Origin of the sequence: Streptomyces sp. NPDC050121, assembly GCF_044460385.1 — a bacterium.
GTDB classification, from domain to species: Bacteria; Actinomycetota; Actinomycetes; order Streptomycetales; family Streptomycetaceae; genus Streptomyces; species Streptomyces soliscabiei.
Genome location: NZ_JBITJV010000060.1, coordinates 1 through 44,233, shown reverse-complemented (window position 1 = coordinate 44,233; position 44,233 = coordinate 1). Strand labels below are relative to the sequence as shown.

The following is a 44,233-nucleotide window of genomic DNA, read 5'->3' as shown; positions in this document are numbered from 1 at the left end:
ACCCCCCACACACCACACCCCCCCCCCCCCCCCCCCCCCCCCCCCCCCCCCCCCCCCCCCCCCCCCCCCCCCCCCACGGCCCCGACCCACCCACCCACTGACTGACTGACTGACCCACGCAAAACAAAACAGCCGAGCCCCGCCCGCCCCGCCTACCCCCCGTAGAACAACTCGTCCACCACACCCCGAGCCCGCCGCGCGGTACGCCGATAGTCGTCCAGCATGTCCCCCACCCGCCCCGGCCCGTACCCCAAGTACCGCCCCACAGCGACCAGTTCACGAGGATCGGACGGAAACGTGTCCCCCGCCCGCCCCCGCACCAGCATCACCGCATTACGCACCCGAGTAGCCAACACCCACGCCTCGTCCAGCGTCCCCGCGTCCTCCTCCGAAACAAGCCCGGCAACACAAGCAGCAGCAAGCGCCTCCCGCGTACGAGTGGTCCGCAACCCCGCCTCCGTACAGCCGTGCCGCATCTGAAGCAACTGCACGGTCCACTCCACGTCGGAAAGCCCACCCGGCCCGAGCTTGGTGTGCAGCTTGGGATCGACCCCCCGAGGCATCCGCTCCGCCTCCATACGGGCCTTGAGCCGCCGGATCTCCCGAACGGCATCCTCGCCCAGCCCACCCACCGGATACCGCAACGGATCAACGAGCTCAATGAACCGCCGCCCCAACTCCTCATCCCCGGCGACGAGTTCAGCCCGCAGCAACGCCTGCGACTCCCAGACCAGCGACCACCGCCGGTAGTAGGCCTCATAGGACTTCAACGACCGTACGAGCGGCCCGGACTTGCCCTCCGGCCGCAGATCCGCGTCCACGAGAAGCGGCGGATCGGCACTGGGAATCTGCAGCAACCGACGCATCTCGGAGACGACCTTGTTCGCGGCGTCCGCCGCCTCCCGCTCATCGACGCCGTCCCGGGGCTCATGCACGAACAGCACATCCGCATCGGAGCCGTATCCCAGCTCATGCCCTCCGAACCGTCCCATCCCCACCACCGCGAAGCACGTGGGCAGCGTGTCCCCCCACCCCTCGCGCACGACCGCCCGCAACGTCCCGGCCAGCGTGGCAGCCGTGAGGTCCGACACGGCCCCGCCCACCAGGTCCACAAGGGCCCCCTGGTCGGCCTCGACAGGCTGCGCCTCGGTGCCGTACGAGCCGACGATGTCCGCGGCGGCCGTACGGAACAGTTCACGCCGCCGAACCCCCCGCGCCGCGGTGACCGCCTGCACGACCCCGTCGGCCCGCCCGACGGCGGCGAGTATCTCCTGCTCCAGCTGAGCCCGCCCCCGAGGTTCGAGCCCCCCACCGTCCCCGTCCCCCAGCAGCGCCACCGCTTCCGGTGCCCGCATCAGCAGATCGGGGGCGAGCCGCCCGGCGGAGAGGACACGCGCGAGATTCTCCGCGGCAGCCCCTTCGTCCCTCAACAACCGCAGGTACCAAGGCGTCTTGCCCAACGCGTCCGACACCTTGCGGAAGTTCAACAGCCCGGCGTCCGGATCGGCGGAGTCCGCGAACCACCCCAACAACACAGGCAGCAGAGTCCGCTGAATGGCAGCCTTCCGCGTCACACCGGAAGCCAACGCCTCCAGATGACGCAACGCGGAGGCAGGATCGGCGTACCCGAGCGCGACAAGCCGTTCCCGAGCCGCCTCAGGACTCAACCGGCTCTCACCAGGGGCAAGTTGAGCGACGGCATCGAGCAACGGCCGGTAGAAGAGTTTCTCGTGCAGCCGCCGCACCACAGCCGCATGCCGCTTCCACTCCCGCCCCAGTTCCACCACGGGATCGGTCCGCAGCCCGAGCGACCGGCCGAGCCGCCGCAGTTCCGCCTCACTCTCCGGAACCAGATGGGTCCGCCGCAGCCGGTACAGCTGGATCCGATGCTCCATGGACCGCAGAAACCGATAGGCGACGTCGAGCTGCTCGGCATCGGCCCGCCCGACATAACCTCCCGCGGCCAACGCCTGCAGAGCGTCCAGCGTGGTCCCGCTCCGCAGCGAGACATCGGCCCGCCCGTGCACCAGCTGCAGCAGCTGCACGGCGAACTCGACGTCCCTCAACCCCCCGGGCCCGAGCTTCAGTTCACGCTCGATCTCGGCGGCCGGGATGTTCTCGACGACCCGCCGCCGCATCTTCTGCACGTCGGTGACGAAGTTCTCCCGCTCGGCGGCCTTCCACACCAGCGGCTCGACGGCGGCGACGTACTGCGCCCCCAGCGCCAGGTCCCCCGCCACCGGCCGCGCCTTCAACAGGGCCTGGAACTCCCAGGTCTTGGCCCACCGCTGGTAGTACGCGAGGTGACTGCTGAGCGTCCGCACGAGCGGCCCGTTGCGCCCCTCGGGCCGCAGGTTGGCGTCGACGGGCCAGATGGACCCTTCCACGGTCGTCTCGGAACAGATCCGCATCATGTGCGAGGCGAGCTTGGCAGCGGCCCGCAACGCCTTCCCCTCATCGGCCCCGCCGACAGCTTCCCCCACGAAGATGACATCGACGTCCGACACGTAATTCAGTTCATGCCCACCGCACTTTCCCATGGCGATGACAGCGAGCCGGCACAACGCAGCGTCATCCGGCGCCGCGGCCCGAGCCAGCCCCAGAGCGGCCCGCAAGGTGGCCGTGGCGAGATCGGCGAGCTCCGCGGCCGTCTCGGCGAGATCGGTCGTCCCGCACACGTCACGCGCCGCGATGGACAGCAGACACCGCCGGTAGGCGACGCGCAGCAGCACGGGATCCGTGGCCTCGGACAGCCCGCGCTCGAACTCCTCCACCCCGGGGTGCAGATCCCGTGGCTCGTACGTGACCAGCGCCTCCCAGTCCCGCGGATGCCGGGCAAGGTGATCGGCGAGAGCGGCGGACGCCCCCAGCACCCCCAGCAGCCGGTCCCGCAGCGGCTTGGCCGCTATCAGCGTGTCGAGCAGCTCCCGCCGGGCGGTGTGCCCGGGCTGCGCCTCCAGCAGCCGGACGAGACCGTGCAGGGCGAGGTCGGGATCGGCGGTGCCGCCGAGGGCCTCCAGCAGAAACGGATCACTGCGCACCGGGGACAGCTCGGGCCCGTCCAGGAGCCGCTCGGCGGCGGACGGATCGGTGAAACCGTGCCGCAGCAGCCGTGTGAAGGTACTGCTCCTGCGCCCCGGCGCCATCCAGGCCTCCTCGATCAAGGTCGTCCGCACTTGAGCGTAACCCTCACCCCACGGTGGCGCTCCGGGCCGGTTTCAGGTTCTGTGTTAAGTGGCGAGCAGTACGCCGTCGGAAGAGCCGGCCCGAGTCCGCCGCCCATCATCCTGCTCCCCTCACCCCCACCGGAGGCTGATGTGTCCAGCGGTTCCGGCAGGTCCCGCAGTTCCGGCAGATCCCCGTACCGCCGCACCCGCCATGCGGTCGTGGCATCCGTCGTCGCCCTCACGGCGGCCGCCGCGGGCCTGTGGTCCGGTCTCGGCGGCTCCTCCCCGCCCGCACGGGCGGTGGCCGGCGTGCCGACCCCGGACCACGTGGTCGTCGTGGTGTTCGAGAACCACGCCTACGGCCAGGTCATCGGCGCCTCCAGCGCCCCGTACATCAACTCGCTCAAGACCGGCGGGGCCAACCTCTCCCAGTCGTACGCCGAGACCCACCCCAGCCAGCCCAACTACTTCGCGCTGTTCTCCGGCTCCACCCAGGGCATCACGGACGACAGCTGCTACGCGCCCGGCTTCTCCTCGGCCGCGAACCTCGCCTCGGAGCTGCTCGCGGCCGGCCGCACCTGGGCCAGCTACAACGAGACGTTGCCCGGCCAGGGTTCGACGACGTGCGGCAGCGGCGAATACGCCCGCAAGCACAACCCGTGGTTCGGCTTCAGCAACGTCCCGACGTCGACGGCGAAGACCTTCGCGCAGTTCCCGACCGACTACTCGACGCTTCCCCAGGTGTCCTTCGTCATCCCCGATCTGTGCAGCGACATGCACGACTGCCCGGTGGCGACGGGCGACGCCTGGCTGAAGAACAACCTGGGCGCCTACGCGACCTGGGCCAGGACCCACGACAGTCTCCTCGTCGTCACCTTCGACGAGGACAACCGCCTGGCCGGCAACCGCATACCGACGGTCCTGTACGGCCGGCCGGTGACGCCGGGTTCGTCCTCGTCGACGAGGTACAACCACTACGACCTGCTGCGCACCCTGGAGGACAGCCAGGGCCTGACCGCTCACGCCGGCAACGCGGCCTCCGCGACGGACATCACGGGCATCTGGGCGCCCTGACGTGTGCCGTCGAGGCGGGTCTCCTCGCCGATTCAAGCCGCCGAGACGCCAAGACGCCACAGGGCCGACGGTGTCCTCACCGTCGGCCCTGCGTGCCGCTCCAGCGGAAACAATCCCGACCAGCCCCTACAGCACCGGCAGGTTCTTCCGCAGCTCGAACGCCGTGACCTCGGAGCGGTACTCGTGCCATTCGGCGCGCTTGTTGCGCAGGAAGAAGTCGAAGACGTGTTCGCCGAGGGTCTCGGCGACGAGGTCGCTGCGTTCCATCAGGCTCAGCGCCTCGCCGAGGTTCTGCGGCAGCGGCTCGATGCCCATCGCGCGCCGCTCGGCGTCGGACAGCGCCCAGACGTCGTCCTCGGCGCCCGGCGGAAGCTCGTAGCCCTCCTCGACGCCCTTGAGGCCTGCGGCGAGCAGCATGGCGTACGCGAGGTACGGATTGGCGCCGGAGTCCAGCGAGCGGACCTCGATGCGGGCGGAGCCCGTCTTGCCGGGCTTGTACATCGGGACACGGACGAGCGCGGAGCGGTTGTTGTGGCCCCAGCAGATGTACGAGGGGGCCTCGCCGCCGGCGCCGGCCGTGCGCTCGGAGCCGCCCCAGATGCGCTTGTAGGAGTTGACCCACTGGTTGGTGACGGCGGCGATCTCGGCGGCGTGCTTCAGCAGGCCCGCGATGAAGGACCGGCCGACCTTCGACAGCTGGTACTCCGCGCCGGACTCGTAGAACGCGTTGCGGTCGCCCTCGAAGAGGGAGAGGTGCGTGTGCATGCCGGAGCCGGGGTGCTCGGAGAACGGCTTCGGCATGAAGGTCGCCTGGACCCCCTGCTCCAGCGCGACCTGCTTCATGACCAGGCGGAACGTCATGATGTTGTCGGCCGTGGAGAGCGCGTCGGCGTAGCGCAGGTCGATCTCCTGCTGGCCGGGGGCGCCCTCGTGGTGGGAGAACTCGACCGAGATGCCCATCGACTCCAGCATGGTGATCGCCTGGCGGCGGAAGTCCATGCCGACGTTGTGCGGGGTGTGGTCGAAGTAGCCGGAGTTGTCGGCCGGGGTCGGGCGGGAGCCGTCGGTCGGCTTGTCCTTCAGCAGGAAGAACTCGATCTCCGGGTGGGTGTAGAAGGTGAAGCCCAGGTCGGAGGCGCGGGCGAGGGCGCGCTTGAGCACGTAGCGCGGGTCCGCGAAGGACGGCGAGCCGTCCGGCATGAGGATGTCGCAGAACATGCGGGCGGTACCAGGGGCCTCGGCGCGCCAGGGCAGGACCTGGAACGTGGACGGGTCCGGCTTGGCGATCATGTCGGACTCGTAGACCCGGGCGAAGCCCTCGATCGCGGAGCCGTCGAAGCCGATGCCTTCGTCGAATGCCTGCTCGAGCTCGGCGGGGGCCACGGCGACGGACTTGAGGAAGCCCAGCACGTCCGTGAACCACAGCCGTACGAACCGGATGTCGCGCTCCTCCAACGTCCGGAGCACGAACTCCTGCTGTTTGTCCATCTTCCGCTTCCCCATCCTTGCTGGTCAGGCCGCCTGTCTCCCGTCCCACGAAAGAGGTGGTCGGGCACCTGAGCATCACACCACAACACCATTTCGTGCGCGTTGCGGACCATGATCGCCTCGGCGACCCGGGCCTGAACGCCGCACGTCCGGCAGATGTACTGCCCACACGTCCGGCAGGTGCACTGCCGCACGTCCGGCAGGCGTACTGCTCTGCCGCCCATCTTGCCTGCTCGGACCGACATCCGTAATGCCCGACCTCCCCCGTCTCTGCCCGCCCGCTTAATTTGCATCTCAGATGCAACTTTAACTAGCGTGCCGGACAGCCGAGCGACGAGTCGCACGCCGTGGTGTCGCCGCCTCTCGGCGGCCCCTGTGCTGCCCCGAATCCCGAGGAGTCCCGATGCTGTCCGAACAGTCCGCAGCCACCGTCCGCGCCACCCTCCCCGCCGTGGGCGCGGCCATCGGCGAGATCACCGAGCGCTTCTACGCCGGCCTGTTCGCGGCGCACCCCGGCCTCCTGCGTGACCTGTTCAACCGCGGCAACCAGGCGGCGGGCACCCAGCGCCAGGCCCTCGCGGGCTCGATAGCCGCCTTCGCCACCCACCTCGTCGACCACCCGGAGCACCGCCCGGACGCCATGCTCGGCCGCATCGCCCACAAACACGCCTCACTGGGGATCGCGCCCGAGCAGTACAAGGTCGTCCACGAGCACCTCTTCGCCGCCATCGCCGACGTCCTCGGCGAGGCGGTCACCCCCGAGGTCGCGGCGGCCTGGGACGAGGTCTACTGGCTGATGGCGAACGCCCTGATCGCGATCGAGCGCCGGCTGTACGAGGAGAGCGGGCTCGGCGACGCCGACCGGGGCGCCGGCGCCTGGCGCGAGTGGGAGGTCGTGGAACGCGTCACAGAGACCGCGGACGTCGTCTCCTTCCGTCTGCGGCCGCTCGACGGCGCCCCCGTACGCGACTTCCGCGCGGGCCAGTACGTGTCCGTCCGCACCCGGCTTCCCGACGGCGCCCGTCAGATACGCCAGTACAGCCTCTCCGGCACCCCGGGGTCGGACCTGCGCCGGATCAGCGTCAAGCGCGTGCCGGGCGGCGCGTCGACCCCGGCGGGCGAGGTCTCGAACGACCTGCACGCGCGCGTGCGTGAGGGCAGCGTCCTGGAGCTCTCCGAGCCGTACGGCGACCTGGTCCTGGACGACGTCCAGGACGCCCCGCTCCTCCTCGCCTCGGCCGGCATCGGCGTCACCCCGATCGTCGCGATGCTGGCCCACCTGGCGGCCGCCGGCCACAGCGCCCCGGTCACGGTCGTCCACGCGGACCGCTCCCCCGCGGAGCACGCCCTGCGCGCGGACCACGAGACGTACGCGGCGAAGCTGCCGGACGCGTCCGTGCACCTCTGGTACGAGCGCGAGGCCCCGACGGACGCCCGGACCGGGCGGGCCGACCTCACGGACGTCCCCGTCGCACCGGGCACGCGCGCGTACCTGTGCGGCCCGCTGCCGTTCATGCGCGCCGTGCGGGCACAGCTGATCGAGAAGGGGGTCGCCCCCGCGGACGTGCACTACGAGGTGTTCGGCCCCGACCTGTGGCTGGCCCAGGCCTGACACAGGCGGACCCCGAAACCGAATCCGAGGGCCGGACGTCACGGGTGGATGGGCAGCCCGGGCGGCCGGCCGGGGTCGTAGTGCGCGCGGGCGAAGGCGTCGTCCGCGCGGTGGACGACGTCCGGCAGGGGCGGGGCGGGCCACACGCTCACCCGGTGTTCCTCGACCACTTCGTCCCCCGCGTTCGTGGCGCCCGCGTCCCGCCCACGCGCCCGGACCCGGACCCGGTACCAGCCGGCCCCGGCGACGGCGAAGTTCCCGGCGTCCTCGACGACGTCCCCGCCCCACCTGAACAACCGCAGCACCCCGCTGGTGCTGCAGATACTCACGTCCACGACGGTCTCCCACTCCTCACCTTCCCCCTCCGCGCCCTCCAGGCCCTCCTCTCCGCCCAACGGCGGCTCCTGCGGGCACTGCTCGGTGGTCAGCCGGATCCACCCGGTGTGCGTGCCGGCGAACATCGTCAGGTGCTCGGGCCCGCCGGCGGCCAGACTGTTGCCCTCGAAGATCCGCTCGACGGTGTCGGCGTCGTCGTACTCGGTGAGGAACTCGTCACCCTGGAGGTAGTACTGGCAGTACGAGACGAACATGCGGTCGGACGTCCAACGTATGTAGCGCATCTGCCAGATGATGCCCGGGCCCTCTGACATCGAGCCGTGACCTTCACCCTGTCCGGCACCCGTACGTCACGAGTTCGCCACTTTCCGTGAAGGCTCCCGGCGTCGAAGAGTGGATGTGGTGGCGGACGACCGCAGCGATCGGACGCGCGCTGGCGCATACTGGGGGCAATGACAAAGCCAGCTGCCCCGAAGCGTTATTTGCCTACCAGCCCCTTCAAGGCCCCGGTCGCGCCGGTTCCCAAGCAGTTCGCCGTGGGGGACCAGGTCACGCATGACATGTACGGCCTCGGCCGAGTGGTCGGCATCGAGGATGGGATCGCGGTGCTCGTCGATTTCGGCTCGGCCCAGGAGCGGATCCTGAGCCCCTACGCCAAGATGAGCAAGCTCTAAAGCCGCGGCGCCCGGTCACGGCAGACCGGGTCCCTTCATGACCCTGTAACGATTGGGAGACCTCTCATCGACCCGACCTCGTTGTTCTCCGCTCCGGAGGGGGCGCCTCGCGGTGCCGCCACGGCATCGCCGCCTCCGACGACGAACCCCTTCCAAGCCCCCGACTTCGGTGAGAACGACACGTTCTCGTACGACGATGCGCAGGCATCGGTCCCGGGCATGGGCACGGCTCCACACACGGCGGGCTAAGGCCTGTCGCCGAGAACCGTTCGACAACGTCCGAAAGGGTTGGGAAGGGTTCAGCAAGGCGGACGACGTCGTGCGCACGCAGCGTCCCGTCAGCCGGAAGCAGGGATACTCCGGCTGCGGGAAGTGATCACGCCCGATGCGGGTCACTCCCTTGATGATCAACGGGGAGCAGGCACAGCGGGCTGCCGGACTCAGTAGGGCCGCGGGATGTCGTGCTCCTCCAACGCGGTCGCGTAGCGCTTCAGCAGGGCGTCGAGACCGGCCAGAAGAAGGCCGGCGGTGTCGCGGGCGTCGCTCAGGTCGCCGCGGTCGCATGCCTCCACCAGCTCGGCCGCGTCGGTGCGGAGGATGTGCAGGGAGTCGCCCTGCACCAGCACTCCGGGGAACCGCCGACCGGGCAAGCGGACTACGGCGTCGTTGCCGCCGGCGGTGAACAGCTCTGCTTCGATGCGTTCCATCGGGCCATCCAATCCGGCACGACCAGATGTTTTCAATGGGGTTGCGAGGCCGGTGGTCACTCGGGTCGTCCCGAGATCCCCACAAGCAGCGGGCCCGTCGGTTCCCGCACGATGTCCGTGATCGTGATCGGGTCCAGGGAAGCGAAGAACGCCTCCTGGGCACGGCGGAGGGCGCCGCGGAGGCGGCAGGCCGCGTTCAGTGGGCAGGGGGTGGCGCCCTCGCAGTCGACGACGTCGCCGTCCCCCTCGAAGGTGCGGACGAGGGCGCCCACCGACGCCGTACGGCCCTTCTCGGTCAGGGCCAGACCGCCGCCCCTGCCCCGGCGGGCCTCCAGGAGGCCCAGGTGCTGGAGCTCGGCCACGACCTTGGCCGCGTGGGTGTAGGGGACCTCCATCGCGGCCGCGACCTCGCGGGTCGTGGGGGTGGTCTCCGGGTTCTCGTCCGCCACCGCGAGCCTCATGAGGACGCGCAGTGCCAGGTCGGTGGATCGCAGCAGCCGCATGTGAGGAAGCGTAGATAATGCGCATCTCCGCTTCAAATTATCCGGGAAATTCTTCCGTCCACCGCTTCCCCCACCGCGCCGGCGCCTCGGTTGGCTGTGACCTGCCTACGAGAACCCCTGCCCTCCCCATTACGATCAGTGGACCCGGCTCAAGCAGAAGCAGCAGTGCCCCCCTCCCGTCCCGCCCCTTTCCCCCAGAAGGACAGGTCTCATGGGTTCCGCAAACAAGACCAGCAGCGCGACGCGCAAGGCGCGCATAGAGGAGATGCGGCGGGCCGAGCAGGCCCGGGAGCGACGTAACCGGTTTCTCGCGATCACCGGCAGTGTCGTCGCCGTCGCCGCGCTCATCACCGGCGGTGTGTTCGTCGTGAAGTCGCAGTCCGGCGACGACTCCTCCAACGCCGCCGACGCCAAGGCCTCGGGGAAGTTCGTCACCGGGTCGGACGGGGTCAAGACGTGGAAGGGGACGCTCGGGCGTACCCACGTCGCCAAGACGGTGAAGTACCCGACCGAGCCCCCCGTGGGCGGCGACCACAACCAGGTCTGGATGAACTGCAACGGCGACGTCTACACCAAGGCGCTCAACAACATGAACGCCGTGCACTCGCTGGAGCACGGCGCGGTCTGGGTGACGTACACCAGCAAGGCGAGCAAGGCCGACGTCGACGCACTGGCCGCCAAGGTCAAGAAGACGCCCTACACCCTCATGAGCCCGGACGACGCCCAGGCCGACCCGATCATGCTCACCGCGTGGGGACACCAGCGCACGGTGACGAGTGCGAGCGACGCGAACGTGGACAAGTTCTTCGCGAAGTTCGTGCAGGGCAAGCAGACGCCCGAGCCGGGCGCGGCCTGCACGGGCGGTCTGTCGCAGTGAGGTACGCGGGAGTGGCGGTCGCCGTGGCCGGAGTGCTCGTCGCCGCCGGAGCCGTCACCTACTCCGTCGCCGAGGACGGCTCGACGGGCGCCGCGCCCCCCGCCGCCGACTCCGCCGACGCCGGATTCGCCCGGGACATGGCCGTGCACCACCAGCAGGCCGTCGAGATGTCCTACATCGTGCGTGACCGGACGACCGACGCGGACGTACGACGCCTCGCCTACGACATCGCGCAGACGCAGGCCAACCAGCGCGGCATGCTGCTCGGGTGGCTCGATCTCTGGGGACTGCCGAAGGTGTCGGCCGACGCGCCCATGACGTGGATGGGCATGAGCGGGATGAGCGACGGCGAGGACGGCGCCCTCATGCCCGGCATGGCCACCAACGCCGAGATGAAGAAGCTCGGCACGCTCAACGGGAAGCAGGCCGAGGTCTTCTTCCTCCAGCTGATGACCGACCACCACAAGGGCGGTGTCCACATGGCCGAGGGGTGCGTCGCCAAGTGCACCGTCGGCGTGGAGAAGCGACTCGCCCAGGGCATGGTCGAGGCGCAGCAGTCGGAGATCATGCTGATGGCCGACATGTTGAAGGAACGGGGCGCCCGAGCGCGCTGAGCCGTGTGCCTGCCCCTGACGGGGAGGCCTGACGGGGTGGCCTGGCAGGGAGGCCTGACGGGGAGTCCGGCTGAGGCCCGCGGCCGGGACCTGAGGATTTTCAGCCTGCCGTAACGCTGCCGAAAGGATCTAAACCCCAAATCGCCGCCGACAGCGGTTACTTGGGATCTTCTTGGGTTTCGCATTCCCCTGGCATGAACGGTTCAGGGCCAGAGTGGCCGAGGCGAGTGATCTACTCGCGTCGAACCACATACAGGGGGTCCTATGAGATCCAACCGTGCCGCGCTGCGCGCCGGAGCGAGCATGGCAGCGACACTGCCGATGATCGCCGGCGCGCTGGCGCTCGGCATACCCGCGGCGCACGCCGCGGACAGCCCCACCCGTGACACGCTGGCCGGGACCAAGCCCGCGTGGGCCACGGCGAAGGCGGACAAGGGATCGACCGCGGACAGCGCCCAGGTCTCCGCCCGGGTCTACCTCGCGGGACGTGACGCCGCCGGCCTCGCGCAGTACGCGAAGGCGGTTTCCGACCCGAGCTCCGCCGCCTACGGCAAGTACCTCTCCGCCGGTCAGGCGCAGGCCCGCTACGGCGCGACCGCGGCGCAGGTGGCCGCGGTCAAGTCATGGCTGACCGCGTCCGGCCTGAAGGTGACGGGCACGACCGAGCACTACGTCTCGGTCAGCGGTGAAGTGGCCGCCGCCGAGAAGGCGTTCGGCACCCAGCTGCACAACTACGCGAAGAGCGGCAAGACTTACCGCGCGCCCGCGAAGGCGGCCTCGGCTCCCGCGAGCCTCGACGGCGCCGTCCTGACCGTCACCGGCCTGGACAACGCTCCGCACAAGGCCAGCGCGAAGGACCAGCTGCCGCCGCCCGACGCGGTGTTCAAGAACGCCGGGCCGTTCTCCTCGTACTACGGCTCCAACACCGCGAGCACCCTGCCGTCGGCGTACGGCAAGAAGATCCCGTACGCCGTGCAGGGGTACACCGGCAAGCAGCTGCGGTCCGCCTACGGCGCCGGGAAGTACACCGGCAAGGGCGTGCGCATCGCCATCACCGACGCGTACGCCTCGCCGACCATCGCCTTCGACGCGGCCACCTACGCGAAGGCGCACGGGGACGCGGCCTGGAAGACCGGTCAGCTGACCCAGGTCCTGCCGTCGAAATACACGCACACCGGCGCCGACGAGTGCAGTGCGGCCGGCTGGTACGGCGAGGAGACCCTCGACGTCGAGGCCGTGCACGCGGTCGCGCCGGACGCGAACGTCACGTACGTGGGCGGCGCGTCGTGCCTCGACGACGACCTGCTCGACTCGCTCAGCAAGGTCGTCGACAACCACCTGGCCGACATCGTCTCCAACTCCTGGGGCGACATCGAGGCCAACCAGACGCCGGACCTGGCGGCCGCCTACGACCAGGTCTTCCAGTTCGGCGCGGTCGAGGGAATCGGTTTCTACTTCTCCTCCGGCGACAACGGCGACGAGGTCGCCAACACCGGGACGAAGCAGGTCGACACCCCGGCCAACTCGGCGTGGGTGACGGCGGTCGGCGGTACCTCGCTGGCGGTCGGCAAGGGCGACAAGTACCTGTGGGAGACCGGCTGGGGTACCGAGAAGGCCTCGCTGTCGGCCGACGGCAAGACCTGGACGAACTTCCCGGGCGCGTTCACCTCGGGTGCGGGCGGCGGCACCAGCAAGACCGTCGCCGAGCCGTACTACCAGAAGGGCGTCGTCCCGAACGCGCTGGCCACCGCCAACAACGCGGCCGGTAACCGTGTCGTCCCGGACATCTCGGCGATCGCCGACCCGAACACCGGTTTCCGGGTCGGCCAGACCCAGACCTTCCCGGACGGGTCGCAGCAGTACAGCGAGTACCGCATCGGCGGCACCTCGCTGGCCGCGCCGGTCATCGCGGCCGTCCAGGCACTGGCCCAGGAGGCGCACGGCGGCAAGGCGATCGGTTTCGCCAACCCGTCGATCTACTCCAAGTTCGGCTCCCGGGTCTACCACGACGTCACGGACAACCCGACCGGGTCCGGGCTCGCGGTGGCGCGCGTCGACTTCGCCAACAGCATCGACGCGACCGGCGGCCTGCTGACCTCGGTCCGCAGCCTCGGCAAGGACAGCTCGCTGTCCGCGGTGAAGGGTTACGACGACGTCACCGGCGTGGGAACGCCCGCGAGCGGCTACGTGGAGTCGTACCGCAAGCACTGAATGACGGCGTGAAGCGCTGAGACGGAGCGTGCCGGTGGGTGGCGTGAGGTGGACGACATCTCACGCCACCCCATCGCGTCGCTCTGACGATTACACTGGCCCCGTGCCTCAACTTCGTCTCGCTCTGAACCAGATCGACTCGCGCGTCGGCGACCTCGTCGGCAACACCGAAACGATCCTCCGCTGGACCCGGCACTCGGCCGAGCAGGGAGCGCATCTCGTGGCGTTCCCGGAGATGGCGCTGACCGGGTATCCCGTCGAGGACCTCGCCCTGCGCTCCTCCTTCGTCGAGGCCTCCCGCACGGCCCTGCGCACGCTCGCCGCGCGCCTGGCCGACGAGGGCTTCGGCGAGCTGCCGGTGGTCGTCGGCTATCTCGACCGGTCCGAGGGCGGCCGGTCGAAGTTCGGCCGGCCGGCCGGTTCCCCGCGCAACGCGGGCGCGGTGCTGTACCGCGGCGAGGTGGTCCTGTCCTACGCCAAGCACCACCTGCCCAACTACGGCGTCTTCGACGAGTTCCGCTACTTCGTGCCGGGCGACACCATGCCGGTGCTGCGCGTCCACGGCGTCGACGTGGCCCTCGCCATCTGCGAGGACCTCTGGCAGGACGGGGGCCGGGTGCCGGCGGCGCGCTCGGCAAAGGCAGGCCTGCTGCTCTCCATCAACGCCTCGCCCTACGAGCGCGACAAGGACGACACCCGGCTGGAGCTGGTCCGCAAGCGGGCCCAGGAGGCGGGCTGCACCACCGCCTACCTCGCGATGATGGGTGGGCAGGACGAGCTGGTCTTCGACGGCGACTCGATCGTCGTCGACAAGGACGGCGAGGTGATCGCGCGGGCGCCGCAGTTCTCGGAAGGCTGCGTGGTCCTGGACCTCGACCTGCCCGCGGCCTCGGCCGACGCGCCCACGGCCCGCGACGGAGTCGCCAATGGACAACGCGTCGACGACGGGCTGCGCATCGACCGGGTCGTCCTGTCCCAGGACCCGCTGCCGGCGTACGAGCCGGAGCTCTCCGGCGGGTACGCGGAGCGGCTGGACGACGCCGAGGAGGTCTACTCGGCGCTGGTCGTGGGCCTGCGGGCGTATGTCGCGAAGAACGGCTTCACATCGGTGCTCATCGGGCTGTCGGGCGGTATCGACTCGGCGCTCGTCGCGGCGATCGCGTGCGACGCGGTGGGCGCGCAGCACGTGTACGGCGTGTCGATGCCGTCGAAGTACTCCTCCGAACACTCCAAGGGCGACGCGGCGGAGCTGGCGCGCCGCACGGGCCTGAACTTCCGCACGGTGCCGATCGAGCCGATGTTCGACGCGTACATGGGGGCGACGGAGCTGACGGGCCTCGCCGAGGAGAACCTCCAGTCCCGCCTGCGCGGCACTCTCCTGATGGCGATCTCCAACCAGGAGGGCCACATCGTCCTCGCCCCCGGCAACAAGTCGGAGCTGGCGGTCGGCTACTCGACGCTGTACGGCGACTCGGTGGGCGCGTACGGCCCCATCAAGGACGTGTACAAGACCTGGATCTTCCGCCTGGCGGAGTGGCGCAACCGTGCCGCCGCCGAGCGCGGGCAGACGCCGCCCATCCCCGAGAACTCGATCATCAAGCCGCCGAGCGCCGAGCTGCGCCCCGGCCAGGTCGACACGGACTCCCTCCCGGACTACCCCGTCCTGGACGGCATCCTCGAGTTGTACGTCGACCGGGACCAGGGCGCGGACGCGATCGTCGCGGCGGGATACGACCGTGAGCTGGTCGTGAAGACCCTGCGCATGGTCGACACGGCCGAGTACAAGCGACGCCAGTACCCGCCGGGCACGAAGATCTCGGCCAAGGGCTTCGGCAAGGACCGCCGCCTGCCCATCACGAACGGCTGGCGCGAGTCGGTCTGACGACCGTTGCACCGACCGACCCGCCCTACCCGGTTTGAAGTTGGTCTGGGGTTCGCCTGGAACGCGGACTGGTGGACTGCTGTCATGCTCATATCGGGGAGGCAAGGGGAGGCGTTCAAGGACTCGTTGGCGGCGAGGAGGAAAATGCTGATCGAGACGGTGTTCCGGAGTGAGGACCTGCCGACAGCGGACCGGTTCGACGGCTGGCGCGAACTGGTCGGTCAGACGCATGCTCCGTTGGAGTTGCGCAGTGACCACCGGGAGGATTTCCGGGCTTCTCAACGTGTGCTGGACCTCGGTGCCGCCTTGGTGTGGCCGACACGTTTCCAGCCGGTGTGCTTTCGGCGGACGCCGAAACTGATCCGGCAGTCCGATCCCGAGGGATTGCACCTCTCACTGCCGCTGAGCGGGGCGCTGCGCACCGTCCGGGGCGACGAGGAGGCCGTGTACGGCCCGGACAGCCTGTGCGTCATCGACACCTCGCAACCCGTCGACGTTCACGGGGGTGACGACTCGAGCCCGCACACGGGGGTCGGGCTGGAGGTTCCCAAAGCCCTGCTGCCGCTGCCCCGTCACAAACTCGACCACCTGGCCAGGCTGCGGCTGCCGGCGCGGGAGGGGTTCGGCGCCCTGCTGGCACAGCTGCTCACCCAGCTGGCGGAAGGCACCGATTCCTATCAGCCTGCGGACGCGCCACGACTCGGGACCGTGGTGGTCGACCTGTTGTCGGCGCTGTTTGCCCACGCCCTCGAAGCGGACGACTCGCTCCCACCGGAAACTCGCCGGCAGACGCTCGTCCTACGCATCCGTGCCTTCGTCCAGCAGCACCTGCACGACCCGCAGTTGACACCGAGCGCCGTCGCCGCCGCGCACCACATCTCCACCAGCTACCTGCACCGCCTCTTCGAGCAGGAAGACGAGACGGTCGCTGCATGGATTCGCACCCAGCGCCTGGAACGTGCGCGCCGCGCCCTCGCCGAACCCACAATGCGTGCCATCCCCATTCACGCCATCGCCGCCCGCTCGGGCTTCCCCCGCGCCGCCGACTTCACCCGCGCCTTCCGGCGCGCCTACGGCGTCTCTCCCACGGACTACCGGCGCCAGACCTTGCTCCGAGCCCATGAGTTGACTGGCTGCTAAAAAGCCGGCGGCTGTCTGCTAACGACGCTGCCGTGCTCTCTCGCCATTCTGGTGATGCGTTGGCCGATCCTGCTGCCCCTCCCGGCCAGGAGAGGCAGCCTGTGTGGAGGGAAACAAGACATGCGCATCACTGGGCGAGTCTCCGCCGCGATCGCGGCGGCCGCGTTGATCGGAGTCGCTGCCGGCGCCACCCCGGCCTACGCCGGCACTGATATCGGATGGACCGAGGTAAACCTGGGGCTTCAGAGATGGCCCGCTTTCAGTGGGGCCGGCTACTTCGAGTCAAATGGCGATTTGGTCACCGTCTGCGATGGAGACGCTGACGGCTTCGGTGTCAGCGGCTGGCTCGTCGACTCGGAGGGCTACACACTCGCGCCGGAAGTGCATGTGGGAGGGAAGGGCGACTGTGCAACCCGGACGCGCAATCTCAGGGAAGGCACGGCCGTCAAACTGCTGGTATGCCTCACCAAGGGCTCACGCGGCTATCCGTGTAAGACGTCCGGGCTGGGAGCCGCCTAGGTGCAACAGGGGCTCCTCATTCGGCGAGAACTCCGATTTGGCGGATCGTGACCGCCGCGCGGGCGGAGCGGTTCAGTTTGCGTCCGAGCCGGGGAATCTGCAGAAAGACTGACTTGTATGACCGACCAGCGCAGGGAAAATACTGCCCATGACGCCCCAGCAGAGAGGCATCGCCGGTTCCTCCAGGACGCACCGCGGGCGAGGAGACTGGTGCGCGACCTGGTGGGCGGCCTCGCCATCCTGTCCGCGCTCTGCGTGGCCGCCGGCGCCGGCATCCCGATCGCGTTGGCTGTCTGGCGGCAGGAGCCGTGGCTGCTGAAGCAGTACGAAGAGCACTTCGCCGCTGTCGTCGGAATGCCGGCCTGCGCACTTCTCGCATTCCTCCTTGTCGTCTTGCTGGAAGCCCGTTACGACAGGGTGGAGATAGAGTTTTTCGGCATTGTGCGCTTCCGGGGCGCCGCGGGCCCAATCATTCTCTGGGTATTCTGTTTCTTCATCATGGCATGCGGGGTGAAGATGCTCTGGTGACTGCCAGTCAAGCTGGCCTTGGAGCATCCGAACGGAAAATGAGCGGCAGCCGCGGATCTGGATCGCAGTCCGGCTGTGGGCGCGTGGGCGTTGGCGTTGACGGCTGCCCGGCCCCCGCCCAGACCCCATCTACGACCGCCTCTCGTGTCCTGTTCAGGCGCGGTCCGTCAGCTCCTCCGCGAACACCTGAGACAGAGGCTGCGGTCCCACGTACTGCTGGCAGTTGCACTGGCCGGCCTCGTACCGCAGCGGTTTCTTGTTCTCGTCCCAAGCCGTCGGCACCTCGACGCGCTCGTGGCACCGGCCCTGCTTGTCGTGCTTGGCGAGATGGTGCGTGCATCCGCACACCGGCTCCGGAGACCTGTTGGCTGCGTCGATGGCGAGACGTTCCTGTTTCGCCGCCTCCAGCAACTGCAACTTGCGCTCATGCCGATTGCGCAGTGCGGTGCGGACGTTGTCCGTCGCCCATGCGAAGCCACCCGTCCAGAAGACGATGAGAACCCACCAGAACCAGTCCATCTGCTGTCCCCTTCCCCTGTGCCGTCGCGGGTCGTCGTAGACGGCTCACTCATCCCAAGTGCCTTCACCTTGCCAGCACTTGGTAAGTCGCCACCATGCTCCACTCCGATCAAAGCCCGCCCACGGGCGGGACCGATGGCGTCCCGCCGGGTGGTGTAGCCGATCAAGCCGCCGGAATCCGCAGGTCGGGGACGGTGGCTCCGCCGGACCGGGTATTCAACTCGCCTCAGTAGGGCGCCTCGTGGGCCACTGCCTCTGCGGAGATCGTCAGGGGCCTCGTACCGGAACGCGTGACGCTTGATCCCTTACACCACGACGTAGGACACGACCGCGGGACCGGTCCTGCGCCGGGAGCCACGTAGCAGACGGCATCGATGCACTGCCCTCTGCCGAAGTGGTGCGCGACGCGCCCCGTACTGAGCCAACCGAGCCGCTCGTAAAGGCGTATGGCGGCCGCGTCCTTGACCATCACGTCCAGGACCAGGCGGAGGTCGTGGCTCAGCCCGTATCCCATTGCGGTGCACACCAGTGAGCGAAGTTTCCCCGTGATCTTGGACACTCGATGGTTATGCGGCGAGGGCGTGCTGTTGCCGCTGCCTGGTCTCAGCTGGGGTGAGGTAGCCGAAGATCTTGTGCTTGCGCAGGCGGCGGCGGTTGTAGAAGGTCTCGATGAAGTTGAAGACCTCGGCGCGGGCGGTGGCCCGGTCGGGCCAGGTCCGGGTGCCGATCTCCTCCTTGAGCAGGGCCCAGAAGCTTTCAGCGGCGGCGTTGTCGAAGCATGATCCGGTGCGCCCGCAGCTCTGCCGCAGTCCCAACTCCCGTATTCGGTCCCGGAATTGGGTCGATGTGTACTCGCTTCCGCGATCACTGTGGATCACGCAGCCGGGCTGCAGGTGGCCCCGGCCGTGGGCCATGTCCAGGGCGTCGACGACGAGTTCGGTGCGGTGGTGGTCAGCCATGGCATAGCCGACTACCTCGCGGGTGGCCAGGTCCAGCCAGCAGGCGAGGTAGAGCCAGCCCTCGGCGGTGGGCAGGTAGGTGATGTCGCCGACCAGTTTGGTTCCGGGCGTATCGGCGTGAAAGTCGCGGCCGATCAGGTCCGGGGCCGGCTTCGCCTTCTTGTCCGGCCGGGTCAGTGAGCGGTGCTTGGAGCGGGTGACGCCGCGGATGTCGCGCTCGCGCATCACCCGGGCTATGCGCTTGCGGTTCACCCGCCGCCCGAGGCGGCGCAGCTCGGCGTGGATGCGCGGGACACCGTAGGTACGGCGAGGTGCAGCACGGTGATCTCGTGCGCGAGTGCGTCGTCGGCGGCTTGGCGCCTGCGACGGGCGGCTTTGCCCTCGCACCAGGCGTAGTAGAAGGAGCGGGCCACACGCAGCACCCGGCACAGCAGGGCGATCGGGTAGTTCGCCTTCTCCGCATGGATGAACCGGTGCAACTCGCTCACCGGTCGTTCTCCTTCACGAAGAAGGCGGTCGCTTTTTTCAGGATCTCGATCGTCTGCTGCTGTTCGCGGTTCTCCTTGCGCAGCCGCCGCAGTTCCTCGCGCTCGGCGCTGGTCAGCTCGCCGCTCTGGCCCTCGCCCCGGTCGGCCTTGGCCTTGCGGTGCCAGCCGCGCAGGGACTCCGAGCTGATGCCGAGCTCCCGGGCCACCGCGGTGACCGTCTTGCCCGAGAAGTCGACGAGCGCGATCGCGTCCCGCTTGAACTCCTCGGTGTACCGCTTCGTGTACTTGCTTCCCACCTGGTGCTACTTCCTCTGGAACCTCAGGTCCCAGTCTCCAGGTGTCCACGATCAAGGGGTGCCTCTGTGTCGTGTCAAGGCGCTGCAGCGAGAAGTTGAGTTCGGCGTTCGTCGGCGATCATGGTCCGCCAGAGGTGATCGGCCAGCCGTCGCTTCAGGCAGCGCTTGGCTTCCTTGCTGGTTTTCCCTTCGGTCAATTTCCGTTGGTAGTACGCGTGTCCGGGAGAGTTGGGCATGCGGATCTGGACCACAGCAATGGTGTGGAGCACCGAGTTGAGCTGCCGGTCTCCGGACCGGGAGAGTCGGTGGCGGGCCTTGTCGGCGCTGGCGATCTCCACTGGGGCGGTGCCGGTGTAGTTCGCGAAGGCCGCAGCGCTGGGAAAGCGGCTGGCCCACCCGACACGAGCGATCAGCCGTGCGGCAAGCACCGGACCGATGCCGGGAGTCTTGCTGAGAGTGCTGCCCGAAGCCGTCACGAGCGCCTCGAGGCGCGCAGCGTTGGAGGCCAACTGCTTCTCAATGGCGCGAAGTTCGACCGCCAGTTCGCGGGCCAGGCCCCTGCGGACCTTCTCCACCTCGCCAGCTGGCCGCACTGTACGCAGGAGCGCGGTGGCCTGGTCGGCGGACATCTGCGCCGGGGCTCCGCCGGGCAGCAGGTCCCGTAGCAGCGCGTGCAGCTGATTGACTGTGCGTACCCTGGCCTGGGCGAGGTTGACCCGCCGTTCGTCGAGCAATGCCAGGGCGGTGCAGTGGTCCTCGGCCCTGACTTCCCGGCCGTCGCCGTGCAGGTGGGCCACGGTCGCGGCGGCGGCAGCATCGATCTGGTCGTTCCTCCGGCCGCCTCCACGGGACAGTTCGCGGACTCGGCTGGTTGCTGTAGCCGGGACGTCGATGACGTGCTCGCCGCGGGCGATGAGCCACTGGACCAGGCGCCGGCCCAGTCCGCTGGCGTTCTCCACTGCCCAGGAACGCTGCGACCACTGCCGGGCCCAGCGCAGCAGGCGCCGGTACTCCGGCAGGCTCGACCGGACTGTCACCGAGGACAGCTGCTGCTGATCGTCGGTGGTCACGGCGACGGCGGTGTGTGTGGACTTGTGTGGATCGACTCCGAGTAGGACCACGGCAGAGTGCTCCCAACAGGTGCGTGACAGCAGGGACGTCCACGGCCGACACTCCGACTTTCGGAACCACCTGGAGCAGGTACACGCCTCTGTTGAGTCAGACCGTGGGCGGACGCCGGGCCGGTGGCACACCCCTTGAGAGCCAGCCCCGGAAGGCGGCAGAAGCTTCACGAGCCATCCGATCCGGCGCCCTACGGAGACGCTACGAGCGGCCAACTCGACCGCGCTCCGCTATCCCCATATAAGTCGGAAGCTTCACGCACAAGCCCGGACATGATCCTGGACACGGCTCTGACCAGCCCGGACAGCATCAGACTGTCCGGGACAGCCAGTTGCCGTTGCCTCGGCCCGTCAACGGTCAGCAGAGTCTGTGGTGGCCCGGCCGGACGAACCGTCGCCACGACCGGCAAGACACACAAGACCCGCAGAAGGCTTGGCCGCCAGGCCATACCAGCTTCCCGCGACCGGCGCACAGCCGCGCTCGCGGACGGCTCGGCGGGTGGGGTGAGGGCCACCAACCCGCGAGGACGAGCCGTGGCATTCCCCGTGCCCCGGGGCCGCCCCTTCGCACCAGCTCGGCGACATAAGCCCCCTTCGTGGGGGTGTACATGACACAATCGCCCTGACCTGGATGGAAACATGGGTATGCCCGAAAGATGTCCACCCCCTTTACCGGGGCGGGGAGATGCCGTGCGGGTGGCCACTCGCTCTCCCGAAGCCTTTCACGGTCCCGGTGCGCACGGCGAACGGCTCCGACCGCACCGGGCGGTGTTGGACGAGATCACCGGGCTGTGGCACGTGCCGGCCCTGCAGTCAAACGGGCCGATGCGGCTTCGCGCGGGCCTGCGGGTCCTGCATCTCGGCGGCGTGTGGGTCGCGGCACTGGTCTGCCCGCGGATCAGCTTCGCCCGTACCGTGCGGCTCATCCGCCGAAGCGACCCTCGGGCCTTCCACGTCCTGCACATGAGGAGAGGTCGGGCCACCTTCAGCGACGGGCGGCGCCACACCCGTGTCGGAGCCGGGCAATTGGTGTTGATGGACAGTGCCAGCACCTACCGCGGACGGTTCGACGACCCGGCCGGGGTCCACTCCTTCGAGATCGTCCAGTTCCCGCGCGCCGTGCTGCGGTTGACCCCGCGCACCGTGCAACGACTCCACGTCGTTCCGGTCTCCCTCGGGCCGGGCATGGGCGGCGCACTTTCGCGCTGGTTGGCGGACATCACCGGCCGTGCGTACGAGTTCGCGCAGGCCGACGGCCCCTTCCTCACCGAGGTCACCACAAGCCTGGTCACGTCGGTGCTCAGCGGGGCGGTCGGTCCCACCGCAGGCCTGGACTCCGAGGACCGCAGACAAGCGCTGCGCACGCAGATCCGGCAGTTCATCCGGCACCATCTCGCCGATCCGCTCACCCCGGAGAGCATCGCCGCGGCACACCAGTTGTCCCGCCGCTCCCTCTACACCCTGTTCGAGGAGGACGGCCAGACCGTAGCCGCCTGGATCCGGCAGGAACGGCTTGAGCGGTGCCGTCGTGATCTCGCCGATCCGCGGCTGGCGGGGCAGCCGATCCACTCCATCGCCGCGCGCTGGGGGTTCCCGGACAAGGCACACTTCAGCCGGGTCTTCCGGTCCGTGTACGGGGCTTCGCCGCGCGATTTCCGTCGGCGGGCGACGCCGCACGGACCGACAACCATCCCGCACCCCGAGACAACGACAGCACCGCGGACATCCAGCACTCTCGTTGCCGAGGGCACCGTTCACGGCGAGCGGCCGTGAGCCTTGCCCCGCCGTCCGCCCGGACGTGGCCGCGCCGCGTCCCACGTACGGGCATCCGCGCACGGCCACGGCGGAGACGGTTTTCCATTCGATCGCGAAGGAGCGAGACATGCTCACAAGGCTTGAGGGACTGGGCAGCAGGATGCTGGACCTGCTGGTACCGCGCGTGGACGCGTCCGCCGCCGAAGCGTCCTGCATGTGTTACCAGTGCGTGCAGGGCTCGTCCGGCTGTGCGTCGACCGGGCACCGGTGGTACCGCAAGCAGCCCTGCGGTGGCGGCACCTGGGTGTTCGACCGCTGCGCGAACTGCAGCCCGGGCGCCGGCTACTGCTTCTGACGGCGGTTCGTCCCGTCGCTACCGCCGTGCGGTGGGTGGTCGCCCGCCGCACGGCTCCATCCCGCTCCCTACGCGCCGGAGGCAGTTCGATGGAGTACCTGGTCGCGGGAGCCCGCGGGGTGCTGGGGCTGGTGTTCCTGGTGTCCGTCGTCGGCAAGGTCGCAGGACGCCCCGCGTTCACCGCCTTCGTCATGTCCGTCCGGTCCCTGGGCGTGGTGCCATCCGTCCTCGTCCGCCCGGTGGCTCGGACGGTGATCGCCGGGGAGGCGACTGTGTGCGTCCTGATGACCGTACCGGCGCGGGGTGCCGCGACGACCGGGTTCCTCGTCGCCTCCGCCCTGCTGGCTGCCTTCACCGCCGGTATCGCGGTGGCCGTACACCGGGGAACCACAGCCCCCTGCCGCTGCTTCGGCCCTTCGACGACGCCGCTCGGCACCCCGCACATCGTGCGCAACGTCGTGCTCTGTGCCGTCGGCGTGTCGGGTGCGCTCGCCGTACCGGTAGACGCCGGCGCCCGGCCAGGCGGTGTGGTGGTGGCCGGGGTCGCCGGGCTGTTCGCCGGGGCCGTAGTCACCCAACTCGACCACCTGCTTTCCCTCTTCCGTCCGCAGCCCGCCTCTGGGCGCGCCGACGTGACCGACGCACACCACCGGTCGGCCTGACCGGTCGGCGCGGTCAACCCGTACGCACACCAAGAAGCCAAGGAGCCGCCATGCCCGTCCTGATCGCCGTCGTGGCCCTCGTCGGAGCACTCTGCACGCTGAACCTGGTCCTCACCCTCGGCGTCGTCAAACGGCTGCGGGAGCACACGGAGATGCTCGGAGCCGTGCAGGGAGATCCGGTCCGCCTCGAAGTGGGCCAGGAGGTAGGGGAGTTCGACACGTCGACCACCCTCGGGGAGCCCTTGATACGCGACCTGCTGTCCGGGCCGGCCCTCTTCGGGTTCTTCTCCCCGACCTGCGAGCCCTGCCGGGACAAACTCCCCCGCTTCGTCGAGTACGCGCGGCAGGAGCCCGGCGGCCGCTCCTCAGTGATCGCGACCGTCGTCGGCAACGCCGACGCGGCGGCCGAGTTCGTGACCGAACTGACCCAGGTGGCGCACGTCGTGGTCGAGGACTCCGGCGGCGCGATGACCACCGCGCTGGGGATCCGCGCCTTCCCGAGCGTCCTACGGGCCGAACGCGAAACCGACGGGCGACTCGTCGTCGTGGACGACGACGTGGCGCTCGGCCGCTCGACCAGCCTGACCGCGTGACCGGGGCCTCGTCCCGCGCTCCCGGCCCGGCGTGGGCGGGGAAGCGCACCGGCCGGGAGCGGCAGGAGACCCGCCCGGCGGGTCTCTCGCGCTATCCACGGCACGCGGCGGCGGCGATCGCCCTGGCGGCACGGGCGGCTCCGGCGGCCTGCACCGGCTACGTGCTGCTGACGCTCGCGACGGGTGCGCTCCCCGTGGCGGCGGCCTGGCTGACCAAGCTCGCCCTGGACAGCCTGACGGACGGCGGCAGCTCGACGGCCGCGCTCGTCGGCTTGGCAGCGGGACTTGCGGGCGTCGGAGTGGTGACCGCGGTGACCACACACACCAACCAGTACCTGCAGTCGCAACTGGACCGCGCCATCGGCCTGCTGACGCAGGTCCGGCTGTTCACGGCCGTCAACGGATTCGTGGGCCTGGAGCGGTTCGAGAGCCCCGCCTTCCTCGACCGGCTGCGGTTGGCGCAGCAGGCGAGCGCCGTCGGACCCGGCCAGGTGGTCAACGGGATACTGGGCCTGGCCCAGGCCGCGATCACGGTCACCGGCTTCCTGGGCTCCCTCTTCGTCCTCAGCCCCGCTATGACCGTGCTGGTGCTGGCGGCTGGGGTGCCCACGCTGGTCGCCGAACTGATCCTGTCCCGACAGCGGGTGGGCCTGCACTGGGACCTCGGGCCCACGGAACGGCGCGAGATCTTCTACAGCGAGTTGCTGTCGACCGCCGAAGCCGCCAAAGAAGTACGACTGTTCGGCATCGGCTCCTTCCTCCAAGGCCGGATGCTCACAGACCGGCGCACGGCCAACGCGGCCAAGGCGCTGCTGGACCGGCGGGTCGCGCTCGTCCAGTCGGGGCTGGCGCTGCTCGCCGCGCTGGTCTCCGGCGGCGGGGTGATGTGGGCCGTGGTGGCGGCGCGGTCCGGTCATCTCTCGGTGGGCGACATCGCGATCTTCATTGCGGCTGTCGCAGGCGTACAGGGCTCGCTCACCGCCGTCGCGGGGCACGTCGCAGGCTCCCACGAGGCGCTGATGCTTTTCGAGCACTACCTGGACGTCGTCCGCTGCGAGCCCGATCTGCCGGTCCCCGCCTCTCCGGCCCCGCTGTCCGCGCTGCGAGAGGGCGTCGAGTTCCGGGACGTGTGGTTCCGGTACTCCGACGAGCATCCGTGGGTACTGCGCGGGGTCAGCTTCCGGCTGCGGCACGGGGAGGCGCTGGCGCTCGTAGGGCTGAACGGCTCAGGCAAGTCCACCCTGGTCAAACTGCTGTGCCGGTTCTACGACCCGACGCACGGGGCGATCCTCTGGGACGGCGTCGACCTGCGGAGCGTCGACCCGGTTCAGTTGCGTACCCGGCTGGGCGCGGCGTTCCAGGACTACATGGCGTACGACATGACGGCGGCGGAGAACATCGGACTGGGCGATCTCGACGCCTTCAACGACGCGGAACGGATCCGGGGAGCGGCGGAGCGGGCGGGCATCCACCGCAAGCTGTCCACGCTGCCCCGGCGGTACGACACGCTGCTGTCCCGCCGCTTCCCCGCGATGTCGGAGGACGGCGAGCCGGCCACCGGTGTCGTGCTCTCCGGCGGACAGTGGCAGCGACTCGCGCTGGCCCGCGCGTTCCTACGGGACGAGCGGGATCTGATGATCCTCGACGAGCCTGCCTCCGGGCTTGATGCGCAGGCGGAGGCGGAGATCCAGGAGGCGCTGCGGACACACCGGCGCGGCCGGACCAGCCTGCTGATCTCCCACCGGCTCGGCTCGGTCCGGGAGGCCGACGTGATCGTGGTGCTGGCGGCGGGGCAGGTCGTCGAACGGGGCAGCCACGCTGCCCTCATGGCGGCGGACGGAGAGTACGCGCGGCTGTTCGCCCTCCAGGCGTCCGGCTACCTGGCGGAGGACAGCCGGCCCGGCGTCGAGGAAGCCGGCCGCCGGTGAGGCGCCGCGGGTACTGGGCCGTGTCCGCCACAGCGCTCGGCCTGGCGGGCGTCGCCGTGCTGCTGCGGTACACGGTGGTCCGGGTGACCGTGCGGGGCAGCAGCATGGCCCCGGTGTACGAGGACGGTGCCCGGGTCCTCGTACACCGCGGTGGCCGGATCGCAGTGGGGCGGGTGGTCGTGCTGGAGCGCCCCGCGCCGGGCGTGAGCTGGCCTCTGCCGTCGGTGGACCGCACGGCATCTTCCCGTGCGGTGGTGGCCCGGCAGTGGATCATCAAACGCGTGGCGGCGGTCCCCGGCGACCCGGTCCCGCTGGACCGTCTGCTGGCCTTGGACCGTACGGCCGGCCCTGTCGTGCCGCCTGGTCGACTCGTCCTTCTCGGCGACAATCCGGCCAACAGTTACGACTCGCGCCAGGCGGGCTACTTCCCCATGGAACGGGTGCTGGGTACGGTGGTCGGGCACTGAACCCCTCTCCCCGCCGCAGTTGGCCGCCAACCGGACACTTCCGGGGTCCCCGGGGCATCGCGCATCGCGGTCCGGGCGTGAGCTTGTCTTTGAACCTCAATGCCATTGAGAGCTCAGTTACTCGCCTACGGCGCGCGTGCGTGCGTCCCTGACGACGAAGAGACGGGCCAGCACCCCGATCTGCCGCTCGTCATCACCGCTCTGCTCGCCCCACAAGGACACGGCACCCTCGCCCCGCGGCCTCATCACCGCCACGTGGCCGACGATCCGCTGCCCCGCCGCCGCGTCCCAGGAGGCCAGTACGTCGTCTGACCGCAACCATTCCTCCGGACGGGCCACTCCCTCGACGGGGTATCCGTCGGTGGCGTGCACGTCCGTCAGGGCCGCTGCCGCGCCGGGGAGATCGGCGTCCTCGAAGCGGCGGATGACGGTGCTTTCCATACGAGGCTCCTGGTGGGCTCGGCGTTCACTCGACGGGCTCAACCGTTCACGATCGCCACAGCCTGACCGACCGACAGCCTGCCTCCACCCCCGAGGTACGTCAGCGAAGGGCTGGCATGGTGCCGTTTCGCCAGTCGTTCAGCCGTTTGCGGATGCTTGGAACCATGGGAAGTTCGTCGACGTCGGCGGGCTCGAACCAGCGGACGTCCGTGGATTCGTCCGACACGGCCAACTCGCCGCCGACGGGGCGGGCCAGGAAGCAGACGGAGAACTCCTGGCGTACCTCGCCGTCGTCGTAGGCGAAGACATGTCGAGGATCGGTGTAGGTGCCTACGATGCCAGTGACTTCGACCTCGATCCCGGTCTCTTCGAGGGTTTCCCGGGCGGCGCAGTCGGGGAGGGACTCGCCGATGTGCATGACACCGCCGGGCAGGGCCCACATGTCGTTGTCACTGCGGCGCTGGAGCAGGATGCGTCCCGAATCGTCGACCACTACAGCGGAGGCCGCAGGGACGAGGCTGTTCGCCTCCGGGGCGTTCGGGTCGTCCTCGTAGTCACGCCTGCTCACGGGTCTGCCTTTCCCATACCGGGGTGCCACGGTTCCATAGTTCCTCGGCATGCGAGGCGAAGCGGTCGAACATACCGTCGTCCTGGTGGCGGTGAAGATGCAACGTCGGCGCGTCGTGGCCCACGCTGTGCGTCAGAAGTGGTGTCACGATCATGTCGTCGTCGAAGCGGAACACCGACAGGTGGGCGTGTCCAGCGCTGTACCGTGCATCGATGCCGGCCTCGGTTTTGATCTTCGCCAGTTCGGCGATCGTCACCCGGATGCGGGTGGACAGTGTGAGAGCCACCCCTTCGTCCTCTTCTCGTGAACGGGTCACGTCACTGTCGGGGTCACCGATCAGGAACCGCACCCGGCACCCCTGCGCGGCCTTGCGTCGCAACATACTGCCGAAACGGGCGTGTTCGAGCCACAGGAAGTAATTGGTGTAGCCCGCGAACGTCAACTCCCGCTCGGCGTTCATGATGAGCGATCGCCACAGTGCTGCGGGGCAGGAAGACCGGTACGGATACGCGGAGACGATCTCGCGGTCCGGGCCGACCTTGATCGCCTTCTTCGCTGCTGTTGGCCACAACACTGTTTCGTCCTCTCCGAGTGCATCGCAGACGGCCCACCGGTGGCGTGCCCGAGGGATCCGACCTGCCTGCGTGATCCACCGGCCGACCGTCTTAGCGTCGACGCCGCACCGCTCTGCCAACTGCCGTTCGTTCAAGCGCGCTTGAGCCATCGCGCGACGAAGAGCCTCGTTCACGGGTACCCCCTGGGACGTTAGGGACGCCTTATGAGCGTATTCCAACTCCGTACTCAACGTCCCTCGCGCGCGGTGGTAACGCCCCGCTCAACTCGCGAATGTGAGTGAGCTACAAGGCTCGACCCCGGCGACCGCGCGAACGGCCCCGGGGCATGGCCAACGCTCAAACCTGAGAGGGAGCGTCGACATGACGAACGGTACCGCCCCGCCCGTAGAGGACACACGGGGAGCCAAGATGACGATCAGGGTGTACAAGGTCACCCGTGAAGGGGTGGTCACACCACCCCGCACAACAGTGGTCGTCCCCCGCGAGTTCGAAGTACCGGCATTCGCCGTGGACATCGCCGTGATGCGCGAAACCGTGGAGATCGTGCTGAACCCGGATGCCGCCCCGGAAGCGCTCGCTCTGCCTGCCGATGAGGTGGTCACGCTGACGAAGACCCTGCGTGGGCACCTCGACCTGCTCATCCCCGAGGTCGAGCAGGCTGCTGGAAAGCTGGACGACACCAGCGTCCCCCGCTACTGCGCACTCGCCTGCGTAGGAGAGGCCCGTGGAAAGCTCCGCACCGGGCCGAGTCCGCGACTCGGCGGGGACATCGGCCATGCGCGACGGCTGGCCCGCGTCGTCGGAGGCGGCTGGCACGCTCACCAGCACGGCCCTCTTCGCCTGTGGGACGCAGTGGAGGACGCCCTTGCCGCCTGGCAGGACGCGGGATCGCCTCCGCAGTCCGACTTCGGCATGACCGTGGACATCGACGGCACCCAACATGTCTGGGCCGGGAATCCCGCCGGGCCCTCCTGGCGACTGCCGGTCTGAGGGCGCGTCGTTCGGGGTGCGGGGCTGCGTGTGCCTCGATGTCCGACGTCAGTGACGGTCCCCCGCGTGCGCCGTCTCCCCCGCCCGCGCCGGCTCCGCCGCTCGCGGCAGATGGGTCGCGACGACCCGTTCCCGGCCGGGGGCGCCGGCGCGGGCCCTGCGGCGGTCGACGACGTAGGCGATGCCCGCCACGCCCAGGCCCAGGGCTGCCAGTGCCGCGCCCGCCGTCGCCGGGGAGGTCGCGCCGAGGCCGGCCGCCAGGGCCAGGCCGCCGATCCAGGCGCCGCCGGCGTTGGCGAGGTTGAAGGCGGCCTGGTTGGCGGAGGAGGCCAGGGAGGGGGCTGTGGACGCCTTCTCCATGACCATCAGGTTGAGCGGGGTGCCCGCGACGAAGGCCGCGACGCCGAGGAGGACGACGGCCAGGGCGCCGCTCCACTGCGCGCGCATCAGCAGCGGGAAGAGTGCCAGGACGACCGCGAGGGACGTCAGGCCGGCGAACAGGGTGCGCCGCATCGCGTGGTCGGCGAGGCGGCCGCCCAGCAGGTTGCCGATGGTCGCGCCGACGCCGAACAGCGCGAGCAGCAGGGTCACGCTGGAGTCGGCGTAGCCGGCGGCGTCCGTGAGCATCGGGGTGATGTAGCTGTACGCGGAGAAGAGGGCGCCGAAGCCCGCGACGGTGGTCCCCAGTGCCAGCCAGACCGGCAGTGACCGCAGTGCCGCGAGTTCGCCGCGCAGGCCGGTGGCGGGCGTCGCCCCGGGCAGGGTCCGCGGGATGAGGAGGGCGAGCGAGGCGATCGCGGCGAGGCCGATCACGCTGACGCCGAGGAAGGTGGCGCGCCAGCCCAGGTGTTGGCCCATCAGTGTGGCCACCGGCACGCCCACGATGTTGGCGACCGTCAGGCCGAGGAACATCAGCGACACCGAGCGGGCCTTGCGTTCCGGCGCGACCATGCTCGTGGCGACGACCGCGCCGACGCCGAAGAAGGCGCCGTGCGGCAGTCCGCTGAGGAAGCGGGCGGCCAGAAGCGAGTCGTAGCCGGGGGCGAGGGCGGAGAGGGCGTTGCCCGCGACGAAGAGTGCCATCAGGGAGATCAGGACGGTCCGGCGGGGCATCCGGGCGGTCACGGCGGCGAGCAGCGGCGCGCCGATGACGACGCCGAGCGCGTACGACGAGACCAGGTGGCCGGCGGTCGGGATCGAGACGTGCAGGTCGGCGGCGACCTCGGGCAGCAGGCCCATCATCACGAACTCGGTGGTGCCGATGCCGAAGGCACCCACGGCCAGGGCGAGCAGGGCCAGGGGCATGGAGGACTTGCCTTTCAGGGAGAGCGGGGACTGACGTTCATCATACGTTTCGTATGTTCACGTACGGAACAAAGTCTTCCCGGCCCGGTATTCCCCCGGCGTTCCAGCGGATGACCTGCTGGTTACGGTGTGGTGACCTTCACCCGCGCGGCCACCGGGAGGTGGTCGCTGCTCGTCCGGGGCAGGGTCCACGACGTGACCGGGTCCACGCCCTTCACCATGATCTGGTCGATCCGCGCCATCGGGAACGACGCCGGCCAGCTGAAGCCGAAGCCGCTGCCGGCCGCGCCCTGCGTGGAGCGCATCTGGGAGGTCACCGCGTTGAGGGAGCGGTCGTTCATGGTGCCGTTGAGGTCGCCGAGCAGGATCACCCGGGGCAGCGGCTCGTCGGCGATCGCCTCGCCCAGCGCGTCCGCGCTCTTGTCGCGCTGCCGGGCGGTGAACCCGGCCTGCAGCTTCACCCGCACGGAGGGAAGGTGGGCGACGTAGACGGCGACCTGCCCCTGCGGCGTCGCGGCCGTCGCCCGCATCGCGCGCGTCCAGCCCAGCTTGATGTCGACGGGCTTCACCCCGCTCAGCGGGTACTTGCTCCACAGGCCGACCGTGCCCTGCACCGAGTGGTACTTGTACGTCGCCGCCAGCGCCTTCTCGTACACCGGCACCGCCGAGTCGGTCAGCTCCTCCAGGGCCAGCACGTCCGCCTCGGACGCGGCCACGTCACGGGCGGTGCCGGAGGGGTCGGGGTTGTCGGCGTTGACGTTGTGGGTGGCGACGGTGAAGTCGCCGCCGCCGCCGGTCTTGTCGCCGAGGAGCCCGCCGAAGAGGTTCAGCCAGACCACGGCCGGCAGGACGACGGCGATCAGCGCCGTCGCCGACCTGCGCACCAGCGCCAGTACCAGCAGCACGGGGACGAAGACGCCGATCCAGGGCAGGAACGTCTCGGTGAGACTGCCGAGGTTGCCGTAGTGGTTGGGGATGCGCGAGTGCACCAGCATCACCAGGGAGAACGCCAGCGCGAACCCGGTGAGGACCAGGCCCCGCCGCCAGATGCGCGGGTCACCGCGCCAGCCGCCGAAGGCCCGGCCGAGCAGAGTGCCGATCAGGCGCCGGATGCGGACTCCCCGAGGCTCGCGTCCCGAGCCCTTGTTGTCGCCCGTCTCCGTCATGTACGCCTGCTGCGCCATACCGTCGCCTCACTGCCCGCCGTGCACACCGTCCGTCCCCCGGGTACGACCCTAGGGGATGTTCGGGTTCGTTCTCGCCGTCCCGTGACGGCCGTACGGGCACGAGGACGAACGGGCCGCTCTCACGGGTTCCGGTGCCGGGCCACACGGACCGGTCTGTAACGAAACGTGCACATGGGCCGGACGGCCGGGCCCCGCCCTCGGCCCTACGCCGCCGGGGAACTGACGGGCCGTAGTCCCGCCAGCAGTGTGTCGACGATGCGTTCCGGGAGGTCGTCGGGGAGTTCGGCGTCCGGGCGCAGGAGCGCGCGGACCAGCATGGGGCCGACGACGAGGTCGTTCACCAGTTCCACGTCCAGGTCGGCGCGGAGTTCGCCGTTCTCCTGACCCCGGCGCAGGACGTCGATGCCCATCCTGCGCCGGGGCACTATGACCGAGTTGTGGTACGCCGCCCAGATCTTGGGGCTGCTCTTCATCTGGGCGTGGACGTTGTGCAGGATCGCCGAGGAGCGGTTGGCGAGGCCGCGCCGCCGCAGCCCCTCCAGCAGCACGATCAGGTCGTCGCGCATGGAAGTGCCCGGGAGCACCTCGGAGTCCGCGGGTTCGGCGGCGCGCAGGACGTCGACGAAAAGCTCCTCCTTGCCGCTCCAGCGGCGGTAGATGGTGGCCTTGCCGACGCCGGCGGTGCGGGCGATGCGCTCGATGGAGATCTCGGCGAGCGGGACGCCCTCCTCCAGCAGCCTCATCGTCCCCTCGATGATGGCGCGTTCCACGGCCTCGCTCCGGGGCCGCCCCCGAACCGGCTGCTCCGCGGTTCCGTCGTCGGTACCGCTCTCGGCGAGGCTCACGTCCACTGATTCCTTCCTCTGATCCCTTCGTCGTACCGGGGAATTGTCGCCCGGCCTACGACTTCGACTGGACCAACTCCCCCTCCTCCGTCTCCTCCTGCGCCGGCTTCGGCCGGCCCGGCAGGAACAGGGCCACCACGACCGCGCCGAGGAAGGCCACCCCCGCACCGCACAACGCGGTGATGTGCATGGCGTGCAGGAACGCGTCGTTGGCGGGGGCGATCAGGCTCTGGCCGCGCCCGCCGAGCTTGGCGGCGACCCCGAGCGTCGCCTCGATGGACTCGCCCGCCGTCTCGCGCAGCCCCGCCGGCAGCGACCCGAGGCTGTCCTCGATGCCGCCCCGGTACGACGTGGAGAGCACCGAGCCGAGGACGGCGATGCCGAGCGCGCCGCCGATCTGACGGAAGGTGTTGCTGAGCGCGGAGGCGGAGCCGGCCTTCTCGCGGGGCAGGGACTGCATGATGACGACACTGGTGGGGGTCATCACATGGGCCATCCCGGCGCCCATGCAGAAGAAGACGACCTCCAGCAGCCAGATCGGCGTGTCGGCGTCCAGGGTGGCGAACGCGCCCAGGGTCGCCGTGAGGACCAGCATCGCCGTCGTGGTCGTGGCCCTGATCCCTATGCGGTCCACGACCAGCCGGGCGCGCGGCGCGAAGACCAGCTGGGCGGCTGCCAGCGGGAGCAGCAGCAGACCCGACTGCAGCGGCGAGTAGCCGCGCACGCTCTGGGTGTAGAAGACGGAGAAGAAGGTCACGCCCATCAGTGCGAAGAAGACCAGCATGATGACGGTCATCGCGGCCGAGAAGACCTTGTTCTTGAAGTAGCTGACGTCGATCGACGGATGGTCGCTGCGCTGCTCGAACACGATGAACGCGGCGAGGACGGCGAGGCCCGCGCCTATGGTCGACAGCACGGTCGCATCGGTGAAGTCGGCGAGTTCGCCGCCCTTGATGATGCCGTACACGAGCAGGACGAGGCCCACCACGGACAGGACCACGCCCACGGGGTCGATCCGCCCGGGGTTCGGGTCGCGCGAGTCGGGCACCAGCCACAGCATGAGGCCGAACGCGAGCAGCACGATCGGCACGTTGATGAGGAAGACCGAGCCCCACCAGAAGTGGTCCAGGAGGAGACCGCCGGTGATCGGCCCTATGGCGATGGCCAGACCGACCCCGCCGGCCCAGATGCCGATGGCCTTGGGCTGCTCCTCGCGCTCGAAGACGTTCATCAGAACGGCGAGGGTGGCGGGCATCACGAAGGCGGCGCCGAGGGCCATCAGCGCGCGGAAGGCGATGAGCTGGGCCGGCGAGCCGGACTCGGCGGCGAGCGCGGAGCCGACGCCGAAGACGGCGAGCCCGCCGAGCAGGACCTTCTTGCGGCCGATGCGGTCGCCGAGCAGGCCGGCGGAGAACAGCAGTCCCGCGAAGACGAGCGTGTAGGCGTTGATCGCCCACTCCAGCTCGCTCTGGGTGGCGCCGAGCCCGGTCGGGGCGGGCGTCGAGATCGTCTTGATCGCCACGTTCAGGATCGAGTTGTCGAGGACCACGATCAACAGGCTCAGCATCAGCACGCCGAGGATCGCCCAGCGACGCCGGTGCACCGCTTCCGGTATCCGCGGCGCGGTGGGGACGGCAGGAGTAGTCATGCCGCCGAGCCTAGGCCAGTTCCGATACGAGACCGTCTCGTATCGATTTTCTTACCGTGTTTCTTACTGAGGCCTTACCCACAGGGGGCGCTCTGGCCCTCCCTGGCACGAGGTGCCACCATGGGAGACGGTCCGGGGACGCCGTGAGGGCGCCTCGAGATGACGTTAGGAGCCGTTGCAATGACGCAGCTTTCGGCTGCCCAGACTGCGCAGCAGAACACCTCCGACGGCAGCAAGGCGCTGTACGGGGGCAAGGGCACACGCCGTATCACCGTCCGCGACATCGGCCTCGCCAAGGAACGCGGCGAGAAGTGGCCCATGCTCACCGCCTACGACGCGATGACCGCGTCCGTCTTCGACGAGGCCGGCATCCCGGTGATGCTGGTGGGCGACTCGGCGGGCAACTGCCACCTCGGGTACGAGACGACCGTGCCCGTCACCCTCGACGAGATGACCATGCTGTCGGCGGCGGTCGTGCGCGGCACGCAGCGCGCACTGATCGTCGGCGACCTGCCCTTCGGCTCCTACCAGGAGGGTCCGGTGCAGGCGCTGCGCTCGGCGACCCGGCTGGTGAAGGAGGCCGGAGTCGGCGCCGTGAAGCTGGAGGGCGGCGAGCGCTCGCACCGCCAGATCGAGCTGCTGGTGGAGTCCGGCATCCCGGTCATGGCGCACATCGGCCTGACCCCGCAGTCCGTGAACGCGATGGGCTACCGCGTGCAGGGGCGCGGTGAGGAGGCCGCCCAGCAACTGCTGCGGGACGCGAAGGCCGTGCAGGACGCGGGCGCGTTCGCGGTGGTCCTCGAGCTGGTTCCGGCGGAACTGGCGGCCGAGGTCACGCGCGTGCTGCACATCCCGACGGTCGGCATCGGCGCCGGTCCCGAGACGGACGCGCAGGTACTGGTGTGGACCGACATGCTGGGGCTGACCGGCGGCCGGGTCCCGAAGTTCGTGAAGCAGTACGCCGACCTGCGTCAGGTCATGGGCGACGCGGCGAAGGCGTTCGCCGAGGACGTCGTCGGCGGAACGTTCCCGCAGGACGAGCACTCCGTCCACTAGAGCCAACGCCGCACCAGTAGAGCCAACTCCGCACCAGGCAGCCCGCCGAACTTCCCCCGTCGGCGGGCTGCTGCGTGCCCGGCCCATGGTTGTAGGCGGGCTGTCGGTGGTCTGTCGGCGGTTTGTCGGTGGAGGTTGGCACTGTTCCCTGCATGACACGAATCGACAAGAACCCCAGTGGCGCGGGAAGCGCTGTGACCGTTCGGGGGTTGGTCAAGCACTACGGCGAGACCAAGGCACTGGACGGCGTCGACCTCGAGGTGCGGGAGGGAACCGTCATGGGGGTGCTCGGGCCGAACGGCGCCGGGAAGACCACCCTCGTACGGATCCTGTCCACGCTGCTCGCTCCCGACGGCGGGCACGCCACCGTCGTCGGCTACGACGTGGTACGCCAGCCCCGGCAACTGCGCCGGGTGATCGGGCTCACCGGGCAGTACGCCTCGGTGGACGAGAAGCTCCCCGGCTGGGAGAACCTCTACATGATCGGGCGGCTGCTCGACCTGTCCCGCAAGGAGGCCAGGGCCCGTGCCGACGAACTGCTGGAGCGGTTCTCGCTGACGGAGGCCGCCAGGCGGCCGGCGAGCACGTACTCCGGCGGCATGCGGCGCCGGCTCGACCTGGCCGCGTCGATGATCGGGCGCCCGCAGGTGCTGTTCCTCGACGAGCCGACCACCGGCCTCGACCCGCGCACCCGCAACGAGGTGTGGGACGAGGTCAAGGCGATGGTCGGAGAGGGCGTCACCGTGCTGCTGACCACCCAGTACATGGAGGAGGCCGAGCAGCTCGCCTCCGAGCTGACCGTCGTCGACCGGGGCAAGGTCATCGCGGGCGGCGGCATCGAGGAGCTGAAGGCCCGGGTCGGCGGCCGGACGCTGCGGATACGGCCCGCCGACCCGCTCCAGCTGCGGCCGTTGGCCGGCCGGCTCGACGAACTCGGCATCACCGGGCTCGCCACCACCGTCGTGGACGCCGAGCGCGGGTCACTGCTGGTTCCGGTGCTGAGCGACGAACAGCTGACCGCGGTGATCGGCGCGGTCACCGCGCGCGGCATCACCCTCTCCTCCCTCACCACCGAACTGCCCAGCCTGGACGAGGTGTTCCTGTCCCTCACCGGCCACCGCGCCAGTGCCCCGCAGGACGCCCAGCCCACCCACACCCGCGAGGAGGTCGCGGTATGAGTACCGCCACTCTTGACATCACCACGGCCGCCGACACGCGGATCTCGTTGCGCAGCCATGCCCGGCACACGGGTGCGCTGATCCGGCGCAACCTGCTGTGGATCCGGCAGGACCCGGAGTCGATGTTCGACGCCGTCCTGTTCCCGGTGATCTTCACCCTGCTGTTCGTGTACGTCTTCGGCGGCTCCATCGGCCAGTCGCTGGGCGGCGGGCAGGAGGCGTATGTGCAGTACGTCGTCCCCGGGCTGCTGGCCATGATGGGGATGAACATGTCCCAGGGCGTGGGCACCGGCTTCAACACCGACTTCAACTCCGGGGTCATGGACCGCTTCCGGTCCCTGCCGATCGGGCGCGGCTCGGTGCTGATCGCCAAGATCGTGGTGGAGCTGATGCGGATGCTCCTCGCGTGCGCGATCCTGCTGATCGTGGGCGTGCTGGTGGGCTTCGACATCACCAGCTGGCCGGGGCTGTTCGGCGCCGTGGGTCTGGCCACCGTGTTCGGCTCGGCGCTGATGTGGGTGTTCATCACCCTCGGCGTGATGATGAAGAGCGCACAGTCCGTACAGGCGATGGGCTTCCTGGTGCTGATGCCGCTGCAGTTCGGCTCGTCGATCTTCGCGCCGACCCGGTCCATGCCGGGCTGGCTGCAGAACTTCACCGACTACAACCCGCTGTCCGCCCTCGCGGACGCCGCGCGCGGAATGATGGTGGGCGGCCCGGTCGCGCACGGCCTGTGGGTGACGCTGGCCTGGTCGGTGGGCCTGACGGCGCTGATGGCGCCGGTCGCCATCCACAAGTTCCGCACCAAGAACTAGTGCCGCGGCAGGCAACGTTCGCCCCGTCGCGCCGCCCGGCACGCCCTCTCGCCGCACCGGCCGAAAGCCCAAGTACGTCCAGTACGAGGGCTTCCGGCCGGCACGCCGAGAGCACGCACCCAACGCCGCTCCTTGACGGGCAGACATTGCCTGCCGCGGCACTAGCCTGATCCGCCGGACAGGCCCTGACCGGTCGGGTCGGCTGTGGCTCGTCACACCAGGGCGGTGGCCTCCTCGTAGGAGAGGCCACCGCCCTCGGCGTACTCGGCCTCGAAGGCCGTGTCGCCGAGCGCGGCGCGGGTGCGGGTCATGGCCAGATCGCGTGCCTCGCGCTCCCAGCGCGGGGGCACGTGGCGCGACGGCAGCAGGGCGTCGGCGGCGCCCAGACAGCGGGCGCCGGCGGCGGCTCGGCTGCCGCCGTCGACGCTGCTGAGCGCGATCGCCGCGACGCAGAGGTAGACGGAGCGCATCTGCGGGGCGATGGCCGCGGACAGCGGTTCCGTGGCCCGCCGCAGGGCGGTGCGGATGTCGGTCAGGGCCTGCTCGGGCCGGCCGTCGACGGCGTTCAGCCAGGCCTCCGCGCCCAGCAGGAAGGCGTCGAAGACGGCGAAGTGCCCGAAGTCGAACCCCGCGCGCAGCCGCTGGAGTTGTTCGCGGGCCTCGGGGCGGCGGCCGGCGGCGGCGAGCCAGCCGGCGAAGAAGAGACGGGCGGCGGGGACGGCCTCACTGCCGACCTGCTCGGGGCCGTCGATCACCTCGCGCAGCAGGCGCTCGCCCCGCTCCTCGTCCCCCGCCTCCAGCAGCACACTGCCCAGCCGGGCGCGCAGGACCGCCAACTGGGCGCGGGCGCCGAGCCGTTCGGCGTGCTCCATGGCGTCCTCGTAGTCGGCGGCGGCCTGGTGGTAGGCGCCCAGCCGCTCATGGGCCTCGGCGCGGGCGGAGAGCGCCTCGGCGGTGCCCCAGGCGTCGCGCAGGCGCCGGAAGATCTCCAGCGCCTCGTCGGCGTCCCGGAAGGCGTCGTCGGCCGACTCGGAGCGGTTGGCGAGGATGTTGGCGCGCATCTGCAGACAGGAGGCGAGCTCCCACTCGTAGCCGGGCGTGCGGCGGCAGGTGTCGACGTTGGCGTCGACGATGGTGTGGATGCGTTCCAGGTCGCTGGTCATCAGCACGGCGAAGAACCAGAGCATGCCGGGCACCCGGCAGGTCTGCGGGAGGCCGGGCTCGTAGGCGTCGGCGATCAGCCGCAGCTTGGCCTGTGCGGCCGGGGCCTGCCAGGCCTCCATCTCGGTGTCCATGCAGGCGAGATGGGCCAGGTGGACACCGCGCCGGGCCTCCATGAGGATCTCGCCGGTCAGCGGGGGCGGGGTGTCCGTGCAGGGCTTCCACACCGGGGCGGCCCGGCGCAGGGGTTCGGCGAACGGGTCGGGGCCCAGGGCCATGACCTCGCCGCACCAGGTGCGGGCCTCGATGCGCAGGTCGCGCATCTGCCAGTACCAGGCGAGGGACAGGGTGAGGCTGAGGGCCTCCTGCTCGTCAGTTGCGTCGACGGCGCGGCGCAGCGCGGTGCGCAGGTTCTCGTACTCCAGCTGGAGTCGGTCGACGGCGGCGCGCTGACCGGGTCCGCGCAGCAACGGCTCAGTGGTGCGGGCGAGTTCGCGGTAGTACGTCAGATGCGCACGTTCGGCGGCGGCCCGCCCGCCCGACTCGTCCAGCCGCTCGGCCGCGTACTCGGCGACGGTCTCCAGCAGCCGGTAGCGCATGTCGCCGCCGGGGGCGGGGGCGGCGACGACGAGCGACTTGTCGACGAGGGAGGCGAGCAGGTCGAGCGGGTCGCGCGCGGCGGGGCCGCACACCGCCTCGACGGCGGCGAGGTCGCAGCCGCGGGCGAAGACCGACAGCCGGGCCAGGACGTCGCGTTCACCGTCGTCGAGCAGGTCCCAGGACCAGTCGACGACGGCCCGCAGGGTCTGCTGGCGGGGCAGGACGGTCCGGCTGCCGGAGGTGAGCAGCCGGAAGCGGTCGTCGAGCCGGTCGGCTATCTGACGGGGCGTCAACATCCGTAGCCGGGCGGCGGCGAGCTCGATGGCGAGGGGCAGCCCGTCGAGGCGCCGGCAGATCTCGGCGCAGGCTTCGGGGTCGTCCTCGGTGCGGAATCCGGGGCGGGCCGCCGTGCCCCGGTCGGCGAGCAGCCGCAGCGCGACCGGCTCCGGCAGCGGATCCAGCGGGCGCAGCACCTCACCCGGCACGCCGAGCGGCTCACGGCTGGTGGCCAGCACCGTCACCCGCGGACAGCGCGCCAGCAGCTCCTCGACGAGCCGGGCCGCGGCCTCGACGACGTGCTCGCAGTTGTCGAGGACGATCAGCATCCGCCGTCGGGCGCAGTGCTCGACCAGGCGGTCCATGGGGTCGTCGTGGCGCTCCGCGACGGCCCGCATCTCCTCGGCGCCGGCGCCGTACAGCACGGTCTCGCGGGCGCCCACGGCGGTGAGGACGGCCTGCGGCACGGCGTCCGGGTCGGCGACGGGCGCGAGCTCCGCGAGCCAGACGCCGTCGCGCGCCCCGGGCCGTTCCGCGTCCCGTACCGCCTCGGCGGCCTCCTGCGACAGTCGCGTCTTGCCGGCCCCGCCGGGCCCGAGCAACGTGACGAGGCGCGCGCTCGCGAGGTCCCCGCGGATGGCCGCGATGTCGTCCTCCCGGCCGACGAAGGAGGTGAGCCGGGCACGCAGGTTGCCGGGCGTCGTGGCCCGCACCTCGGGGGTCACGGAACCCCCCGGCCCGGAGGACTCCGCCGGGCCGACCGGGCCGACCGGGCCGACCGGGCCGACCGGGCTCGGCTCGTCCGGGTTGAGCAACTCCGCATACAGGGTGCGCAGTTCGGGGCCGGGATCGGTGCCGAGGCGGTCGGCGAGCAGTCGGCGGACGTCGTCGTAGGCGGCCAGTGCCTGGGCGGTGCGGCCCGCCCCGCGCAGGGCGCGCAGCCGCAGGGCCTGGAGGGGCTCGTCCAGGGGGTGGGCGTCGCACAGGGCGGTGAGTTCGGGCAGCGACTGCTCGCCGTGGCCGAGGGCGATCGCGGCGGCGTGCCGGGCCCGCACCGCGTCGAGGCGGCGGGCCTCCCAGCGGGCCGCCTCGACGGCCCGGTCGGGCAGGTCGGCGAGGGCCGGGCCGTACCACAGGGCGAGGGCGTCGTCGAGGAGGGCGGCCGCCTTGGCGGGGTCGCCGTCGGCGAGGGAGCGGGCGCCGTCGACGGTCAGCCGCTCGAACCGGTGCAGGTCGACGTCGTCGGGGGCGACGGCCAGCCGGTAGCCACCTTCGGCGGAGTCGATCGCGCCCGCCCCGAGGGTCCGGCGCAGCCGCCCGACCAGCGCCTGGAGTGCGCCCGCCGCGTCGGCAGGCGGATCCTGGGCCCACACCTCCTCGGTCAGCAGCCCCGCCGGAACGCTGCGCCCGGCCCGCAACGCCAGCACGGTGAGCAGAGCACGCAGCCGCGCCCCGCCGACGGCGACGGGGGTGCCGTCCGGACGAAGGGCCTGGGTGGTGCCGAGGATGCGATAGCGCACGGGGTCATTCTCTCCGCTGGGTTCGGGGACGGTCACGGGGTTCGGCCGGGTGGCGTGGCGGCTCGGTCCACCCTCCTGGGAACCGGTTGCCGCCCGCGAGACGTTTTCTCCGTGCGGCCCGGCCGGGTACGGTCGGGCAGTTCCACACGTGCGTACGAGTTCAGGGGGCAACATGACCACCGCCACCAGCCGCAGCAGCGAGCGGCGGATCAGTCCCGTCTTCCTCGGGATCCTCGCCGTGACGGCGGTCACCGGCTGGGCGACCTGGACGGGGTTCGCCGAGCAGCCGGGTGTGGCGGTGTTCCTGTTCGTGACGGCGGCCTGGATCGTGTCGCTGTGTCTGCACGAGTACGCACACGCGCGTACCGCCCTGCACAGCGGTGACATCTCGGTCGGCTCGAAGGGGTATCTGACGCTCAACCCTCTCGCGTACACCCACGCGCTGCTCAGCATCGTGCTGCCGGTGGTGTTCGTGATCATGGGTGGGATCGGTCTGCCGGGCGGCGCGGTCTTCATCGAGCGGGGGCGGATCCGGGGGCGGTGGCGGCACAGTCTGATCTCGGCGGCCGGTCCGCTGACGAACGTGCTGTTCGCGGTGGTGTGCACGGCGCCGTTCTGGCTGGACGCGCTGGACGGCGTGCCGATCGAGTTCCGGTTCGCGCTCGCCTTCCTCGCGATGCTCCAGGTGACGGCCGCGCTCCTGAACTTCCTGCCGGTGCCGGGCCTGGACGGCTACGGGATCATCGAGCCGTGGCTGTCGTACAACGTCAAGCGGCAGGTGGAGCCGTTCGCGCCGTTCGGCCTGCTGTTCGTGTTCGTGCTGCTGTGGGTGCCGTCGGTGAACCGGGAGTTCTTCGACATGATCGACGCGATGCTGCGCGGCCTGGGAATCAGCGACCTGGACACGTACTGCGGTCAGTACCTGTACAACTATGTATTCAGCTTCCTGCGGGATACTGGACCCAACGTCGGCTGCACCCCCTGACCTGCGGAAACGACGAAGCCCCGCCCACCGGTGGAGTGGTGAGCGGGGCTCTGTGTCCGCCTTCGCGTCCCCAACGGGGGTAGGGTCACGGCTTCCTGGGCGGACGCCTCCCCGTGACGGGCGGGGAGGGGCCAGGACGCTAGCGGGGGTGCGGGTAGTCGGCCGACCTCATTCGACCTCAACCCGGGCCACCCCCGCCGCGCCCTCCGCGGGCGACGCACGGGCGTCACTCGCGGGTCCAGGGGAAGATCACCGGCTCGTCCGGCTCCGTCGAAGGCTCCGGCACACTGAAGTTCTTGATGCTGTGCGTTCGGAACGTGGTGTGCCACGGCCGCAACGCGGTGTGCTTCCTGGCCCACTCGACGGGGTCCACGCCGTCCGTGATGGGCGTCAGATCGACGCACCGCGAGCACTCGACGAATTTTATGGCCTCTACGCCGGCTAGCTCTTCGGCCGTGCTGACCTCAGGAAACACTTTGTTGACCGTCGTCATATCTCCCCCTTGACTGCGCGTGTGTTGGTTGCCGTCGCCTGTGCGCGAGCCCTTTTCGTCTCGGCGTACGTGGCTTGCCGGACGTTCGCGGGATGTGCCTCCCACTGCAGCCCGCCACCGATGGGGCGCAGGTAGTACCACCCGGAGGCGACCCCGTGGAACTCACCGAATCGGTTCGCCGTGACGTCCTTCATGAGTGTTCCGACGGATGGCGGTCGCGTCGTCACTGCGATCCCCCGTGGGAGTCGGCCTTGTGCCGGCGCATCAACACCACGATGTCGGTTGCACGCGACGGATCGTGCGCTTCGCTACCAGGCGTCGTCGCGGCCACCCATGCGTCGTCCATCTCGCGGCACTCTCCGCATCCCGGGAATGGCACGGGGCGAGAGAACACAACAGGCCCGGGGACGAGGTCCGGTTCTCTCAGCGCTTTCCCTATCGCCATCCCTGTACCTCCGTCGGGGCTCCGTGCCAGTGGCTCGAAGGTAGGTCGGGAGGCAAGCGGGATTCCACGAAGTTCTACGAGATTCTATTCCGCTTCATCCGAGCGAGGCAATCGCCGCGGAGATGCGTGACCGGGCGTCAGCACCGTAGACGGCGAGTGACGTCATTTCCTCGAACGCGTTGGCGTACTGAGAGATCTCGCCAGGCGTCGTCACGGTGACAGCCGCCGTCAACAGCTCGACGTGTACCCGGGACTCGTCGAAGACAGTGAACGTCTCCAGCGTCCACATGCCCCGTGGCCGACCGGCGGGGATGATGCCGACAGACACAGAAGGCAGTGCCATGACGGAGAGCAGATAGCCGAGTTGGCCGGCCGTGGTGGCGACGTCTCCGACCACGTGGTGGAGGACGCTTTCCTCCAAGATGATCGCGAAGCGGTGATCTCCTTCGCGGATGATGTGCGACCGTTCGACGCGAGCGGCGGCAGCGTCCGACACGTCGTCCGGCGTGCCGTGCACACGAGCGATATCCCCGAGCAGCGCGGCAGCGTACTCATAGGTCTGCAGAAACCCGGGGATGACGGTGGAGCTGTAGACGCGAAATGTGCGCGTTCGCTCGTAGAGCGGGACGCGGGACTCCTGGAGTCGTCGGAGCCCGGAGCGCTGGACTCGTCGCCACTCCGTGTACATGCCGTCGGCCGTGCGGTTCGCTGCGAGTAGATCCGGGATGCGGTCCTCAGCACCGCAGGCAGCACACCATGCACGGATGTCCTCGTCGGACGGTGGCGTCGTCGCGCTCTGCAGGCGCGACACCTTGGACGGCTGCCACCCTGCGAGTGCAGCCACCTCCCTACCCGTCAGCCCTGCGTCACGCCGAATTTCGCGGAGTTGTTCCGCGACTGCACGACGTGCCGCGTCGAGGCTGGACGAGGGGTAAGGAGATGGCTGCATGAGTGCGGGGTGCTCAGATCCTGTAGTCAGCGTGCGGGATCGCGCGCTCCCACACGGCTTCGAACGCCTCCGCGTGACGCTTCACGACGTCGGCCGCATCCTCCATGACGTCGCCCACAAACCGCCCGTCACCTGCGAACAGGCTGAACCGGATCAATCGGTCGTCGAAGATCCACAGATCGTTGCCGGGGAGGAGCAAGTCCGACGCCAGGCGACGCGGAAGCCACCGGACGTCTTCACCCGCCGTGAGGTTCTGCGGCGTGCACGAGTGCTCGTAGCGGATGTACTCACTCACGGGTTCTGAGACGACGCGGGCGCGACGCACTGCCACGCCGCGCGCCACGGCGTCGGCAACGACGTCATGGAAGCTGTTCCACCACGTCGTGCGGTCGTCGAGGTTGTAGCGGTGCCCCGTTTGCCAGGCCGCGAAATCCTCATCCTCCTCGACGACGCCGTACACGTCGCGCGTCTCCAGATGGACCGCGGAACGCTGGCAGTCAGCGAGCAACTCAGCGAACGGCGGAACCGTCTGCGGCATCGAGCGCCTCCCTGATCTGCTGCGCCATGCGGGCGGGCAGTCGGACGACTGCCTCCATGTCGGGGATTGACCCCGTCTTCAAGCATTCGGAGCCTCCCCCTGAGTGGTGGACACGCTGATACTGGATCTGCTTGATCCGGAGGAAGCGAGAAGACCGCCGATGGCGATGAAGGACTACTCGGA

The 44,233-nt window shown here is 69.9% G+C and carries 41 protein-coding genes; 21 read left to right on the top strand and 20 right to left on the bottom strand.

Going from position 1 to position 44,233, the window contains the following annotated elements; genetic code table 11:
* Positions 1-152: 152 nt before the first annotated feature.
* Positions 153-3,146 carry a bifunctional [glutamine synthetase] adenylyltransferase/[glutamine synthetase]-adenylyl-L-tyrosine phosphorylase gene (locus ACIBTS_RS45670; RefSeq protein WP_399327337.1) on the bottom strand — a complete coding sequence of 998 codons (2,994 nt, stop codon included), beginning with the start codon at positions 3,144-3,146 and terminating at the stop codon, positions 153-155.
* A 240-nt stretch (positions 3,147-3,386) separates the two neighbouring features.
* Here ACIBTS_RS45670 and ACIBTS_RS45665 point away from each other — a divergent pair, with 240 nt between their 5' ends.
* Positions 3,387-4,241 carry an alkaline phosphatase family protein gene (locus tag ACIBTS_RS45665; protein ID WP_399327335.1) on the top strand — a complete coding sequence of 285 codons (855 nt, stop codon included), beginning with the start codon at positions 3,387-3,389 and terminating at the stop codon, positions 4,239-4,241.
* 126 nt (positions 4,242-4,367) lie between these two features.
* Here ACIBTS_RS45665 and ACIBTS_RS45660 read toward each other — a convergent pair whose 3' ends face one another.
* Positions 4,368-5,729, bottom strand: a complete 1,362-nt coding sequence (locus ACIBTS_RS45660) for a glutamine synthetase family protein (protein ID WP_079662771.1) — start codon at positions 5,727-5,729, stop codon at positions 4,368-4,370.
* Between the two features lie 403 nt (positions 5,730-6,132).
* Here ACIBTS_RS45660 and ACIBTS_RS45655 point away from each other — a divergent pair, with 403 nt between their 5' ends.
* Positions 6,133-7,341 (top strand): globin domain-containing protein, encoded by a 1,209-nt coding sequence (locus ACIBTS_RS45655; RefSeq protein WP_399327332.1) that lies wholly within the window; start codon positions 6,133-6,135, stop codon positions 7,339-7,341.
* A 38-nt stretch (positions 7,342-7,379) separates the two neighbouring features.
* On the opposite strand, the gene ACIBTS_RS45650 is transcribed toward ACIBTS_RS45655, so the two are convergent.
* Positions 7,380-7,961 (bottom strand): hypothetical protein, encoded by a 582-nt coding sequence (locus ACIBTS_RS45650; RefSeq protein ID WP_399327330.1) that lies wholly within the window; start codon positions 7,959-7,961, stop codon positions 7,380-7,382.
* A 168-nt stretch (positions 7,962-8,129) separates the two neighbouring features.
* On the opposite strand from ACIBTS_RS45650, the gene ACIBTS_RS45645 reads away from it, so the two are divergent.
* A complete protein-coding gene (locus ACIBTS_RS45645) occupies positions 8,130-8,351 on the top strand; it encodes a hypothetical protein (protein ID WP_319672605.1) in 222 nt (73 codons plus the stop codon).
* A gap of 440 nt (positions 8,352-8,791) precedes the next feature.
* Here ACIBTS_RS45645 and ACIBTS_RS45640 read toward each other — a convergent pair whose 3' ends face one another.
* Both ACIBTS_RS45640 and ACIBTS_RS45635 read right to left on the bottom strand, forming a co-directional pair.
* Positions 8,792-9,058 carry a DUF6959 family protein gene (locus ACIBTS_RS45640; protein WP_399327329.1) on the bottom strand — a complete coding sequence of 89 codons (267 nt, stop codon included), beginning with the start codon at positions 9,056-9,058 and terminating at the stop codon, positions 8,792-8,794.
* 56 nt (positions 9,059-9,114) lie between these two features.
* Positions 9,115-9,561, bottom strand: a complete 447-nt coding sequence (locus tag ACIBTS_RS45635) for an Rrf2 family transcriptional regulator (protein ID WP_319672607.1) — start codon at positions 9,559-9,561, stop codon at positions 9,115-9,117.
* 211 nt (positions 9,562-9,772) lie between these two features.
* Here ACIBTS_RS45635 and ACIBTS_RS45630 point away from each other — a divergent pair, with 211 nt between their 5' ends.
* From ACIBTS_RS45630 to ACIBTS_RS45600, 7 genes are all read left to right on the top strand, one after another.
* Entirely contained in the window at positions 9,773-10,438 is a 666-nt protein-coding gene (locus ACIBTS_RS45630; protein ID WP_399327326.1) for a DUF3105 domain-containing protein, read from the top strand.
* Positions 10,439-10,449: 11 nt separating this feature from the next.
* Complete coding sequence (locus tag ACIBTS_RS45625) at positions 10,450-11,052, top strand: DUF305 domain-containing protein (RefSeq protein ID WP_399327325.1); 603 nt, start codon at positions 10,450-10,452, stop codon at positions 11,050-11,052.
* Between the two features lie 264 nt (positions 11,053-11,316).
* Positions 11,317-13,263, top strand: a complete 1,947-nt coding sequence (locus ACIBTS_RS45620; RefSeq protein ID WP_399327323.1) for a protease pro-enzyme activation domain-containing protein — start codon at positions 11,317-11,319, stop codon at positions 13,261-13,263.
* A 103-nt stretch (positions 13,264-13,366) separates the two neighbouring features.
* The gene (locus ACIBTS_RS45615) at positions 13,367-15,145 is read left to right on the top strand and encodes an NAD+ synthase (protein WP_399327321.1); all 1,779 of its coding nucleotides are present in this window, start codon (positions 13,367-13,369) and stop codon (positions 15,143-15,145) included.
* 144 nt (positions 15,146-15,289) lie between these two features.
* Positions 15,290-16,285 carry an AraC family transcriptional regulator gene (locus ACIBTS_RS45610; RefSeq protein WP_399327319.1) on the top strand — a complete coding sequence of 332 codons (996 nt, stop codon included), beginning with the start codon at positions 15,290-15,292 and terminating at the stop codon, positions 16,283-16,285.
* 120 nt (positions 16,286-16,405) lie between these two features.
* Positions 16,406-16,804 carry a hypothetical protein gene (locus ACIBTS_RS45605; protein WP_399327317.1) on the top strand — a complete coding sequence of 133 codons (399 nt, stop codon included), beginning with the start codon at positions 16,406-16,408 and terminating at the stop codon, positions 16,802-16,804.
* A gap of 210 nt (positions 16,805-17,014) precedes the next feature.
* A complete protein-coding gene (locus ACIBTS_RS45600) occupies positions 17,015-17,332 on the top strand; it encodes a hypothetical protein (protein ID WP_319672614.1) in 318 nt (105 codons plus the stop codon).
* Positions 17,333-17,485: 153 nt separating this feature from the next.
* Here ACIBTS_RS45600 and ACIBTS_RS45595 read toward each other — a convergent pair whose 3' ends face one another.
* From ACIBTS_RS45595 to ACIBTS_RS45580, 4 genes are all read right to left on the bottom strand, one after another.
* The gene (locus tag ACIBTS_RS45595) at positions 17,486-17,851 is read right to left on the bottom strand and encodes a hypothetical protein (RefSeq protein ID WP_399327315.1); all 366 of its coding nucleotides are present in this window, start codon (positions 17,849-17,851) and stop codon (positions 17,486-17,488) included.
* 566 nt (positions 17,852-18,417) lie between these two features.
* The gene (locus tag ACIBTS_RS45590; RefSeq protein ID WP_399327313.1) at positions 18,418-19,197 is read right to left on the bottom strand and encodes an IS3 family transposase; all 780 of its coding nucleotides are present in this window, start codon (positions 19,195-19,197) and stop codon (positions 18,418-18,420) included.
* 97 nt (positions 19,198-19,294) lie between these two features.
* On the bottom strand, positions 19,295-19,594 hold the full coding sequence (locus ACIBTS_RS45585; RefSeq protein WP_399327311.1) for a transposase: 300 nt from the start codon (positions 19,592-19,594) through the stop codon (positions 19,295-19,297).
* Positions 19,595-19,668: 74 nt separating this feature from the next.
* Entirely contained in the window at positions 19,669-20,715 is a 1,047-nt protein-coding gene (locus ACIBTS_RS45580; RefSeq protein ID WP_399327309.1) for an IS110 family transposase, read from the bottom strand.
* A gap of 771 nt (positions 20,716-21,486) precedes the next feature.
* Between ACIBTS_RS45580 and ACIBTS_RS45575 the strand changes: the two genes are divergently transcribed.
* From ACIBTS_RS45575 to ACIBTS_RS45550, 6 genes are all read left to right on the top strand, one after another.
* Positions 21,487-22,488, top strand: coding sequence for a helix-turn-helix domain-containing protein (locus ACIBTS_RS45575; RefSeq protein WP_399327307.1), 1,002 nt, complete (start codon positions 21,487-21,489; stop codon positions 22,486-22,488).
* A 109-nt stretch (positions 22,489-22,597) separates the two neighbouring features.
* A complete protein-coding gene (locus ACIBTS_RS45570) occupies positions 22,598-22,825 on the top strand; it encodes a hypothetical protein (RefSeq protein ID WP_399327306.1) in 228 nt (75 codons plus the stop codon).
* Positions 22,826-22,914: 89 nt separating this feature from the next.
* Positions 22,915-23,487, top strand: coding sequence for a MauE/DoxX family redox-associated membrane protein (locus ACIBTS_RS45565; RefSeq protein ID WP_399327304.1), 573 nt, complete (start codon positions 22,915-22,917; stop codon positions 23,485-23,487).
* A gap of 50 nt (positions 23,488-23,537) precedes the next feature.
* Positions 23,538-24,080, top strand: a complete 543-nt coding sequence (locus tag ACIBTS_RS45560; protein WP_399327302.1) for a TlpA family protein disulfide reductase — start codon at positions 23,538-23,540, stop codon at positions 24,078-24,080.
* Positions 24,077-26,008 carry an ABC transporter ATP-binding protein gene (locus ACIBTS_RS45555; RefSeq protein WP_399327300.1) on the top strand — a complete coding sequence of 644 codons (1,932 nt, stop codon included), beginning with the start codon at positions 24,077-24,079 and terminating at the stop codon, positions 26,006-26,008. The genes ACIBTS_RS45560 and ACIBTS_RS45555 overlap by 4 nt, the downstream gene beginning before the upstream one ends.
* Before the next feature lie 20 nt (positions 26,009-26,028).
* Positions 26,029-26,475, top strand: a complete 447-nt coding sequence (locus ACIBTS_RS45550; protein ID WP_399327299.1) for a S26 family signal peptidase — start codon at positions 26,029-26,031, stop codon at positions 26,473-26,475.
* Positions 26,476-26,592: 117 nt separating this feature from the next.
* Here ACIBTS_RS45550 and ACIBTS_RS45545 read toward each other — a convergent pair whose 3' ends face one another.
* From ACIBTS_RS45545 to ACIBTS_RS45535, 3 genes are all read right to left on the bottom strand, one after another.
* On the bottom strand, positions 26,593-26,916 hold the full coding sequence (locus ACIBTS_RS45545) for a hypothetical protein (RefSeq protein ID WP_399327297.1): 324 nt from the start codon (positions 26,914-26,916) through the stop codon (positions 26,593-26,595).
* A 100-nt stretch (positions 26,917-27,016) separates the two neighbouring features.
* Positions 27,017-27,484: an NUDIX hydrolase gene (locus ACIBTS_RS45540; RefSeq protein ID WP_399327295.1), complete on the bottom strand. Its 468-nt coding sequence runs from the start codon at positions 27,482-27,484 to the stop codon at positions 27,017-27,019.
* A complete protein-coding gene (locus ACIBTS_RS45535) occupies positions 27,471-28,232 on the bottom strand; it encodes a DUF5919 domain-containing protein (RefSeq protein ID WP_399327293.1) in 762 nt (253 codons plus the stop codon). Before ACIBTS_RS45535 ends, ACIBTS_RS45540 begins: the two co-directional genes overlap by 14 nt.
* 235 nt (positions 28,233-28,467) lie before the next feature.
* Between ACIBTS_RS45535 and ACIBTS_RS45530 the strand changes: the two genes are divergently transcribed.
* Complete coding sequence (locus ACIBTS_RS45530) at positions 28,468-29,049, top strand: DUF6415 family natural product biosynthesis protein (RefSeq protein ID WP_399327291.1); 582 nt, start codon at positions 28,468-28,470, stop codon at positions 29,047-29,049.
* Between the two features lie 48 nt (positions 29,050-29,097).
* Here ACIBTS_RS45530 and ACIBTS_RS45525 read toward each other — a convergent pair whose 3' ends face one another.
* The 4 genes from ACIBTS_RS45525 to ACIBTS_RS45510 form a co-directional block, all read right to left on the bottom strand.
* Positions 29,098-30,354: an MFS transporter gene (locus ACIBTS_RS45525; protein ID WP_399327289.1), complete on the bottom strand. Its 1,257-nt coding sequence runs from the start codon at positions 30,352-30,354 to the stop codon at positions 29,098-29,100.
* Between the two features lie 122 nt (positions 30,355-30,476).
* Positions 30,477-31,538: an endonuclease/exonuclease/phosphatase family protein gene (locus ACIBTS_RS45520; protein ID WP_399327287.1), complete on the bottom strand. Its 1,062-nt coding sequence runs from the start codon at positions 31,536-31,538 to the stop codon at positions 30,477-30,479.
* Between the two features lie 206 nt (positions 31,539-31,744).
* Positions 31,745-32,386 (bottom strand): TetR/AcrR family transcriptional regulator, encoded by a 642-nt coding sequence (locus ACIBTS_RS45515; protein WP_399327285.1) that lies wholly within the window; start codon positions 32,384-32,386, stop codon positions 31,745-31,747.
* 55 nt (positions 32,387-32,441) lie between these two features.
* Positions 32,442-34,034 (bottom strand): MFS transporter, encoded by a 1,593-nt coding sequence (locus tag ACIBTS_RS45510; RefSeq protein WP_399327284.1) that lies wholly within the window; start codon positions 34,032-34,034, stop codon positions 32,442-32,444.
* A 180-nt stretch (positions 34,035-34,214) separates the two neighbouring features.
* Between ACIBTS_RS45510 and panB the strand changes: the two genes are divergently transcribed.
* The 3 genes from panB to ACIBTS_RS45495 all read left to right on the top strand — a co-directional run bounded on the left by panB (position 34,215) and on the right by ACIBTS_RS45495 (position 37,083).
* A complete protein-coding gene (gene panB / locus ACIBTS_RS45505; RefSeq protein WP_319672619.1) occupies positions 34,215-35,090 on the top strand; it encodes a 3-methyl-2-oxobutanoate hydroxymethyltransferase in 876 nt (291 codons plus the stop codon).
* A gap of 152 nt (positions 35,091-35,242) precedes the next feature.
* Complete coding sequence (locus ACIBTS_RS45500; RefSeq protein WP_399327281.1) at positions 35,243-36,268, top strand: ATP-binding cassette domain-containing protein; 1,026 nt, start codon at positions 35,243-35,245, stop codon at positions 36,266-36,268.
* On the top strand, positions 36,265-37,083 hold the full coding sequence (locus ACIBTS_RS45495) for an ABC transporter permease (protein ID WP_399327279.1): 819 nt from the start codon (positions 36,265-36,267) through the stop codon (positions 37,081-37,083). The genes ACIBTS_RS45500 and ACIBTS_RS45495 overlap by 4 nt, the downstream gene beginning before the upstream one ends.
* 212 nt (positions 37,084-37,295) lie before the next feature.
* On the opposite strand, the gene ACIBTS_RS45490 is transcribed toward ACIBTS_RS45495, so the two are convergent.
* Positions 37,296-40,640 (bottom strand): AfsR/SARP family transcriptional regulator, encoded by a 3,345-nt coding sequence (locus ACIBTS_RS45490; protein WP_399327277.1) that lies wholly within the window; start codon positions 40,638-40,640, stop codon positions 37,296-37,298.
* Positions 40,641-40,812: 172 nt separating this feature from the next.
* On the opposite strand from ACIBTS_RS45490, the gene ACIBTS_RS45485 reads away from it, so the two are divergent.
* Positions 40,813-41,625: a site-2 protease family protein gene (locus tag ACIBTS_RS45485; RefSeq protein ID WP_399327275.1), complete on the top strand. Its 813-nt coding sequence runs from the start codon at positions 40,813-40,815 to the stop codon at positions 41,623-41,625.
* A gap of 226 nt (positions 41,626-41,851) precedes the next feature.
* Here ACIBTS_RS45485 and ACIBTS_RS45480 read toward each other — a convergent pair whose 3' ends face one another.
* The 3 genes from ACIBTS_RS45480 to ACIBTS_RS45470 form a co-directional block, all read right to left on the bottom strand.
* Positions 41,852-42,118, bottom strand: a complete 267-nt coding sequence (locus ACIBTS_RS45480; protein WP_399327274.1) for a hypothetical protein — start codon at positions 42,116-42,118, stop codon at positions 41,852-41,854.
* Positions 42,119-42,657: 539 nt separating this feature from the next.
* The gene (locus tag ACIBTS_RS45475) at positions 42,658-43,512 is read right to left on the bottom strand and encodes a helix-turn-helix domain-containing protein (protein WP_399327272.1); all 855 of its coding nucleotides are present in this window, start codon (positions 43,510-43,512) and stop codon (positions 42,658-42,660) included.
* Positions 43,513-43,525: 13 nt separating this feature from the next.
* Positions 43,526-44,050, bottom strand: a complete 525-nt coding sequence (locus ACIBTS_RS45470) for a DUF6879 family protein (protein WP_399327270.1) — start codon at positions 44,048-44,050, stop codon at positions 43,526-43,528.
* Positions 44,051-44,233 lie beyond the last annotated feature (183 nt).

Coding starts and splice junctions, on each gene's coding strand:
- ACIBTS_RS45520 (WP_399327287.1), bottom strand. CDS start 31,538: ATGGCGCAGCAGGCGTACATGACGGAGACGGGCGACAACAAGGGCTCG.
- ACIBTS_RS45530 (WP_399327291.1), top strand. CDS start 28,468: ATGACGATCAGGGTGTACAAGGTCACCCGTGAAGGGGTGGTCACACCA.
- ACIBTS_RS45620 (WP_399327323.1), top strand. CDS start 11,317: ATGAGATCCAACCGTGCCGCGCTGCGCGCCGGAGCGAGCATGGCAGCG.
- ACIBTS_RS45640 (WP_399327329.1), bottom strand. CDS start 9,058: ATGGAACGCATCGAAGCAGAGCTGTTCACCGCCGGCGGCAACGACGCC.
- ACIBTS_RS45560 (WP_399327302.1), top strand. CDS start 23,538: ATGCCCGTCCTGATCGCCGTCGTGGCCCTCGTCGGAGCACTCTGCACG.
- ACIBTS_RS45495 (WP_399327279.1), top strand. CDS start 36,265: ATGAGTACCGCCACTCTTGACATCACCACGGCCGCCGACACGCGGATC.
- ACIBTS_RS45645 (WP_319672605.1), top strand. CDS start 8,130: ATGACAAAGCCAGCTGCCCCGAAGCGTTATTTGCCTACCAGCCCCTTC.
- panB (WP_319672619.1), top strand. CDS start 34,215: ATGACGCAGCTTTCGGCTGCCCAGACTGCGCAGCAGAACACCTCCGAC.
- ACIBTS_RS45565 (WP_399327304.1), top strand. CDS start 22,915: ATGGAGTACCTGGTCGCGGGAGCCCGCGGGGTGCTGGGGCTGGTGTTC.
- ACIBTS_RS45500 (WP_399327281.1), top strand. CDS start 35,243: ATGACACGAATCGACAAGAACCCCAGTGGCGCGGGAAGCGCTGTGACC.
- ACIBTS_RS45605 (WP_399327317.1), top strand. CDS start 16,406: ATGCGCATCACTGGGCGAGTCTCCGCCGCGATCGCGGCGGCCGCGTTG.
- ACIBTS_RS45480 (WP_399327274.1), bottom strand. CDS start 42,118: ATGACGACGGTCAACAAAGTGTTTCCTGAGGTCAGCACGGCCGAAGAG.
- ACIBTS_RS45660 (WP_079662771.1), bottom strand. CDS start 5,729: ATGGACAAACAGCAGGAGTTCGTGCTCCGGACGTTGGAGGAGCGCGAC.
- ACIBTS_RS45635 (WP_319672607.1), bottom strand. CDS start 9,561: ATGCGGCTGCTGCGATCCACCGACCTGGCACTGCGCGTCCTCATGAGG.
- ACIBTS_RS45595 (WP_399327315.1), bottom strand. CDS start 17,851: ATGGACTGGTTCTGGTGGGTTCTCATCGTCTTCTGGACGGGTGGCTTC.
- ACIBTS_RS45525 (WP_399327289.1), bottom strand. CDS start 30,354: ATGCCCCTGGCCCTGCTCGCCCTGGCCGTGGGTGCCTTCGGCATCGGC.
- ACIBTS_RS45655 (WP_399327332.1), top strand. CDS start 6,133: ATGCTGTCCGAACAGTCCGCAGCCACCGTCCGCGCCACCCTCCCCGCC.
- ACIBTS_RS45610 (WP_399327319.1), top strand. CDS start 15,290: ATGCTGATCGAGACGGTGTTCCGGAGTGAGGACCTGCCGACAGCGGAC.
- ACIBTS_RS45475 (WP_399327272.1), bottom strand. CDS start 43,512: ATGCAGCCATCTCCTTACCCCTCGTCCAGCCTCGACGCGGCACGTCGT.
- ACIBTS_RS45670 (WP_399327337.1), bottom strand. CDS start 3,146: ATGGCGCCGGGGCGCAGGAGCAGTACCTTCACACGGCTGCTGCGGCAC.
- ACIBTS_RS45470 (WP_399327270.1), bottom strand. CDS start 44,050: ATGCCGCAGACGGTTCCGCCGTTCGCTGAGTTGCTCGCTGACTGCCAG.
- ACIBTS_RS45510 (WP_399327284.1), bottom strand. CDS start 34,034: ATGACTACTCCTGCCGTCCCCACCGCGCCGCGGATACCGGAAGCGGTG.
- ACIBTS_RS45570 (WP_399327306.1), top strand. CDS start 22,598: ATGCTCACAAGGCTTGAGGGACTGGGCAGCAGGATGCTGGACCTGCTG.
- ACIBTS_RS45630 (WP_399327326.1), top strand. CDS start 9,773: ATGGGTTCCGCAAACAAGACCAGCAGCGCGACGCGCAAGGCGCGCATA.
- ACIBTS_RS45545 (WP_399327297.1), bottom strand. CDS start 26,916: ATGGAAAGCACCGTCATCCGCCGCTTCGAGGACGCCGATCTCCCCGGC.
- ACIBTS_RS45485 (WP_399327275.1), top strand. CDS start 40,813: ATGACCACCGCCACCAGCCGCAGCAGCGAGCGGCGGATCAGTCCCGTC.
- ACIBTS_RS45650 (WP_399327330.1), bottom strand. CDS start 7,961: ATGCGCTACATACGTTGGACGTCCGACCGCATGTTCGTCTCGTACTGC.